Annotated in this window: 55 protein-coding genes (1 of these 55 running past the window's edge); 29 read left to right on the top strand and 26 right to left on the bottom strand. The window is 71.7% G+C overall.

What is annotated here, in order from left to right:
- The 8 genes from ACW9TB_RS33395 to ACW9TB_RS33430 all read left to right on the top strand — a co-directional run.
- Positions 1 to 1767, top strand: a 1767-nt coding sequence (locus ACW9TB_RS33395) for a thioesterase domain-containing protein (RefSeq protein WP_472752093.1), incomplete at its 5' end; no start/stop codon positions are given.
- The gene (locus ACW9TB_RS33400; RefSeq protein WP_386269508.1) at positions 1764 to 2540 is read left to right on the top strand and encodes an SDR family NAD(P)-dependent oxidoreductase; all 777 of its coding nucleotides are present in this window, start codon (positions 1764 to 1766) and stop codon (positions 2538 to 2540) included. The genes ACW9TB_RS33395 and ACW9TB_RS33400, both read left to right, overlap by 4 nt.
- An 11-nt stretch (positions 2541 to 2551) precedes the next feature.
- Positions 2552 to 3013, top strand: coding sequence for an ester cyclase (locus ACW9TB_RS33405; RefSeq protein WP_472752094.1), 462 nt, complete (start codon positions 2552 to 2554; stop codon positions 3011 to 3013).
- A gap of 29 nt (positions 3014 to 3042) precedes the next feature.
- Positions 3043 to 3438, top strand: a complete 396-nt coding sequence (locus tag ACW9TB_RS33410; RefSeq protein ID WP_472752095.1) for a nuclear transport factor 2 family protein — start codon at positions 3043 to 3045, stop codon at positions 3436 to 3438.
- Positions 3439 to 3541: 103 nt separating this feature from the next.
- Entirely contained in the window at positions 3542 to 5239 is a 1698-nt protein-coding gene (locus ACW9TB_RS33415) for an ABC transporter substrate-binding protein (RefSeq protein WP_472752096.1), read from the top strand.
- A 188-nt stretch (positions 5240 to 5427) separates the two neighbouring features.
- Positions 5428 to 6348 (top strand): ABC transporter permease, encoded by a 921-nt coding sequence (locus ACW9TB_RS33420; protein ID WP_472752097.1) that lies wholly within the window; start codon positions 5428 to 5430, stop codon positions 6346 to 6348.
- A 4-nt stretch (positions 6349 to 6352) separates the two neighbouring features.
- Positions 6353 to 7219, top strand: coding sequence for an ABC transporter permease (locus ACW9TB_RS33425; protein WP_472752098.1), 867 nt, complete (start codon positions 6353 to 6355; stop codon positions 7217 to 7219).
- 146 nt (positions 7220 to 7365) lie between these two features.
- The gene (locus tag ACW9TB_RS33430; protein WP_472752099.1) at positions 7366 to 9165 is read left to right on the top strand and encodes a dipeptide ABC transporter ATP-binding protein; all 1800 of its coding nucleotides are present in this window, start codon (positions 7366 to 7368) and stop codon (positions 9163 to 9165) included.
- A 74-nt stretch (positions 9166 to 9239) separates the two neighbouring features.
- Here the strand turns inward: ACW9TB_RS33430 and ACW9TB_RS33435 are convergent, their stop codons facing one another.
- Positions 9240 to 10115, bottom strand: coding sequence for a hypothetical protein (locus ACW9TB_RS33435; protein ID WP_472752100.1), 876 nt, complete (start codon positions 10113 to 10115; stop codon positions 9240 to 9242).
- A gap of 182 nt (positions 10116 to 10297) precedes the next feature.
- On the opposite strand from ACW9TB_RS33435, the gene ACW9TB_RS33440 reads away from it, so the two are divergent.
- Both ACW9TB_RS33440 and ACW9TB_RS33445 read left to right on the top strand, forming a co-directional pair.
- A complete protein-coding gene (locus ACW9TB_RS33440) occupies positions 10298 to 10924 on the top strand; it encodes a dihydrofolate reductase family protein (RefSeq protein WP_472752101.1) in 627 nt (208 codons plus the stop codon).
- Between the two features lie 35 nt (positions 10925 to 10959).
- A complete protein-coding gene (locus ACW9TB_RS33445; RefSeq protein WP_472752102.1) occupies positions 10960 to 11295 on the top strand; it encodes a YciI family protein in 336 nt (111 codons plus the stop codon).
- A 201-nt stretch (positions 11296 to 11496) separates the two neighbouring features.
- Here the strand turns inward: ACW9TB_RS33445 and ACW9TB_RS33450 are convergent, their stop codons facing one another.
- Positions 11497 to 13122, bottom strand: coding sequence for an ABC-F family ATP-binding cassette domain-containing protein (locus ACW9TB_RS33450; RefSeq protein WP_472752103.1), 1626 nt, complete (start codon positions 13120 to 13122; stop codon positions 11497 to 11499).
- Positions 13123 to 13270: 148 nt separating this feature from the next.
- Between ACW9TB_RS33450 and ACW9TB_RS33455 the strand changes: the two genes are divergently transcribed.
- From ACW9TB_RS33455 to ACW9TB_RS33465, 3 genes are all read left to right on the top strand, one after another.
- Entirely contained in the window at positions 13271 to 14014 is a 744-nt protein-coding gene (locus ACW9TB_RS33455; protein ID WP_472752104.1) for a TetR/AcrR family transcriptional regulator, read from the top strand.
- 120 nt (positions 14015 to 14134) lie between these two features.
- Positions 14135 to 15457, top strand: coding sequence for a hypothetical protein (locus tag ACW9TB_RS33460; protein ID WP_472752105.1), 1323 nt, complete (start codon positions 14135 to 14137; stop codon positions 15455 to 15457).
- 87 nt (positions 15458 to 15544) lie between these two features.
- Entirely contained in the window at positions 15545 to 15943 is a 399-nt protein-coding gene (locus tag ACW9TB_RS33465) for a hypothetical protein (RefSeq protein WP_472752106.1), read from the top strand.
- 25 nt (positions 15944 to 15968) lie between these two features.
- On the opposite strand, the gene ACW9TB_RS33470 is transcribed toward ACW9TB_RS33465, so the two are convergent.
- Entirely contained in the window at positions 15969 to 16922 is a 954-nt protein-coding gene (locus ACW9TB_RS33470) for an NAD(P)-dependent alcohol dehydrogenase (RefSeq protein WP_472752166.1), read from the bottom strand.
- Between the two features lie 161 nt (positions 16923 to 17083).
- Between ACW9TB_RS33470 and ACW9TB_RS33475 the strand changes: the two genes are divergently transcribed.
- Positions 17084 to 17761 (top strand): TetR/AcrR family transcriptional regulator, encoded by a 678-nt coding sequence (locus tag ACW9TB_RS33475; RefSeq protein WP_472752107.1) that lies wholly within the window; start codon positions 17084 to 17086, stop codon positions 17759 to 17761.
- Positions 17762 to 17791: 30 nt separating this feature from the next.
- Here the strand turns inward: ACW9TB_RS33475 and ACW9TB_RS33480 are convergent, their stop codons facing one another.
- Positions 17792 to 18097, bottom strand: coding sequence for an NAD(P)-binding protein (locus ACW9TB_RS33480; RefSeq protein WP_472752108.1), 306 nt, complete (start codon positions 18095 to 18097; stop codon positions 17792 to 17794).
- A 119-nt stretch (positions 18098 to 18216) separates the two neighbouring features.
- On the opposite strand from ACW9TB_RS33480, the gene ACW9TB_RS33485 reads away from it, so the two are divergent.
- Positions 18217 to 18648 carry a MarR family winged helix-turn-helix transcriptional regulator gene (locus tag ACW9TB_RS33485; RefSeq protein ID WP_472752109.1) on the top strand — a complete coding sequence of 144 codons (432 nt, stop codon included), beginning with the start codon at positions 18217 to 18219 and terminating at the stop codon, positions 18646 to 18648.
- Positions 18649 to 18813: 165 nt separating this feature from the next.
- On the top strand, positions 18814 to 20241 hold the full coding sequence (locus ACW9TB_RS33490; RefSeq protein WP_472752110.1) for a condensation domain-containing protein: 1428 nt from the start codon (positions 18814 to 18816) through the stop codon (positions 20239 to 20241).
- A gap of 64 nt (positions 20242 to 20305) precedes the next feature.
- Here the strand turns inward: ACW9TB_RS33490 and ACW9TB_RS33495 are convergent, their stop codons facing one another.
- From ACW9TB_RS33495 to rpmB, 4 genes are read right to left on the bottom strand one after another with little or no spacing between them, the layout of a single operon-like run.
- Complete coding sequence (locus ACW9TB_RS33495; protein ID WP_472752111.1) at positions 20306 to 21457, bottom strand: CobW family GTP-binding protein; 1152 nt, start codon at positions 21455 to 21457, stop codon at positions 20306 to 20308.
- A 35-nt stretch (positions 21458 to 21492) separates the two neighbouring features.
- Positions 21493 to 21657, bottom strand: coding sequence for a 50S ribosomal protein L32 (gene rpmF / locus ACW9TB_RS33500; protein WP_472752112.1), 165 nt, complete (start codon positions 21655 to 21657; stop codon positions 21493 to 21495).
- Between the two features lie 12 nt (positions 21658 to 21669).
- Complete coding sequence (gene rpsN / locus ACW9TB_RS33505; RefSeq protein ID WP_472752113.1) at positions 21670 to 21969, bottom strand: 30S ribosomal protein S14; 300 nt, start codon at positions 21967 to 21969, stop codon at positions 21670 to 21672.
- Entirely contained in the window at positions 21969 to 22205 is a 237-nt protein-coding gene (gene rpmB, locus ACW9TB_RS33510) for a 50S ribosomal protein L28 (RefSeq protein ID WP_472752114.1), read from the bottom strand. Before rpmB ends, rpsN begins: the two co-directional genes overlap by 1 nt.
- Positions 22206 to 22339: 134 nt before the next feature.
- On the opposite strand from rpmB, the gene ACW9TB_RS33515 reads away from it, so the two are divergent.
- Positions 22340 to 23152, top strand: coding sequence for a phosphotransferase (locus tag ACW9TB_RS33515; protein ID WP_472752115.1), 813 nt, complete (start codon positions 22340 to 22342; stop codon positions 23150 to 23152).
- 57 nt (positions 23153 to 23209) lie between these two features.
- On the opposite strand, the gene ACW9TB_RS33520 is transcribed toward ACW9TB_RS33515, so the two are convergent.
- The 3 genes from ACW9TB_RS33520 to ACW9TB_RS33530 form a co-directional block, all read right to left on the bottom strand.
- Positions 23210 to 23518: a hypothetical protein gene (locus ACW9TB_RS33520; RefSeq protein WP_472752116.1), complete on the bottom strand. Its 309-nt coding sequence runs from the start codon at positions 23516 to 23518 to the stop codon at positions 23210 to 23212.
- Between the two features lie 207 nt (positions 23519 to 23725).
- Positions 23726 to 24562, bottom strand: coding sequence for an SGNH/GDSL hydrolase family protein (locus ACW9TB_RS33525; RefSeq protein ID WP_472752117.1), 837 nt, complete (start codon positions 24560 to 24562; stop codon positions 23726 to 23728).
- A complete protein-coding gene (locus ACW9TB_RS33530; protein WP_472752118.1) occupies positions 24550 to 25122 on the bottom strand; it encodes a TIGR03086 family metal-binding protein in 573 nt (190 codons plus the stop codon). Before ACW9TB_RS33530 ends, ACW9TB_RS33525 begins: the two co-directional genes overlap by 13 nt.
- A gap of 82 nt (positions 25123 to 25204) precedes the next feature.
- On the opposite strand from ACW9TB_RS33530, the gene pdxR reads away from it, so the two are divergent.
- Both pdxR and ACW9TB_RS33540 read left to right on the top strand, forming a co-directional pair.
- Positions 25205 to 26599: a MocR-like pyridoxine biosynthesis transcription factor PdxR gene (gene pdxR / locus ACW9TB_RS33535; RefSeq protein WP_472752119.1), complete on the top strand. Its 1395-nt coding sequence runs from the start codon at positions 25205 to 25207 to the stop codon at positions 26597 to 26599.
- Positions 26600 to 26751: 152 nt separating this feature from the next.
- On the top strand, positions 26752 to 27621 hold the full coding sequence (locus tag ACW9TB_RS33540; protein WP_472752120.1) for an LLM class F420-dependent oxidoreductase: 870 nt from the start codon (positions 26752 to 26754) through the stop codon (positions 27619 to 27621).
- A gap of 47 nt (positions 27622 to 27668) precedes the next feature.
- Here ACW9TB_RS33540 and ACW9TB_RS33545 read toward each other — a convergent pair whose 3' ends face one another.
- From ACW9TB_RS33545 to ACW9TB_RS33555, 3 genes are all read right to left on the bottom strand, one after another.
- Positions 27669 to 28466, bottom strand: coding sequence for an SAM-dependent methyltransferase (locus ACW9TB_RS33545; protein WP_472752121.1), 798 nt, complete (start codon positions 28464 to 28466; stop codon positions 27669 to 27671).
- Positions 28463 to 29347, bottom strand: a complete 885-nt coding sequence (locus ACW9TB_RS33550; RefSeq protein WP_472752122.1) for a helix-turn-helix domain-containing protein — start codon at positions 29345 to 29347, stop codon at positions 28463 to 28465. The genes ACW9TB_RS33545 and ACW9TB_RS33550 overlap by 4 nt, the downstream gene beginning before the upstream one ends.
- Positions 29348 to 29648: 301 nt before the next feature.
- Positions 29649 to 29996, bottom strand: a complete 348-nt coding sequence (locus ACW9TB_RS33555; protein WP_472752167.1) for a spore germination protein GerW family protein — start codon at positions 29994 to 29996, stop codon at positions 29649 to 29651.
- 205 nt (positions 29997 to 30201) lie between these two features.
- On the opposite strand from ACW9TB_RS33555, the gene ACW9TB_RS33560 reads away from it, so the two are divergent.
- A complete protein-coding gene (locus ACW9TB_RS33560; protein WP_472752123.1) occupies positions 30202 to 31149 on the top strand; it encodes a TIGR03557 family F420-dependent LLM class oxidoreductase in 948 nt (315 codons plus the stop codon).
- A 118-nt stretch (positions 31150 to 31267) separates the two neighbouring features.
- Positions 31268 to 31741 (top strand): hemerythrin domain-containing protein, encoded by a 474-nt coding sequence (locus tag ACW9TB_RS33565; RefSeq protein ID WP_472752124.1) that lies wholly within the window; start codon positions 31268 to 31270, stop codon positions 31739 to 31741.
- 248 nt (positions 31742 to 31989) lie between these two features.
- On the opposite strand, the gene ACW9TB_RS33570 is transcribed toward ACW9TB_RS33565, so the two are convergent.
- The 4 genes from ACW9TB_RS33570 to ACW9TB_RS33585 form a co-directional block, all read right to left on the bottom strand.
- On the bottom strand, positions 31990 to 32277 hold the full coding sequence (locus ACW9TB_RS33570) for a Fe-S cluster assembly protein HesB (protein WP_472752125.1): 288 nt from the start codon (positions 32275 to 32277) through the stop codon (positions 31990 to 31992).
- Between the two features lie 134 nt (positions 32278 to 32411).
- A complete protein-coding gene (locus ACW9TB_RS33575; protein WP_472752126.1) occupies positions 32412 to 33785 on the bottom strand; it encodes an FAD-dependent oxidoreductase in 1374 nt (457 codons plus the stop codon).
- Positions 33786 to 34015: 230 nt separating this feature from the next.
- On the bottom strand, positions 34016 to 35557 hold the full coding sequence (locus ACW9TB_RS33580; protein WP_472752127.1) for a multicopper oxidase family protein: 1542 nt from the start codon (positions 35555 to 35557) through the stop codon (positions 34016 to 34018).
- Complete coding sequence (locus ACW9TB_RS33585) at positions 35554 to 35958, bottom strand: hypothetical protein (protein WP_472752128.1); 405 nt, start codon at positions 35956 to 35958, stop codon at positions 35554 to 35556. The genes ACW9TB_RS33580 and ACW9TB_RS33585 overlap by 4 nt, the downstream gene beginning before the upstream one ends.
- Positions 35959 to 36473: 515 nt before the next feature.
- On the opposite strand from ACW9TB_RS33585, the gene ACW9TB_RS33590 reads away from it, so the two are divergent.
- From ACW9TB_RS33590 to ACW9TB_RS33610, 5 genes are all read left to right on the top strand, one after another.
- Positions 36474 to 37508, top strand: coding sequence for a LacI family DNA-binding transcriptional regulator (locus ACW9TB_RS33590; RefSeq protein ID WP_472752129.1), 1035 nt, complete (start codon positions 36474 to 36476; stop codon positions 37506 to 37508).
- Positions 37509 to 37860: 352 nt separating this feature from the next.
- Complete coding sequence (locus ACW9TB_RS33595) at positions 37861 to 39234, top strand: ABC transporter substrate-binding protein (protein ID WP_472752130.1); 1374 nt, start codon at positions 37861 to 37863, stop codon at positions 39232 to 39234.
- A gap of 71 nt (positions 39235 to 39305) precedes the next feature.
- On the top strand, positions 39306 to 40223 hold the full coding sequence (locus tag ACW9TB_RS33600) for a carbohydrate ABC transporter permease (RefSeq protein WP_472752131.1): 918 nt from the start codon (positions 39306 to 39308) through the stop codon (positions 40221 to 40223).
- Positions 40224 to 40239: 16 nt separating this feature from the next.
- Positions 40240 to 41220 carry a carbohydrate ABC transporter permease gene (locus ACW9TB_RS33605; RefSeq protein WP_472752132.1) on the top strand — a complete coding sequence of 327 codons (981 nt, stop codon included), beginning with the start codon at positions 40240 to 40242 and terminating at the stop codon, positions 41218 to 41220.
- 40 nt (positions 41221 to 41260) lie between these two features.
- A complete protein-coding gene (locus ACW9TB_RS33610; RefSeq protein ID WP_472752133.1) occupies positions 41261 to 42829 on the top strand; it encodes a glycoside hydrolase family 13 protein in 1569 nt (522 codons plus the stop codon).
- Between the two features lie 221 nt (positions 42830 to 43050).
- On the opposite strand, the gene ACW9TB_RS33615 is transcribed toward ACW9TB_RS33610, so the two are convergent.
- The 5 genes from ACW9TB_RS33615 to ACW9TB_RS33635 all read right to left on the bottom strand — a co-directional run bounded on the left by ACW9TB_RS33615 (position 43051) and on the right by ACW9TB_RS33635 (position 46877).
- Positions 43051 to 43830 carry a hypothetical protein gene (locus tag ACW9TB_RS33615; protein WP_472752134.1) on the bottom strand — a complete coding sequence of 260 codons (780 nt, stop codon included), beginning with the start codon at positions 43828 to 43830 and terminating at the stop codon, positions 43051 to 43053.
- Positions 43814 to 44191 carry a hypothetical protein gene (locus ACW9TB_RS33620; protein WP_472752135.1) on the bottom strand — a complete coding sequence of 126 codons (378 nt, stop codon included), beginning with the start codon at positions 44189 to 44191 and terminating at the stop codon, positions 43814 to 43816. Before ACW9TB_RS33620 ends, ACW9TB_RS33615 begins: the two co-directional genes overlap by 17 nt.
- A 103-nt stretch (positions 44192 to 44294) precedes the next feature.
- Complete coding sequence (locus ACW9TB_RS33625) at positions 44295 to 45545, bottom strand: GTPase family protein (protein WP_472752136.1); 1251 nt, start codon at positions 45543 to 45545, stop codon at positions 44295 to 44297.
- A 42-nt stretch (positions 45546 to 45587) separates the two neighbouring features.
- On the bottom strand, positions 45588 to 45806 hold the full coding sequence (locus tag ACW9TB_RS33630; protein ID WP_472752137.1) for a hypothetical protein: 219 nt from the start codon (positions 45804 to 45806) through the stop codon (positions 45588 to 45590).
- 48 nt (positions 45807 to 45854) lie between these two features.
- Positions 45855 to 46877: a GTPase family protein gene (locus ACW9TB_RS33635; protein WP_472752138.1), complete on the bottom strand. Its 1023-nt coding sequence runs from the start codon at positions 46875 to 46877 to the stop codon at positions 45855 to 45857.
- Positions 46878 to 47018: 141 nt separating this feature from the next.
- Between ACW9TB_RS33635 and ACW9TB_RS33640 the strand changes: the two genes are divergently transcribed.
- On the top strand, positions 47019 to 50477 hold the full coding sequence (locus ACW9TB_RS33640) for an AAA family ATPase (RefSeq protein WP_472752139.1): 3459 nt from the start codon (positions 47019 to 47021) through the stop codon (positions 50475 to 50477).
- Positions 50478 to 50496: 19 nt separating this feature from the next.
- Here ACW9TB_RS33640 and ACW9TB_RS33645 read toward each other — a convergent pair whose 3' ends face one another.
- Together ACW9TB_RS33645 and ACW9TB_RS33650 are read right to left on the bottom strand one after the other, a co-directional pair.
- Positions 50497 to 51666, bottom strand: a complete 1170-nt coding sequence (locus ACW9TB_RS33645; RefSeq protein ID WP_472752140.1) for an MFS transporter — start codon at positions 51664 to 51666, stop codon at positions 50497 to 50499.
- Between the two features lie 158 nt (positions 51667 to 51824).
- On the bottom strand, positions 51825 to 52583 hold the full coding sequence (locus ACW9TB_RS33650; RefSeq protein WP_472752141.1) for a DeoR/GlpR family DNA-binding transcription regulator: 759 nt from the start codon (positions 52581 to 52583) through the stop codon (positions 51825 to 51827).
- 57 nt (positions 52584 to 52640) lie between these two features.
- On the opposite strand from ACW9TB_RS33650, the gene ACW9TB_RS33655 reads away from it, so the two are divergent.
- The gene (locus tag ACW9TB_RS33655) at positions 52641 to 53624 is read left to right on the top strand and encodes a helix-turn-helix transcriptional regulator (RefSeq protein WP_472752142.1); all 984 of its coding nucleotides are present in this window, start codon (positions 52641 to 52643) and stop codon (positions 53622 to 53624) included.
- Between the two features lie 148 nt (positions 53625 to 53772).
- On the top strand, positions 53773 to 54516 hold the full coding sequence (locus ACW9TB_RS33660; protein WP_472752143.1) for an alpha/beta fold hydrolase: 744 nt from the start codon (positions 53773 to 53775) through the stop codon (positions 54514 to 54516).
- 73 nt (positions 54517 to 54589) lie between these two features.
- Here the strand turns inward: ACW9TB_RS33660 and ACW9TB_RS33665 are convergent, their stop codons facing one another.
- Positions 54590 to 55652 carry the 3' portion of an LLM class flavin-dependent oxidoreductase gene (locus tag ACW9TB_RS33665; protein WP_472752144.1) on the bottom strand. 107 nt of this gene lie beyond the right edge of the window, so the window shows 1063 of its 1170 coding nt (coding positions 108-1170); its start codon lies off the right edge, out of view; it ends in the stop codon at positions 54590 to 54592.

Raw genomic sequence — 55652 nt, forward strand, 5'->3', positions numbered from 1 at the left:
TCCGACCTCGCCCCCGCCTCCTCCGACCTTGTCCCAGCCTCTTCCGGCTCCGCCTCTCCTGCCCCTGCCCTCGCCTCCCTTGACTCCGTTCCCGCTTTTTCCGGCTCCGCCTCTCCCGCCCTCGACCCTGTCCCCGCCTCCCTTGACCCCGTCTCCCCCGGCCATGCGCTCGTCGTTCCCGCTCCGCTGGACCTCGCCGCGCTGCGGGCGGCCGGAGCGAAGGTACCCGCGCTGTTGCGCGGCCTGGTCCGGCCACAGCGGCGAGCGGCCAGGATCTCCGCGGCGACCGGCCCGGCACTGGCCCACCGCCTGGCCAGGCTGCCCGAGGAGCAGCGGGCGCGGGTCGTGCTCGACGTGGTCACGGCGGAGGTGGCGGCGGTCCTGGGTACGCCGTCCGGGGCCGTCGCACCGGACCGCCCGTTCAACGACCTCGGCCTGGACTCGCTCACCGCCGTCGAACTGCGCAACCGGCTCGACGCGCTGACCGGCCTGCGGCTGCCCGCGACGGTCACCTTCGACCACCCCACGCCCGACGCCCTCACCGGCTACCTGCTGCCCGAGCTCGCGAGAGCCCCCGGGCCCGCCGACCCGGCCTCCGCCGATCCAGCTGGTTCCGCTGATTCCACCGATCCTGCTGGTCCCACTGGTTCCGCTGGTTTCGTGAGAGGCGAGGGGAGGGCGGCGCGGCAGGGGCCGCTGTCCGACCTCTACCGCCAGCTGTGCGGACGAGGCGAGTTCGCCGCCGCCGCCGAGCTGATCGGCGTAGTCTCCCACCTGCGGTCGAGCTTCGGCACGGCGGAGGCCGCCGAGCACGCCGTCGCGCCGCTCCGGCTGGCCTCCGGTGACGCGCCGGTCACGCTGGTCTGCTTTCCCGCCGTCAGCGCTATCTCCGGCCCGCACGAGTACGCCCGCTTCGGCCACGCCATGCGCGGCGAGCGGGACGTCCATGTGGTGCCCTCACCCGGGTACGCGCCGGACGACCTCCTCCCCGACAGCGAGGAGACGTTCGTCCGGATGCACGCCGACGCCGTGGAGAAGCTGGTCGGTGGCGGCGGCCCCTTCGTGATCCTCGGCCGGTCCATGGGCGGGTGCGTCGCGCATTCGGTGGCGGCCGAGCTGGAGAACCGGGGCGTCCCGGCGGCCGGGCTCGTCCTGATCGACTCCTACCCGATCGAGAGCCCGACGCTGGAGGGCATGCGCGACTGGTGGCTGGCCGCGATGCTCACCGGGATGGTGGAGCGCATCGAGCGCTACCGGATGGTCTGGAGCGACGCGAGCCTCACCACCATGGGCGCGTACGGTCGGATCCTGGCCGACTGGCAGCCCAAGCCGATCGACGCCAGGACCCTGGTCGTCCGGGCGCGGGAGCCGCTGCGCGGTACCGTCGTCGACCCCACGGGACGGTTCGACTGGCGGGCGTTCTGGCCGCTGCCGCACGAGACCGTCGACGTGCCCGGCGACCATTTCACCGTGCTCGAAGAGCACTCGGAGACGACGGTGGCGGCGGTCCGCGAGTGGATCGACGCGCTCGTCCCCTCCGAGAGTTTCGCCGGGAGATCCGCCGGGAGGCCCACCGGGAGATCCACGGCGTCCACAAACTCCACGAACTCCACAGAGCTCACAGAGTTCACCGAGCCCGCGAACTCCACAGCGTCCACGGGCTCCGCGAACTCCACAGAGCACACAGAGCCCACCGAGCCCGTGAACCCCGCGGTGCCCGCCGGGTCTGCGAACCCCGCGAAGTCCACAGAGAAGAGGAACGTATGAGTGTCCAGGTCGTGGTCGTCACCGGAGCCGCGTCCGGCATCGGGAGAGCGACCGCGGAGCTGTTCGCCGACAGGGGAGCGAGGGTCGTCGCCGTCGACGTGGCGAGGGAGGGACTGGAGAAGCTCTCCGCCATCCACGGCGTCGTCCCGCTCGTCGGGGACGTGTCCACGGAGGAGACCAACGCCGCCATGGTCGACCTCGCCGTCCGGGAGTTCGGGCGGCTGGACGCGGTCGTGCTCAACGCCGGGATCAGCGGCGCTGGGCCCCTGGAGTCGCCAGGCGCCATCGACCGTTTCGACCGGATCCTCGCCGTCAACGTGCGCGGTACGGCGCTGGGCATCCGGGCCTCGCTTCCGGCCCTGCGCGCGGCGGGCGGCGGCTCGATCGTGGCGACCTCGTCGGTCTCGGGACTCGGAGGCGACCCGGTCACCTGGGCGTACAACGCGGCCAAGGCGGCGGTGATCAACCTGGTGCGCGGCGCGGCGATCGACTACGCCATCGAGAACATCAGGGTCAACGCCATCGCGCCCGGGGGGACGGCGACCGCGATGACCGCGGGCGTGCTGTCGCACCCCACCCTCGGACCGGCCGTGACCGGCCGCATCCCGCAGCGACGCTGGGCCGATCCGCGCGAGCAGGCCGAGGTCATCTGGTTCCTGACCTCGCCCGCGGCGTCGTACGTCACCGGCGTCACCATCCCCGTCGACGGCGGCCTCAGCGCCAACAACGGCATCCTCCTCCCGCCCGCCTTCCCGGGCGACGCACCCAGATAAGGAGTCCCGCGATGAGCACGGAGACGAACACCGGCACGAACCCCCGTACGAGCACGGAGACGAGTACGAGCACGGACACGAACAAGGAGGTCGCCCGGCGCCTCTACGAGGAGCTGATCACCCTGCGGCGCCCGGAGCTGCTGGAGGAGATCATCGCCGAGGACGCCGTCGACGAGACGGTCCCGCCCGGCGCCGGGCCCGGCGGGAGGGAGGACTTCCGCGCCCACATCCAGGGGGTCTGGGAGACCGTCGAGGACGTCAAGGCGACCGTGACCGACCTGATCGCGGAAGGCGACCGGGTGGTGGTCTTCTGGCGGATCGAGGGCGTCCACCGCGCCCCGCTGTTCGGCGCCCCCGCGAGCGGACGGCATTTCATCGGAAACAGCGTCAGCCGGATAACGTTCAGGGACGGGAAGATCGCGCGGTACAACGTTCTTCCCGACCGTCTCGGTATCCTCCAGCAGATTTCCTGAGCGGGCGGCGAGAAATGGATGAATTGTCATTGGAGGACGTTTCCCGTATTCGCGGGACGCTCGCGCTGTTCTCCCACGTCTTCGACAACGCGGAGATCGCCGATCTCGGCAGGGTGTTCACCGGCGACGCGGTGATCGAGCTGAGAAGGGGAGCGGGACGCGTCGTGCGCGGGCTGCCCGCCATCGGCGAGTTCGCGCTGAGCCTGCGCCCACACGGGCCTGACCACCAGACTCTCGACACGCACGTCTTCGTGGACGGCGACGGCGTCGTCCGCGCGCGGAGCCGCTATCTCGCGGTGCTCCCCGACGGGAGCGTGCACAACGGCGACTATCTCGACGTCCTGCAGCGTACGCCAGAGGGGTGGCGGATCGAGCTGCGCGTGTCCGTTCCCCGATATCCGCTGGCCGAAGGAGTTTCCCGCTAGGGGTTGACTGGGGTGTTTCCACCGCGAATCCCCGGCTTAACCTTTCGGCGAAAGACGAAAGTAGATCTCCCTCGTTCTATTACCAACCCGCCGGAGCGGTGAAATGCACGTGTTCACAATATTCGGGCTGTCGCGTACCAAACTCGGGGCGGTGGCGGGGGCCATGCTCCTGCTCGCCGCCTGCGGCTCCCCCGCCACCTCCTCCGGCGGTACGGACGACAGGAGCGGCGCGAGCGGCTCGGTGTCGGAGGCTCCCGTCAAGGGAGGGTCGCTGACCTTCGCGGCCGACACCGAGCCCGTCTCCTTCGACATCCACGTCAGCTCCCAGGACATCACGGGAGCGATCCTGCGCAACGTCTTCGACTCGCTGGTCGCCGAGGACGCCTCGGGCAAATTCCACCCGTGGCTCGCCGAGTCGTGGGAGGTGGCGCCCGACCTGAAGAGCTACACCTTCCGGCTGCGAAAGGACGTGAAGTTCCACGACGGCACACCCTTCGACGCCGAGGCGGTGAAGGTCAACTTCGACCGCATCGCCGACCCCGCGACCAAGTCGCAGCTCGCCTCCAACCTCCTGGGCCCGTACACCGGGACCACGGTCGTCGACCCGCACACGGTGAAGGTGGAGTTCTCCGCGCCCTTCGCCCCGTTCCTGCAGGCCGCGAGCACGGCCTACCTCGGCTTCTACTCGCCGAAGACGATCGCGGCCAACGCGGCCACGCTCGGCTCTGGTGGACCGGTCGGCGTCGGTACGGGACCGTTCGTGTTCACCGGCTACACCAAGGGCCAGGAGGCGGTCCTGACCAGGAACGCCGGTTACGCGTGGGCGCCGAAGACCGGCGGCCACACCGGGCCCGCCTACCTCGACAAGCTGACCGTCCGTTTCCTGCCGGAAGCCTCGGTCCGGGTCGGCTCGCTGAACAGCCGCCAGATCGACGTCGCCGCGGCGATCCCCCCGGCCAACGCGAAGGCCGTCGAGGCCAACGCCAACCTCGCGCTCCTCAAGACCGACTACCCCGGCGGGAACTACAGCATCTACCTGAACACCTCCAAGCCTCCCCTCGACGACGAGAAGGTCCGCAAAGCCCTCCAGCGGGGAATCGACGTCGACACGAACGTCAAGGCGCTCTACTTCGGCCAGTTCAAGAGAGCGTGGAGCCCGCTGGCGCCGACCACTCCCGGCTACAACGCGGCGCTGGAGAACAGCTGGCCCTACGACCAGGCGCTGGCCGGAAAACTGCTCGACGAGGCCGGATGGACCGGCCGCGACACGGACGGCTACCGCACCAAGGACGGCAGGCGTCTCATCGTCGACTGGCCGCTGCTGCCCGCCCAGTACGTGCGCGACCAGCGCGACATCCTCGGCCAGGCCTTCCAGGCCGACCTCAAGAAGATCGGCGTCGAGGTCGTCCGCCCCCAGGCCGACATCGGCACCTACCTCGAACGGGTCTACGGCGGCAAGGCCGACATGGCCGACTACAGCTGGTCGCGCTTCGAGCCGGACGTGCTGTGGCTCCTCTTCAACGGCGCCAGCAAGCCCCAGAAGGGCGGCCAGAACGCCACGTTCCTCGACGACCCCGACCTGACCGCGTGGACCGACCAGGGCCGGGCCACCCTCGACGAGACCGTCAGGAAGGAGGTGTACGGCAGGACCCAGCAGCGCGCCGTCGACCTCGCGCTGGTCATCCCCGTCTACACCCAGTCGCAGGTACTCGGCCTGGGCAGGCAGGTGCGCGGGCTCACGCTCGACGCCAACGCCTGGCCGCTGTTCTACGACGTGTGGCTCGCCAAGACGGCGCAGTGACGAATCCCGCCAAAGCAGCGACGTCTCCGGCCGGAGAAGCGGTGCCTCCCACCGAACAAGCGACGCCTCCCGCCGGACAGACGACGGCTCCCGCCGGACAGGCGACTCCGGCCAGAGAAGCGACGACCCAGGCCAGGGTGCCGGGCGCTCCCGGGGAGGAAGCGGGGAAGGGCAGGTGGCGCCGCGCGGTGAGAACTCTCGCCAGGCGGCTGGCGGCCGGGCTCGCGGTGCTCTACGGCGCCGCGACCCTCGCCTTCGTCGCCCTCCAGCTCATCCCGGGAGACCCCGTCGCGACCCTGCTGGGACCGGCCACCACGGCGTCGGAGGAGGTCAGGGAGCGCATCAGGACCGAGTTCGGGTTCGACCGGCCGGTGCTCCTCCAGTATCTCGGCTACCTGGGCCGGGTCGTCACCGGCGACCTGGGCTCCTCGTACCAGCTCCAGCGGCCGGTCTGGCAGCTGATCGGCGACCAGCTCGGCGCCACCGTGCAGCTCGCCGTGGCCGCGACCGCCCTCGCCGTCCTCATCGCGCTCGTGTCGGCGGTGACGACGGCCGGGCGGCGGCGCGGCGTGCGGGCCGCGGTGACGGCCTGGGAGCTGGTGGCCGTCTCGCTGCCCTCGTACTGGCTGGGCATCCTGCTGCTGACCGCGTTCTCCTTCCAGCTCCAGATCTTCCCCGTGGTCGGCGCGCGGGACCTGGCGGCGCTGGTGCTGCCCGCGCTCACGCTGGCCCTGCCGATCGCCGGTGTCCTCGCGCAGGTGCTGCGCGAGGGGCTCGAGGCCGCGCTGGCGCAGCCGTTCGCGATCACCGCCCGGGCGCGGGGCCTGAGCCAGACGGCGGTCCGGTTGCGTCACGCGCTCCGGCACGCGGCGGTACCGCTCGCCACCCTCACGGGATGGCTCGTCGGGACGCTGCTCGGCGGCGCGGTCCTGGTGGAGACGGTCTTCGGCCGGTCGGGCATCGGCGCGCTCACCCTGCAGGCGGTGGGCAACAAGGACATGCCGGTGGTGATGGGCGTGGTGCTGCTGTCGGCCTTCGTGTTCGTCCTCATCTCCACCGTCGTCGACCTCCTGTACGCGGTCATCGATCCGCGGCTGCGGGCCGGGTGATCGCGTGTCCGTGACCCCCGTGCTCCCCGGCCTCCCCGCTCGTACCCCCGCCCGCTCGCGGGTCGCCGTCCGGCGCCGGTCGACGGTGGCCGCCTGGGCCGTGCTCGTCCCGATCCTGGTGGCCGCCGTCGCACCGGAGGCGCTGACCGCGTCCTCGCCGATCGCGATCGATCCCGTCCACGCCCTGCTGCCGCCCGGCGGCGAGTACTGGTTCGGCACCGACCAGCTCGGCCGCGACCTGTTCACCCGGGTCGTCCACGGTGCGCGGCCGTCCCTGCTCCTCGGTCTGGGCGCGACCTGCCTGGCCGTCGCCGGGGGAGCGGTGTTCGGCCTCGCCGCCGCGCTGGGCGGGCGGGTGGCCGACCAGGCCGTCATGCGGGCGGCCGACATCCTGCTCTCGCTGCCCCAGCTCCTGGTCGCGCTGCTCGTGATCACCGTCCTGGGCGGCGGGACCGCCAACGTGGTGCTCGCCATCGCCATCGCCTTCGCCCCCGGATACGCGCGGATCGTCCGCGCCGAGGCCCTGGTGGTGCGCCGGTCGGGGTACGTCGAGGCGGCCCGCGGGCTCGGGCTGCGGCGATCGACTCTGATCGTGCGGCACATCCTGCCCAATGCCCTGGGGCCGTTGCTGGTGCTCGCCACCGTCGGCTTCGGCACCGCGCTCATCGCCGGATCCGGGCTGAGCTTCCTCGGTTTCGGTACCCAGCCGCCCGCGCCGGAGTGGGGGGCGATGCTCTCGGAGGGCCGTGACTTCCTGCAGACGGCGTGGTGGATCGGGGTGTTCCCGGGGGCGGCCATCACGGCGACGGTGGTCGCGGTGAACGTGATCGGCCGTTCCGCCCAGCGCCGCTTCACCAGGAGAACACCGTGACCGCCTTCCAGCGCCGTTCCACGAGGAGGACACCGTGACCGCCCTCCGACGCCGCCCCACCGGCAGGACACCGAACCGTTCCATCAGGAGAACACCGTGACCGTCTTCCAGAGCCGTCCCCCGAACCGTTCCACGAGGAGGACGCCGTGATCGTGGTCGAGAGGCTCGACGTCGTCTTCCACCTCGACGGCGAGCGGATCCACGCGGTACGGGACGTGTCGTTCACCGTCGCGCCCGGCGAGTGCCTGGCCATCGTCGGGGAGTCGGGCTCCGGCAAGAGCGTCACCGCGCGTACCCTCGTCGGCCTGGCCGGTGAGCGGGCGTCGGTCAGCGCCCGAGAGCTCACGTTCGAGGGTGAGGACCTGACGGCCCTGACCGAGCGGGGCTGGCGCGCGGTCCGGGGCCGCCGGATCGGCCTGGTGCTCCAGGACGCGCTGGTGTCGCTGGACCCGCTCAGGACCGTCGGCGCCGAGGTCGCCGAGACGCTGCGCGTCCACCGGGTCGTGGACCGGGCGGACGTCGGCGAGCGGGTGCTCTCGCTGCTGGCCGACGCCGGCGTCCCCGACGCGGACCGGCGCGCGCGCCAGTACCCGCACGAGCTCTCCGGCGGTCTCCGGCAGCGGGCGCTCATCGCGTCCGTGATCGCCGCCGGGCCGCGCCTGCTCGTGGCCGACGAACCCACCACCGCGCTGGACGTCACCGTGCAGGCGCAGATCCTCGCGCTGCTGCGCGGGCTGCGGGAGAACGGCACCGCCCTCCTGCTGATCAGCCACGACCTGGCCGTCGTGGCCACCCTCGCCGACCGGATCGCCGTCATGTACGACGGGCTGATCGTCGAGGAGGGCCCGGCCGCCCGGGTTCTCGGCGCCCCCCGGCATCCGTACACCCGGGCGCTCATCGCCGCCGTGCCCGCCGCCCACGCGAAGGGCACGCCGCTGTCCGCCGTGGCGGCCGGGCGGCCCGCGCCGGGGCCGGACGGATGCCCGTACGCCGCTCGCTGCGCGCACGCCGACCAGCAGTGCCGCGACAAGCTCCCGGACCCGGTCGAGGTCGGGCCGGGACACCGGGCGCTGTGCTGGTACCCCGCGTCACGCGCCCCCGAGCCCGTCAGGGGCGCCCCGGCGCGGCCGGAACCCCGCGAGGAGAGGGCCGTGGTACTGGCGGCCGAGGGTGTCTCCAAGCGGTTCCGCACCCCGGGCGGGGGCTGGCACGACGCGGTCAGGGACGTGTCGTTCCAGCTCAGGGCGGGGGAGACGCTGGGGGTGGTCGGCGAGTCCGGATCGGGCAAGACGACGGCCGCCCGCATCGCGCTCGGCCTGCTGGAGCCCGACGAGGGCGTCGTACGGCTCGGCGGCGAGCGGTGGAGCGGCGTGCCCGAGCGCGACCGCAGGACGAGGAGGCGCCGGATCCAGGCCGTCTACCAGGATCCGCTCGGCTCGTTCGACCCCCGCCACACGGTCGGGCGCGTCGTCGGTGAGGCGGTGGCCCTGACCGGTGCCCGGCGCGAGAGGCGCCGCGCCCGGGTCGCCGAGCTGCTCGACCAGGTCGGGCTGCCGCTGACGACGCTGGGGCGGTATCCGCGCGAGCTGTCCGGCGGCCAGCGGCAGCGGGTCGCCATCGCCCGCGCCCTGGCCCCGTCCCCCGAGGTGATCGTCTGCGACGAGCCGGTGTCGGCGCTCGACGTCTCGATCCAGGCGCAGATCCTCGACCTGCTCGCCGGTCTGCGACGTGACCTGGCGGTGGCGATGCTGTTCATCTCGCACGATTTGGGGGTCATCCACCACGTCAGCGACCGGATCGCGGTGATGAAGGACGGGCGGATCGTCGAGACGGGAGCCGTCGCGGACGTGTTCGCCGCCCCCGCCGAGCCGTACACCAGGGAGCTGCTCGCCGCGGTCCCCACCCTCGCGCCGGAGGTGACGATCACCGGACCGGCCGTACGGTGACGGACGGCCGGTGGACGCGCGGGTCACCCGGTGTGAACACCACCGTGAACACCGCGCCGGACGGCCGTGATCCGTCAGTTTGACGGCATCCTCCCGTAGGCGCCGAGCACCTGGAGGGCCCGTAGGGTCTCCACCCCCCGGTACTCCAGGGTGGCGGACACGCCGGGCGGCTCCCAGGTGAGGGCCCATCCCCCGTCCGGCTGCTGGTCGGCCGCGAGCCGGTCGAGGTGGCCCTCGATCACGTCGTCGGCGAACAGGCGGCGCCAGCGGCTGCCGGGGTGCGGGGCGAGGTGCAACGGGGTGACCCCGTACTCCGGGTCCGCGGGGTCGCTCCGGTACCACTTCAGCTGGGGGAGCCACTCGCCCACCCGCCCGGCGAGGCGTTCGGCCCGGTCGCGGTCCGGGACGTGTTCGAGGAACACGAGCGCCTCGGACATGGCGTGCGCGTCGTCGGGGAAGCCCTCCTCCAGCGCCGACCAGCACCGGTCGGTGGCCCGGGTGAGCCACGGATGCTCCACACCCATCCGGTGCAGCAGCCCGGCCAGCCCGGCGGTGGGGTTCAGGCCCGGCACGTAGGTCCAGTCCGCCCAGTGCACGGCCCTCGGGTAGCCCTCCGTGACCGGCAGGGACAGGGGCACCGCCCCGTCGGGCGCGGCGACCGTCGCCAGCCAGTCACATGCCCGTGGCACCATCGGGCCGGTCTCGGGAACACCGGCCGCCAGCAGGGTCTGGAACGCGACCTCCACGTCGATGGGCAGGCTGTCGGGGCAGCGCTTGTCGGGTTCGAGGCCGTGGCCGAAGCCGCCGTCCGCGTTCCGGTAACCGCGCAGGGCGTCGACCACCCCGGTGGCGGGCTCCCCCTGGAAAAGGGTGGCGAACAGGCGGCGTTCGAGCAGGCGCCCTTCGCGGAGGATGAAGGCCCGAGCGGTGTCGAGGATGCTGTCACTCATGGTGCCCCATGCTGGCGGGCATTCGGCCCGGTCGTCTTGTACGAATCGGACGCCGCCCGGGGCGCCCGGCCTCCTCGAAGAATTTTTCTCGAGCGCTGTCGATTACGAGCGGTCCCGTTCGCCGTAGGGGCGAGGGCGTCACCACCGGCGCCCGACGAGTAGGTACGAGCGAAGGAAACGACATGCGGAAACTGATGGTGACCATGTTCATGTCCCTGGACGGCGTCACGCAGGCACCGGGCGGCGCCGACGAGGACCGCGACGGCGGGTTCGAGCACGGCGGCTGGGCCGTGCCGCACATGGACCAGGGGATCATCCAGCTGATGACCAGGGTGGCAGGCAGGGCCGACGCCCTCCTGATCGGGCGCAGGACCTACGACATCTTCGCCGCCACCTGGCCGCTGGCCGAGGACGGCGACCCGATCGGGGACACGATGAACAACGTCCGCAAGTACGTCGCGTCGCGGACGCTGGAGACCGTCTCCTGGAAGAACTCGACGCTGCTCACCGGCGACGTCGCCGAGGCGGTCGGCGAGCTCAAGCGGGGGGAGGGCGGCGAGATCCAGGTCCACGGCAGCGGCGAGCTGATCCAGACGCTCATCGAGCACGACCTCGTCGACGAGTTCCACCTGCTGGTCTTCCCGGTGCTCATCGGCTCCGGCAAGCGGCTCTTCGCGGGGGGAACCATCCCGGCCGGGCTCAGGCTGGTCGACACCACGACGTCGGACACCGGTGTCCTCATCAGCACGTACGCGCGAGCTGGCAAGGTTGAGTACGGGGCGATGGGCCCGGAGACCGGTAACTGGTGACCGGGCGACGCGAACAGACAGGGAGTGTGTGCGTCATGCCGCAGTACGCGATTCTGATCTACGAGCGGGAGACCCCCGGAGGTGTGGCCGACATCCCGCCCGACGTCATGGAGGCCAACATGAGCGCCGGGGAGAAGATCACCGCGATGGGGGCGAGGGTCGTCTACGAGTCGGCGCTGCGGCCCAGCGCGACCACGCGGACGATCCACAAGGACGGCCTGGTCACCGACGGCCCGTTCCTGGAGAGCAAGGAGGTGGTCGCCGGGTTCTTCGTGGTCGAGGCCGCGGACCTCGACCAGGCGATCGCCATCGGCAAACTGCTTCCGATCATGAACGGCGCGGTCGAGGTGCGGCCGCTGCTCGCGGAGTGACGCCGTCACGGCCCGGGACCGGACGGCGTCCGAGGCCGATGACACGTCCACGCGAACACCGCCCGTCGCCGCCTCCGGGTCTGTAGCCGTCTCCGGGCCTGCAGTTCTGGGCTTGCAGAGCCGTCTCCGGGCCCGTCGCGATTCCGGGCTCGTCACCGGTGCCGGGGGCCGTCGCGGTGCCCGTCGCCGTTTCCGGGCCCGTCACCGTGCGCGGCGGGCCCGGTCCGGCTGCCAGAGAGGTTCAGCGGCCTCCTGGACCTCCCCGTCGACACCGAAGATCAGAAACCGGTCGAAGTCGTCGGCGAACCACCGGTCGTGGGTGACGGCGAGCACCGTGCCGGAGAAGGAGGCGAGGCCGTCCTGGAGCGCCTGCGCGCTGGCCAGGTCGAGGTTGTCGGTCGGCTCGTCGAGCAGCAGCAGGGTGGCCCCCGACAGTTCGAGCAGCAGGATCTGCAGGCGTGCCTGCTGCCCGCCGGAGAGGGTCTCGAAGGGCTGCCGACCGGCGGGGGCGAGCTCGTAGCGGGCGAGGGAGGCCATCGCGTCGTTGAGCGTAAGCGACCCGGCGGCCGTGACGATGTCGGCGGGAGTCCGCCCGGCCAGGTCGGGCCGGGCGTGCGTCTGGACGAAGTGGCCGGGCACGACCCTGGCCCCGAGTTCCACGGTGCCCCGGTGGCATACCGAGGGTGGCGTGCCACTCCCCGTCTCGGCCAGCAGCCGCAGGAAGTGGGACTTGCCGGAACCGTTCGGGCCGAGGATCGCCACCCGTTCCCCGTAGTGGATCTCGACGTCGAACGGTTCCGTCAGGCCGGTCAGCTCCAGGCGGGTGCAGGTGAGCGCGCGCTTGCCGGTACGGCCGCCGCTCAGGCGCATCCGGACGTTCTGCTCCTTGGGCGCGCTCTCGGGCGGGCCCGCCTCCTCGAACCGGCCCAGCCGGGTCTGGGCGGCCCGGTAGGCGGAGGCGACGGAGTCGTTGTTGGTCGCCTTCTGGCGCAGGGTGTGGACCAGCTTCCTGAGGCGGGTGTGCTCCTCGTCCCAGCGGCGGCGGCGCTCGTGCAGGCGCTCGTTGCGGTCGAGGCGGGCCTGGGCGTAGGTGGCGAAGCCCCCGCCGTGGGTCCACACCCCGCGTGACTCCACGGTGATGACGCGGGTGGCCGTGTTGGCGATCAGCCTGCGGTCGTGGGAGACGAGCAGGACGGTCTTCCTGGCCGCCCCCAGCTGTTCCTCCAGCCACTGCTTGCCGGAGACGTCCAGGTAGTTGTCGGGCTCGTCGAGCAGCAGGACCTGGTCGGGGCCGCGCAGCAGCGCCTCCAGCGCGAGCCTTTTCTGCTCCCCGCCCGACAGCGTGCCGACGTCGCGGTCCGCCACCTGCTCGTAACCGGCGCCCATGGCCGAGGTGGTGCAGGCGCTCCAGGTGACCTCGATGTCGTAGCCACCGGCGTCGGCGTAGTCGCCGAGGGCGCGGGCGTAGGCGAGCTGGGTCTCCTCCTGGTCGCGCTCGCCCATCGCGCGCTCGGCCCGCTCCAGCTCGGCGGTCGCGGCGCGTACGCGGTCGGGGGCCACCGACAGCAGCAGCTCGCGTACCGTCTGGCCGCCACGGAGACCCCCGATGAACTGGCGCATCACGCCGAGCCCGCCGGACGCGGTGATCCGCCCGGAGGAGGGGCTGAGGTCACCGGCGATCAGCCGGATCAGGGTGGTCTTGCCCGCGCCGTTGGGGCCGACCAGCGCCGCCGTGACGCCGTCGCCGACGCGGAAGGACACCTCGTTGAGCAGCAGCCGCCCGTCCGGCAGTACGTAGGTCAGCTCGTCGGCCTCGACATGTCCCACGGTGACGTCTCCTCGAAGGTGGCGGTCCTCGGCGTACTGGGCGAGAGAAACCGCAGTTAGAACATTGGTCATACACTATGAACATTGATCGGCCCGCTTCTCAAGCCATTAAGATCTCCGGAGTGGGAGAGGCGGGGATCGGAGAGTCGTGAACGCTACGCCGGGCAGGAGAACGCGGCGCCAGAGCGGTGAGGCGGCGCCGGGGGTGTGGCTGCGCCCGCCGCGCGCGAGCAGGGCCGAGCCGGTCGTCACCCTCGGGCGGATCGTGGGGGCGGCCGTGGAACTGCTGGACGAGGAGGGGGCCGACCGGCTGACCATGCGCCGCCTCGCCGACCGGCTGGGGGTCGCCGCCACCACGCTCTACCTGCACGTCGAGACCAAGGACGACGTGCTGGACCTCGCGCTCGACGCCGTGTTCGGCGAGGTGCCCGTCCCGTCAGGGTCACCAGGACCACCAGGACCGCCGGGCGCGTGGCGCGACGACGTCACCGCTCTGATCACCGGGTGGCGGGCCACCATGCTGCGCCACCCGTGGTCGGTGGCGGTGCTGGACCGGCCCCTGCTGGGCCCCAACGCCCTGGCCCGTACCGAACACCTGCACGCCGTGCTGGCGGGGGCGGGTTTCACCGGGCCGGACCTGACCGCCGCCGCGTACGCCCTGGCCAACTACGTCATCGGTTCCGCGACGATGCAGGTCGCCGGTGCCGCGTACGGCGAGGCCGGGTGGAAGCGGGCCGCCGAGCTGCGGGTACGGACCCGCCGCGAGCTGTATCCGACCCTCGCCGCGCACGGGGCCCCGATCGGCAACGACTGGGATCCGGTGTTCGCCACCGGGCTGGGCTACCTGCTGGACGGCATCGGGTCCCGGCTCGGGGTTTCGAGGAGTTGTTAATCTACAACGTAAAGGCGCTCGTCCGGGTTCACTCATAGATCGAGACCGACCCCCCCGCGACGATCGGCCCGGAGCACGCGGTCGGTACGCTCGCGGCCAGGAAACGGGAAGGGAGACGGGGTGCTTTTCGCCGTCGCGGCCGTGTTCGGGCTCACCTGGTGGCTCGGGTGTTACGTGATCGCCCGGGATCCCCGGGAGCGCGGGCCGAGGCGGGCCGGTCTGGGACTGCTGGCCTACGGTGCCGCGCTGGCGATCGCCCAGGTGCTCACCGCCGTACCCGATCCCGCGGCGGAGGTGCTGGGTGCGGTCGAGGCCGCGCTGGTCTGTCTTCCGGCGCTGCTGTGGACGGGTGCCGTGCTGACCCTCGTCCCCGGTGGTGAGCGGCTGGACCGGGTCTGGTCCAGGGGGCTCGTGCCGGTCACGTTCGTGGCGTTCGGGTGGTTGCTGGTGTCCGGCCTGGGGGCGGGGGTGAGTCCCGTGGCGCGGGTGGTGACCGGGGTGTTGCTGCTGGTGCCGCTGGCCGGGGTGCTGGTGCTGCTCGTGCGGGCCAGGCCGCCGCGGGCCGGGTGGCTGGTGGCGGTCGCCACGCTGTTCTTCGGGCTGGGGGCGGCGCTGCTCATGTTTCCGCTGTTCGGCCCGCCCGGCCTGCTCTCCGTTCTCGCCGTCGACGTGGACATGGTCCTGCTGGGGGTGGCCATCGCGATGTCCAGCGCGTTCCAGGCGGGTGAGGCGCTCTGGCGTGACATGCTGCGGTCTCTGCTGGGGGCGGTGGTCGTGGCCGTGGCGTCCGGTGGTCAGGTCGCCCTGGCCGTCATGCTCGGCGCGCCCACGCCCGCTCTCTCGGCGCTGCTGTTCGGTGTGATCGCGGTGGCCGTCGCGGTGCAGACGCTGGCCGGTCCGGTGCATCGGGTGCTGGATCGGATCGCCTTTCCGGGTGACCCGGGGATTCGCCGTGAGCGGGCCGAGTTGCGCGAGACGTCCGAGGCGCTGCCGCGTCGTGAACAGGGTCCGCCGCCGCTGGAGGAGGCCGAGTTCGTCCGGCTGACGCGGCGTGCCCTGGCCGGTTACGGCGATCTGGGCAAGCTCGCCAGCAGTCCGCTCGCGAATCTGCCGGTGATCGAGGCGCGGATCACCGGTGACATTCCTCTGGAGCGGGCGGCCGAGCTGAAGCGTCTGCTGCTGGAGAGTATTCAGCGGCTCAAGCCTCGTGACGGCGAGTTCGGTACCAGTGAGGAGTGGCGGTTTTACAACGTGTTGTTCTTCCCGTATGTCCGGGGGTTGCGCCCCTATCGGCGTGGGGCCGGTCGTGATGGGCTCACCGCTGTCGAGCGGCAGGCGTTTGACTGGTTCGTCCGCGAGGTTCCCGAACGTACGCTCTACAACTGGCAGAACGCGGCGGCCAAACTCGTCGCGGATGATCTTCGTCGGGAGAACTGGCAGTGAATGGCAGTGCCGTGTCTGCAGATGGCAGTGGGTGAGGCGGTGTGCTGAGCGGGTCGGAACCCGACACCCTCAGCGAAGGAGATCTCGATGACCACGACCACCCCCACCGCCCGCCGTACCCCCATGCTGACCCGCGTGCTGCGGGTGGACGCCCTTCTCACCGGAGGGTTCGGCCTTCTTCTGGCCGCCGCCGCGAGCCCGCTCGCCGATCTGTTCGCCCTGCCCGAGTCGCTGGTGCGCTGGGTGGGGATCGTGCTGCTGCCGATCGCCGCGTTCATCGCCTACCTGGTCACCCGTCCGGTCCCGCCTCGGGGAGGTGTCTGGGCGCTGATCGTCGTCAACGCGTTGTGGACCGTGGACAGTGTCCTGTTGCTGTTCACCGGCTGGGTGGCCCCCAACCCGCTGGGCGTCGCCTTCGTCCTCGCCCAGGCTGTGCTGGTCGGTGTCTTCGCCGAGCTCCAGTACGTCGCGTTGCGCCGGGCCTGACGCCGGGTCGTCGAGGTCCCGCCGTTCACACGATGCGGATGACGTGCTTGCCGCGTACGCCGCCGGCCTCCAGTGCCCGGTGGGCCTCGGCGACGCCGGAGAGGGGGTGGACCGTGTCGACGACCGGCCGGAGCGCCCCGCTCTCCACCAGCCGGGTCAGGTCGGCGAGGAGCCGGTGGGTGGGGTTGCCGCTGAAGAACCGTACGCGTCGCGGGCCGTACACGGTGGAGGCGAGGACGTACGACAGTGACGAGAGGATGTGCCCGGTGTCGAAGGTGATCGAGACCATGCGTCCTCCCGGTGCCAGGAGGCGGCGGTAGGCGGCGAGTTCGGTGCCGTTCGCGGTGTCGAGGACGACGTCGAAGGGGCCGAGGTCGGCCGGGCCGGTGGTGGTGTAGTCGAAGACCTCGTCGGCGCCGAGGTCCCGGACGAAGCCGAGGTTCCTCGTCCCGGCGAGCGCGGTGACGTGTGCGCCGTACGCCCGGCCGAGCTGGACGGCGACGCTGCCGACCCCGCCGCTCGCGCCCCGGACGAGCAGTCGCTCACCTGGCCTGAGGCGGGCCTTGTCCCGTAGGGCGGTGATCGATGTCGTGCCCCCGGCGAGCAGGGAGACGGCCTGGACGGGGTTGAGTCCCGCCGGGGCGAGGGCCAGTTGCCGGGGGCGGACGGCCACGAACTCGGCGGCGCTCCCGAAGGATGCCCGGGGCAGTACCCCCCATACCCGGTCGCCCGCCGAGAGGCCGGGCGTGGGGGAGCCCAGGGCGGCGACCTCGCCGGTGAAGTCGATCCCGGTGCCCTTCGGGAAGCTCCGCCCCGTGATCAGGCGTACCTTTCCGGCCCGGCCCAGGAGCTCGCCGCCGTTCACGCTGGCGGCGTGCACGCGTACCAGCACCTTGCCCGGTCCCGCGACCGGCTTCGGCAACGTGCCCTCGTACAGCACTTCCGGGGGCCCGTATCTGTCGTACCGGGCCGCGCGCATCTCGCTCACTGTTTTGGTCATCCCATCTGTCCGGTCACCGTCGATCGGGCGAGGTCGCGGGTGATCTCCGTACGCCCGGGGAAGCAGGCGGTGGTTTCCATGTACGGCCAGGTTAACCGCCTAAACGGAGAGGCCGTTCCGTTTGGGATAATGTGAGAAACATGTCCATTGATTCCTCTCGGATACCGCGTCCCGCCGACACCTCCGGGCTCCGCGTGGACGCGCTGCACAATCGCAACCGCATCCTCGCGGCCGCCCGGGAGGCGTTCGCCGCGCACGGGCTCGGTGTGCCGATGGCCGCCGTCGCCCGCCGCGCCGGTGTCGGGATGGCCACGCTCTACCGGCGTTTCCCCACGCGGGAGTCGCTGATCACGGAGGTGTTCGCCGACCAGCTGGCGACGTGCGTGTCGGTCGTCGACGACGCCCTCGCCGACCCCGACCCGTGGCGCGGATTCCGTACGGTCATCGAGAAGGTGTGCGCGATGCAGGCCGTCGACCGGGGCTTCACCGCGGCGTTCCTGACGGCCTTTCCCGACGCGGTCGACCACGAACGGGAACGCGTCCGCGCCGAGCGCGGCTTCGCCGAGCTGATCCGGCGGGCCAAGGAGTCCGGACGCCTGCGTGCCGACTTCGACCAGGCGGACCTCACGCTGCTGCTCATGGCCAACGGGGGCGTCGTCGCCGAGTCCGCCGAGGTCGCCCTCGTGGCGTCCCGCAGACTGGTGGCGTACCTGCTCCAGTCCTTCCAGGCCGAGCGGGCCGTCGCTCCGCTGCCCCCGGCGCCCCCGTTCGGGCTGCGTGACATCTCCGGCCTCGCACCGGCGCGCTCCACCGGGTAGGCGCGGCCCCCTGCCCCGGTGGCTTCGCGATCATCCGAAGACGCGGTCCCGCAGCGCCGGGAAGGTGTTGAACAGCCGCAGTGTCGTCCTGGACGCCGCGAACGCCAGCGGGTTCGCGATCACCGACTGGTTCAGCGCCTGCACGGAGGCCTTCACCGCCGCGAACCCGTATTCGCGCATCTGCCGCTCGTAGTCGGCTATCGCGGCGGTGAGGGCGGAGGCGTCCCCGTTACGGGCGGCGCGTTCGAACACGGTGACGTCCACGCCGGCCCGGTGCAGCCCTTGGGCCAGGCACAGGCCGCCGATACCGCCACCGGCGATGAGGACACGAAACATGGTGATCTCCGTTCTTCGGGATTGCCGCACCGGCCGCGAGGAGCGGCGACCGGGTTCGGGGGGACGCGCTGCGGCGCGACCTCGGACGCCAGCTCGGCAGCCGGTTCAGCTCGGCCGTCGTGCTGTTCCACACGGCGGCGGCCGAGCGCGTCGGCCTCAACGTGACCGATTACAAGTGCGCCGAGATCCTGCTGCGCTCGGGCCCCACCCCCCCGGGCCGGCTCGCCGAGCTCACCGGCATGTCGTCGGCCGCGACCGCCCAGGTGCTCAACCGGCTGGAGAAGGCCGGTCTCGTACGCCGCGAGCCGGACACGACCGACCGGCGCCGCACGATCGTGCGCCCGGTCGAGGACGGTGTGCCGCAGCGGGAGCTGGGGCGGATCTTCGCCGGTTTCGGCGCGCGCGTCTCGGCGATCGTCGACGGTTACGACGACGAGCAACTGCGCACCCTGCTGGACTTCGTCAGCAGGACCGCCGGGATCCTTGAGGAGGAGACGATCAACCTGCGGCACGGCGACGGCGCCACGTCCTCCGCCGGTACGTCACCGTGACCGGCGGCGGGTCCGGCTGCCGAAACACCTGTTGACAGCGTGGTTCGGGAAGATCAGCCTTGTGGCGTGAATTCCGAGAGCGCGACCTTTCCGCGAACCGATCGTGAGCAGCACCACGCCCCCGTCCCGACGTCACCGGCCGGGCCGGAAGCGACGGCGAACGAGATGTCGCGGCGTACGGTCGTGGTGGAGTTCGCGGGTGCCCGGGGTGGGGTGGCCCCGCTCACCTGGGGGCAGGCGTCGATCTGGCGGCTGACCACCTGGCGGGGTGACGATGATCCCTATTTCAACATGCCCTGGGTGTTGCCGGTGTACGGCAGGCGTGATCTTGATGGGGTGCTGGGTGCGGTGCGGCGGTTGTTCGAGCGGCATGAGTCGTTGCGGACGAATTTCCGGCCGGGTGCGGGGGGCATGGTGCAGCACGTGGCGCGTTCGGGGCGGTTGACGGTCGAGGTCGTGGAAGCGGGTGGGCGGGGGCCGATGGCGTTCGCCCGGGAGGTGGCGGTGGGGCTGGCGGCCGCGGTGTTCGATTACGCGGGTGAGGTGCCGGTGCGGTGTGCGGTGGTGTTGGTGGGGGGTCGGCCGAGGGCGGTGGCGTTCGGGGTGTCGCATCTGGCGGCCGATGGGGGGGCGCTGGATCTTCTGGCGGCTGACTGGCGTGCCCTGCTGGCGGGGACCGAGGGCCCTGATCCGGTGTGGCAGCCGATGGATCAGGCCGTGTTCGAGAGGGAGGGGGAAGGGGTTGAGCGGGGGGAGCGGGCGTTTCGGCACTGGCGGGGCGTGCTGGAGGAGGCGCCGCGGTCGATGTTCGACTACCCGCCTTGCCTGGCTGAGGAGCCGAGGTTCATCCGGATCAGGATGGAGTCGGTCGCTTTAGGGCTCGCGGCGGAGGTGTTGGCGGCGCGGTGGAGGGTGAGTTCGGCGAGTGTGCTGACCACGGCGGGTGCGGTGTTGTTGTCGGTGTTGACGGGGCATCGGCGGGTGGTGATGCAGCTGATCGCGGCCAATCGCCACGATCGGCGGATCGGGGGGCTGGTGGGCCCGGCCGCGCAGGACGGGATCTTCATGCTGGAGTTACCCGAGGGGACGTTGGCCGAGGTCACCCGTCTGGGACACCGTCAGGCGCTGACCGCCTACCGCCACGCGCTCTACGAGCCGCTGAGGCTGATGGCGATGCGCGAGGAGCTTGGCCGCGAGCGGGGCGGGCCCATCGACCTGTCGGCCTACTTCAACGACACGCGGGGTGGCGGCGACTGGCCCGACCTGCCCGCGGTGGAGCCCCCGGGGGATCCCGCCGCGATCGCCGCCCTCGTCGAGCGGACCACGTTCTCCCCGGCCGGAGCCTGGGAGCACGTGGACGCCACCACCGTCCAGTTCATCACCGGCCAGGCCAGGGACGCCTGCGAACTCCACCTGCTGGCCGACACCGCCTACCTGCCCCGGCCCACGGTCCACGCGCTGCTAAGGGGGATGGAGACCCTGCTGGTACGCGCCGTGGCCGAGGAGGTCCCCCTCGACACGGTCGCCGAGCTGTGTGGCATCACCCCGGTCGAACGTCCTCCCAGTTGGGAACGTTCCCGGCCCGGCGGGTGAGCCGAGGGTCCCTCCGAGCCTGAGGGGCCGGGTTTCGCGTCTCGGGGGGACCTACGGCCCCTCGTCACGCGGAGGTCTCCCTGAGGTCGAGCACGAACGCGAACGGGTCGGGGTATCCGGCCCAGACATCGGACCCGGCCAGCGTTTCTGCCTCGGTGAGCAGGCAGGAGTCCAGCAGCCGGTGGATGCGGTCGCGGTCCAGGTCGGGGCCGGTGAAGACGAGGTGCTGGACGCGGTCGCCCAGCGGGGCGGACCAGTCGAGGGTGGCCGCCATGCGCCGGGCGGGGCTCTCCATCTCCCAGGCGGCCTCGGGCAGGGTGACCAGCCAGGGCCCGGCGTCCTCGACGCTGACGACGCCCGCCACGGCGTCCCAGGCGAGCAGGCGCTCGTGCCGGGTGGCCAGCCAGAACCGGCCGCGGCTGCGGACGGTCTCGGTGACCAGCTCGTCGACGGCGTCGAACAGCCGCTGCGGGTGCAGGGGGCGCAGCCGGTGCCAGACCACGGTGGAGATCTCGCCAGTCCGCGCGTCGCAGGGCAGCTGGGCGGTCGCCGGGTCGACGCGGGCCCCGAGCATCTCCACGTCGATCCCCGCGCCGGTGAGCGGCGGCAGGGCCAGGCCGGTCACGTCGGCCGGTGTCGTGGGGGCGAGGTGACCGAGCACGGCCAGGGCGAGCTCGACGTCCTCCTCGTCCTCACCGGACACGACGATGCGGGTGGCGTACTCGATCTGGCGGACGAGCACCTCGGCCAGGTGGCGCGCGTCGCCGGCCGCCGCGTGTTTGCCGTGGACGGCCAGGGTCTCGCCGCAGCAGATGTCCTCGGTCGCGCGTGCCGCGTCCAGCGCGGTCAGCACGCCGGTCAGCCGCAGGACGCCCGCCGTGTCCTCGTGCCAGGCGATGGCCTCGGCGACGGTCCTGGGCTCGACCGAGTCCCACGGCTCCACGATGAGCAGCGGCGCCGAGCCCGCCCGCGCGAGGAGCTCGGGGACGAGGTCCTCGCGCACGGTGCAGGTGACGCAGCCGTGCGCGAGCCGTATCTCCCGCAGATCCAGCGTCCCCGACGCGTCGCGCACGACGCGTTCCACGCGTCCGGTGCTCACCTGCCGCAGGTCGTGGTGGATCGCCACCGATCCGGGGTGCTCGGCGAGCAGGCGGTCCACCAGGGCCGAGCGCGGTTCGGGATGCAGTCCCGAGACGATGACGACGGGGACGGACATGACAGCTCCTTTCGTGGGCGGGTGGGGGCCGGTCTTCAGGGGGTGAGGAGGCCGCGCCGGTAGGCGGGGACGAGCCGGTTCGGCACCAGCAGCGGGCGCCCGTCGACGGTGATCGGGACGAGGCCGGGTGCGGTGGCCTTCCACCGCGAGCGGCGGTGACGGGTGTTGCTCCGGGAGGTCTTGCGCTTGGGGACCGCCATGTCGTGGTGCTCCTACCAGCTGGAGGTGGTGACGCCGGGCAGTTCGCCGCGGTGGGCCAGTTCGCGGAAGCGGATCCGGGAGAGCCCGAACCTGCGCAGGTGGCCGCGCGGGCGGCCGTCGGTGACGTCGCGGTTGCGCACCCGGGTCGCGCTGGCGTCGCGCGGCTGGCGGCTCAGCTCGCGGACGGCCTGGGCCCGCTCGCCGGGGGAGCCGGTGCGGATCGTCTCCTTGAGCTCGGCCCGGCGTCGCGCGTAGCGGATGACGGTGAGCCTGCGCCGCTCGTTGGCCGCGATCTTGCTTTTCTTCGCCATCAGATCCGTTCCCCCCGGGCGCGGATGCGGGCCACGGCGGCCTCGATGCCGATCTTGTCGATCGTCTTGACGGCTCTGGCGCTGAGCGTCAGCCGGACGAACCGGTTCTCGGCGGGCAGCCAGTAGCGCCGGGACTGGATGTTGGGGTCCCATCGGCGGCGGGTGCGCCGGTGGGAGTGGGAGACGTTGTTGCCGAACACCGGGCCGGTGCCGGTGAGCTGACAGTGGGCGGACATGCGCTCTCCTTCGGGGAGCGGGGGTACGAGTGATGCAATGATAGCGATAATCGTTTTCATTTGCGAAGGCGGGGACCACCGCGGCCGGAAAACCAGTTGTCATCGGCGCCGTTCCCCTGCAAGATCAGGTCCTCATGAGCCGCCCTGTCATTTCCGAGATCCCGACCGGCCCCGTCCCCGTCCCCGACGTCGTCACAGCGCTCGCCGCCGGTGACACCATCACCCCTGTGTGGCGCAACGAGCTGGGCGGCCTGACGTTCCGCCTCGAAGACGGGCGCGGCGGCACCAGATACGCCAAATGGGTCGCCACCGGCACCCCGGAGATCGACCTCCCTGCGGAGGCGGAGCGCCTGGTCTGGGCGCGGCAGTGGGTGACCGTCCCGCGGGTCATCGAGCACGGTACGGACGCCGACGGCGCGTGGCTGGTCACGGAGGAGGTCCCCGGCCTCTCGGCGGAGGATTCCCGGTGGAGCGCCGACCCGGCGACCGCGGCGGCGGCGATCGGTCAGGGGCTGCGCCTGCTCCACGACGCCCTGCCCGTCGACCTGTGCCCGTACGACTGGAGTGTCGAGCGGCGGCTCGCGCGTGCCGACGAGCGCATCGCCGACGGCGAGGGACCGGCCGACTGGTCCCCCGAGCACCGGCACCTGCGACTCGCGGAGGCGAGGGCGCGCATCGGCGAGCCGCCCGCCGTCGACCGCCTCGTCGTCTGCCACGGGGACGCGTGCGCCCCCAACACCCTGGTGCACGACGACGGCACGTTCGCCGCGCACGTCGACCTGGGGTCCCTCGGGGTGGCCGACCGGTGGGCGGACCTCGCGGTCGCGGCGTGGAGCACGGAGTGGAACTACGGCCCCGGCTACGACGGCGTCGTGTACGACGCGTACGGCATCGCCCCGGATCCGGAGCGCATCGCCTACTACCGCCTGCTCTGGGACCTGGCGTAACCGTCCGCCCTCCCGGCCGGGCCCGAAGGGGAGTTTTCCCAGGAAAAGGGCGGACTCTCACGGGTCGAGGACGGCCTTGCCGGAGACGCGGCGGGCGAGCAACGCCTCGGCCGCTTCCGAGGCCCTGTCCCACGGGCCTCGGAAGCCGATCTGCGTGTCCAGCTCTGCCCTTCGCGGCGACTCCACGAGGTGGGCCAGGCCGTCGCCGAGCGGGGTGGAGAGGTTGAAGGTCTCCAGGCGGCCCCGGTCGACACGGGTGCGCGCCTCCTTGAGGTCGATCAGCGTCGGCTCGCGCGAGGCCATGCCGATCGCCTGGACGACGCCGCCGTCCTCCAGTACGGGTTGCCGGGCGGGTTCGCCCCCCACAGATCGTCCGCGAGCCGGTCGGCCGACACCGGGCGGCCCTCGTGGACCAGCAGGTCGGCGAGGAGCGCGCGGACCTTCGGCCCGGGGATCCGCACGGGGCGCCCGTCGGCGCCCCACACGGAAAGTGGGCCCGGGACTCCGAACCTCACCGGGTCACGCTACCTCCGGCCGCCCCCCGGCCGATCGCGTACGGTCCCGGCGGGCCGCTCAGCCGGACGGCGGCTCGAATCCGCCGGTCAGGACGGGACGTTTGGGGAGGACCCCGTCGCCCGAGGAACGGCCCGTCAGGCGGCGGTGCAGCCAGGGGGCGAGGTGCGCCGAGGCCCAGCGGAGGTCGGCGAGCGGCGCCCGCCTGCTCCCCGGACGGCTGGGAGGGGGCGGGGGAGGGGTGGCGGCGCGGCCGAGCACGGCCAGGACCTGGTCGGCGACCCGGCGGTGGCCCAGCGGGCTGAGATGCAGGCGATCGGTGCTCCACAGTTCGTGGTCGTCGAACGCCCGGTCGCCGAACAGGTCGACCAGGTAGGCCCCGTGCCGCTCGGCCACCTCCGTGACCAGGTCGTTCATCGCGACGATGCGGGGCCGCAGCAGCCGGGGCAGCGGGAGCCTGACGCTCATGTCGGGGAAGCGGAAGAGCAGCACGTCCGCGCCCGACGCGCGCAGCCGGGCGACCATCCGGTCGAAGCGGTCGCGCATCACGGTCATGTCGAAGCCGCGCCACAGCGCGTCGTTGCCGCCCGCGGCGACGCTGACGAGTGACGGGCCCATCGCGATCGCCGCCTCGACCTGCCGGGTGACGACGTCGTCGAACCTGCGCCCCCGTACGGCCAGGTTCGCATAGCCGAAACCCGGTGAGCCAAAGCCCTGCGGGCCGGAGCCCGGTGAATCAGAGCCCTGTGTACCGGAGCCTCGTGGATCGAGGTCCGCTGTCATGAGGTTCGCTGCCACGAGGTCCGCCCATCCGCGGAACGTGCCGTCGGGAAGCGGGTCGCCGACCCCCTCGGTGAAGCTGTCGCCGAGCGCGACGAAGCCCGTCACGGCGTCCACCGGGGGTCACGTCCGAGGTGGGCAGCCAGCCGCTGGTAGACCGGCGCGTCGCCGGGGATCTCGACCGGGTGGCCGAACACCTGCCCCGGCCCACGGCTCAGCGGCATGGAGAGCACCATCTCCAGCGCGGCCTCGGCCAGGTCCGGGGCCAGGTCGCCGGGCATCCCGAGGGCGCGGGCCACGTCCCAGCCGTGTACGACGCCGTCGACGAAGTGCATGGAGACGGCGAACACGCCGGGCAGGACGCCGAACTCGCGTACCTCCACCCGCCGGTCGAGCAGGCCCTCCGCGGCGAACGCCTCGTTCACCAGGGTGACGGACCGCCGGAAGTCCTCGGAGGGGTCCGCGCCGAGCACGCCGCCGTCCCACCCGGAGCGGCCGGGAGAGGCGCCGCCCGCGGCGGCGGCGAAACCGAGATTCTCCGAGACCTGGTGGCGGATCAGCCCGTACAGGGTCCAGTCGGCGCACGGCGTGGGCCGCCTGAGGTCGGCGGGGGTGACGGCGGAGATGACCTTCCCCAGGGCGTCGCTCGCCCGCCGGTCGAGTTCGAGAATGTCCATGCGGCCCACCCTAGGAGCGGGAGCGGCCCTGTCCCAGGGCCAGAAACGGCCGAACCGATTGGGCCACTCTAGACTTGCTCCCGTGCATGTGAGCCTGGAGGGACGCACCGACCTGGCGGGTCAGATCTACCAGCAGATCCGCGCCGCCATCCTCGACGGGCGGCTGCGGCACGGTGAGCCGCTGCCCGCCACCCGCGAGCTGGCGAGGGATCTCCTGGTCTCACGAAACACCGTGAGCGCCGCCTACGACCGGCTGGCCGCCGAGGGCTTCGTCGAGGGCCGGGTCGGCGTCGGCACCTTCGTCCGCGCCGACGCCCTGCCGCCCGCGAGCCCCCGGACCGGCCGAGGCCGGCTCCGGCCGCGCGCCGTCTGGCAGGGGATCCCCGTGCCGCGCGGCCTGGACCGGCGGCCCCGCTACGACTTCCGCCCCGGCCTGCCCGACGTCCGGATGTTCCCCTACGAGGCGTGGCGCCGGCTGGTCTCCCGGGAGCTGCGGAGCTCGGCCGTGGGCAGCGGCATGTACGGCGACCCGCTCGGCCACGCCGGGCTGCGCGCGGCCATCGCCAGGCACGTCGGCGTCTCCCGCGCGGTGCTCGCCGATCCCGGCGCCATCGTCGTCACCTCGGGCGCGCAGCAGGCGCTCGACCTGATCGGCCGGGTGCTGCTCGGCCCCGGTGACCGGGTGGCGGTCGAGGACCCCGGCTACCCGCCGCCGAGGCGGTTGTTCGAGTCGATGGGCCTGCGGGTCACGCCGGTCCCCGTCGACGGCGAGGGCCTGGTGGTGGACGCGCTGCCCGCCGACGCCCGCGCGGTCTACGTCACCCCCTCCCACCAGTTCCCGCTGGGCATGCCGATGTCGCTGGCCCGTCGGATGGCGCTGCTGGCCTGGGCCGAGGAGCGCGGGGCCGCCGTGATCGAGGACGACTACGACAGCGAGTTCAGGTACGGCGGGCGGCCCATCGAGCCGCTGCAGAACCTGGACAGGTCCGGGCGGGTGCTCTACGTCGGCTCGTTCTCCAAGGTCATGCTGCCGACGTTGCGGCTCGGCTTCCTCGTCGCGCCGCCCGCGCTGCTGCCCGCCCTCGGCGCGGCCAAGTACGTCACCGACTGGCACACCCCGCTCCCCGGCCAGGCGGCGCTGGCCGGTTTCATCGACGAGGGGCTGCTGGCCCGGCACGTCCGCAGGATGCGGACCGAGTACGAGGCCCGCCACCGGCGCGTCGTCCAGCGCCTGGCCGGTCCGCTGGACCTGGTCGCCTCCGCCGCCGGGCTGCACACCAGCGGTTTCCTGCCGCCCGGCTCGCCCGACGTCGCCCGCCGGGCCCGCGACGCCGGGATCGGCCTGATGGCCCTGTCGGACTTCGCGGTACGCCCGTCCCGTCCCGGCCTGGTCGTCGGCTACGGCGCCATCTCCCTCGACCGGATCGACGACGGGCTCACCCGGCTTCTGTCGGTCATGGGCGCCGGGGAGGCGTGAGGCCGCGTGACCAAAGCCGGTGTCGTCCCGCGCCGTTCCAGATGTAGATCTTTCCCTCCGGGCGGATCGTCACGGCGTCGTACGCGGTTGGGCGGTGCCGGGCGCGGAATGATGGTCGGTGAGTTTCGCCGGACCGTCGACGGGAGCCATGGATGCGAATCGGTGTTGTCTTTCCCCAGACCGAGATCGGCGCGGACGCGGGCGCGGTGCGCGCCTACGCGCAGGGGGCCGAGGAGCTGGGGTTTCGGCACCTGGTGGCCTACGACCATGTCGTCGGCGCCGACCCGGAGGTCCACCGGGGCTGGAAGGGCTTCTACGACGTGGAGTCCACGTTCCACGAGCCGATGGTCCTGTTCGGGTATCTCGCCGCGCTGACCTCGCTGGAGCTGGTCACCGCGATCGTCATCCTGCCCCAGCGGCAGACGGTCCTGGTGGCCAAGCAGGCGGCGGAGGTCGACCTGCTCAGCGGCGGGCGGCTGCGGCTGGGCGTGGGGCTGGGGTGGAACCAGGTCGAGTACGAGGCGCTCGGCCAGGACTTCGGCACCCGGGGCAGGCGCGTCGGGGAGCAGGTGGAGCTGATGCGCCGGTTGTGGACCGAGCGGTCGGTCACCTTCGAGGGCGTCTACGACCGGGTGACGGGGGCCGGGCTCGCGCCGCTGCCGGTGCAGCGGCCGATCCCCGTCTGGTTCGGCGCCCAGTCGCCCCCGGCCTACCGGCGTATCGGGCGGCTGGCCGACGGCTGGTTCCCGCAGGTGCTCCCCGGCCCGCAGCTGGACGAGGCCAGGGCGATCATCGAGGAGGCCGCCGTACAGGCGGGACGCGACCCCTCCGCGCTCGGCATGGAAGGCCGGGTGAGCTGGACGGGCGACGCGGAGGGTATGGCCGACCTGGCCCGCCGGTGGCGGCAGGCCGGTGCCACCCACCTCGCGGTCAACACCATGAAGGCGGGGCTGGGCTCGGTCGACGAACACCTGGGCGCGCTGGAGCGCGCGGCCGAGGCGCTCGAACCACGGAAAGACTAGCCAGCTCCCCTGCCAGCCCTCTCAGCGCGGAGAGATCCCGCCGAGTTTCAGCGCGGTGGGATCCTGCCGAGACCGGCGACGACCTCGAACGCGTGCTCGGGGAACGGGTCGCCGTCGGCGGGGCGCCAGTCCGCCGCCAGGACGATCCCGGGTTCGAGGAGCTCGAACCCCTCGAACAGTTCGCCGACCTCGCGCATGGTGCGAAGCTGCACCGGGTTGCGGGTCTGCCCGTACACCGCCAGCCCGGCGGACGCCTCGTCCTCCGGCATCGTGTCGGAGCAGGCGTGGGTCAGCCCCAGGTAGCTGCCCGGCGCGAGGGCGTCACGCAGCCGGGCCATGAGGTCGCGCGCGGTGTCCCCGTCGCCTCCGTCGCCGACGAAGTGCCATACCGCGACCGTGAACACGCCGATCGGCCTGGTGAAGTCGAGCGTGGCCCGTACCCGGGGGTGGTCGAGGATCTCCTGCGGGCGGCGCAGGTCCCCGTGGACCGTCAGCACGCCGGAGTGGTCCACCGTCGACTGGTTGTGGGTGACGACCGTCAGGTCGTTGTCGACGTACACGACGCGGGAGTCCGGGTGGATCCCCCGCACGACCTGGTGGAGGTTCGGGGGCGTGGGCAGGCCGCAGCCGATGTCCAGGAACTGGTGGATACCGGCCTCCGCCATCGCCCTGGCGGAGCGCAGCAGGAACCCTCGGTTGGCCCGGCAGGCGTCGGGGACCGTCGGGAACTGGGCCACCAGCATCTTGACGGCCTCCCGGTCCGCCGCGAAGTTCTCCTCGCCGCCGAGCATGACGTCGTACATACGGGCCGCGCTCGCCTGCGACGCGTCACTGGGATGGGTCACTGGATACCTTCCTGCGGGGGTGTGCCGTCGTCCATTACGTGAATGCGGTCACAGATCCTCATGAGGAGCGCCGTCGTGTCGCCGCGCTCGCAGGCCGCGATCGAGAGCCGGTCGAACGTGATGGCGTGCTCCTCCCGCAGCGGCCGTTCGGCGACCTCGTCCCTCTCGCCGTGCACGGCGATCATCTGAGGGCGGCTGTGACCGCCGCGAAAGATCGTGAAAGGCCCGTATCCGGGCATGAACTGTGAGCCCATCGGGTTCACCTGGATGCTGACGCCCTTCATCTGGGCGGAGGCGGTCAGCGCGATGAGCTGGCGGATGTGCGCGTCGACCCCCGCGATCGGCCGCCACAGCACCGGCTCCTCGATCACGGCCCACAGCACGGGCCGGTCGTCCCCGGCGAGCACCTTCTGGCGGCGCAATAGCTGCTCCACACTTCTCTCGACGTGCAGGGGCGGGGCCGGGTAGCGGCTCATCCGGTAGGCCGCCGCCGCGTACTCCGGGGTCTGCAGGAGCGGCGGGATGACGAACGGCTGGTAGGTGCGGATGAGGTCGGCGGTCTGTTCCAGGCGCATCACCACCGCCGCGTCCAGCGGGAGTTCCTTGCTGTCCCACCAGCCCGGCTTGCGCTCGCCGAACGCCACCGACAGCAGCATCTCCTGCTGGTACGGGTCGGTGACCCCGTACAGGGTGAAGAGGTCGCGCAGGTCGTCCCTGCGGAAGCCCCGCTGCCCGGTCTCCATCCGGCTGATCTTCGACTCGCTGGCGCGGATGGCCTTGCCGGCCTCGGCGGCGGTCAGGTTGCACTGCAGCCGCAGCTGCCGGAGCCGGGCGCCGACGATCTGGCGCGCTATGTCGCCGGCCTCCGCCTGAGCGTTCACGTCCCCCCCGAGCATCTCCCGGGCATCTCCGCCTGCCGGACCATCCGTGGGATCCGCGCCCGTCCTCGACTTGCCATGGCAAGATCACCTAGAAAGTAAAATTGAGGCTATTGCTTATTTTCTTCCACTGTCTAGGGAATGCGGATAGCGGCCCGTGAAATTTCAAGATCACAAAACTTGCGGGAGGTCCGGCCGGTCAAGGCCCGCCCCGCGCCCCCCGGGCGGACCGGTGCGCCGGCCGTGTCCGCGAGGGCGTCGGCCGGATGCCCACCTCGGGCCGCCTCCCCGGAGGTGCGGGCCGCTACCGCCTCCTCGCCGCCCTGGCGCGGGCGCGCACGATGGAACGCGCCGTCAGCAGGGCGGCGACGAGGACGAGCTGACCGCCCAGGACGATGCGGTTGACGTCCACCACGGGGTGCCAGCGGACCTCGGAGTCCTTGACGACGAACACCCCGGTAGCGGTGACGCCGAAGCCGAGCCCGCCTCCCGTCCCCTCCGAGGGGCGGTCGCCCTCCTGCTTTCCGGCGCCGCCACCGCCGCCACCGACGACCCTGGCCACGGGGATGATCGTCATGCCGTCCCGGACGATGGGCTCGCCGAAGACCCGCCTGATCGAGACGGCGTCCTTCGCCTGTTCGAGCATTTCCATGATCTTCAACGCGGCTGTCCTTCCGGTGGGCGCTGTCCCTTCCATGATCGTGCGGGACGCGGTGCCGGGAAAGGGCCGCCTCCGTTCGGAAAGCACGGACGGCGGGTCCTTCCTGCGGGCCGCCCGCGACGACCGCTCCCTCGTTTGACCTTCGCGGACGGGGTAAGGGAGACGTCGCCGCAGCTCAGGCGATCGAGGGGGCGAAATGACCACATTCGGATATTTCCTGTCGAGCGAGGAACACGGCCCGGCGGAACTCGTACGGCAGGCCAAACTCGCCGAGCGGGCGGGCTTCGAGGGCCTGTGGATATCCGACCACTTCCATCCGTGGCTGGACGCGCAGGGCCAGAGCCCGTTCGTCTGGTCGGTGATCGGGGCGGTGGCCGAGGCGACCTCGCTGCCCATCACCACCGCCGTCACCTGCCCGCTGGTCCGCACCCACCCGGCGATCATCGCGCAGGCCGCCGCCACCAGCGCGGCGCTGTCCGGTGGCCGGTTCCGGCTCGGCGTCGGCACCGGTGAGGCGCTCAACGAGCACATCGTCGACTCGCGCTGGCCCCCGGCCTCCGAGCGGCTGGAGATGCTCGAAGAGGCGGTCGAGCTCATGCGGAAGCTGTGGAGCGGGAAGCTGGTGACCCACCGGGGAGAGCACTACCGCGTCGACACCGCCCGCCTCTACACCCTTCCCGACGAGCCGCCGCCCGTCTACATGTCCGCCTTCGGGGACAAGGCCGTGCGGCTGGCCGGGCGCATCGCCGACGGCTACATCTGCACCGCCCCGGACGCCGAGCTGGTGGAGAAATTCCACAAGTCCGGCGGCGCGGGCAAGCCCTCCCAGGGCGGCCTGAAGGTCTGTTACGCCGCCGACGAGGACACCGGCCGCAGGACCGCGCACCGGATCTGGCCGACCCAGGGCATCAAGGGCGAGGCTTCGCAGCTGCTGCCGCTGCCCCGCCACTTCGAGGAACTCGCCGAGATGGTCACCGAGGACGAGATCGCCGCTCCCTGCGGCCCCGATCCCGAGGTGCACGTCAAGGCGATCAAGGAGTACACGGACGCGGGCTTCGACGAGGTCTACGTCAGCCAGATCGGCCAGGAGCAGGACGCCTTCTTCGACTTCTACGCCAAAGAGGTCCTGCCCCGCCTGCGCTGACATTTCCCCGCGTGGCCACCCACCGGCCGCCTCCGGACCGGGCGCCGCACGGTTACGAGATCTTCCAGAGGTCCTCCTCACCCCTTGAACCACCGCATATGTCGTAAAAAGGAGAAAAATGGACGCGATCGTTCTGCTGAAGGACGACCACAAGACCGTCGAGAAGCTGTTCAAGGAGTTCGAGGGCGCGGGGGAGCGGGCGTACAAGAAGAAGCGGGACCTCGTCGACCAGATCATCGAGGAGCTCACCGCCCACGCCCACATCGAGGAGCAGATCTTCTACCCGGCCGCCCGCGAGAGCGTGCCCGAGACCTCCGGCCACGTTCTGGAGAGCGTCGAGGAGCACCACGTGGTGGTCTGGATGCTCTCCGAGCTGGTCGGGCTCGACCCCCAGGACGAGCGGTTCGACGCCAAGGTCACGGTGCTGATCGAGAACGTCCGTCACCACGTCAAGGAGGAGGAAGAGGAGTGGTTCCCGAAGGTGCGGGAGGCCATGGGGCGCAAGAGGCTCCAGGAGATCGGTGAGGAGATGGAGAAGGCCAGGGCCGGGGCGCCCAGGGACCCGCTCGCCCTGAGCAGCGCCCGCGCCTGACCTTCGCCGCCCTCGTACGATCCGCTCGTGCGGCATCCGCTCGTGCGGCATCCGCTCGTACGGCGCCCGGGAGGACGCGGCGCTCCGGAGACAGGGTTCTCGCACCGGCGTCGAAGGGCACCGGCGCCGAAGGGCCCCAGGGCTGAAGGGCACCGGGGCCGTCGCGGCCCCGGGAGCCCCGCGTACGCACAGGCCCCGGCCCCCCGAGAGGGGGACCGGGGCCCGCGTGTGCCGGGTCTGTCCCGCTGTCAGGGAAGCTGTTCGGTGACGAGGAACGCGACGCCGCCCCCCTCGTCGACGTCGGCGTCCAGCGACTTGTCGTCGAGCATGTCCACGACCTGGGGGTCGAGGAAGATGCGTGCCCCTTCCGACTCCACCACCTTGTCGGCGGACTCGGGGTGTTCCGCGATCGAGAGCACGAGCGATCCGGTGCCGTCGCTCTGGGACGAGATGCGAACCCCGGTCTCGGGGGAGTCCGTCACCTGCGAGCTGAGATCCCGGATTACCTGGGCTGCCGTGTCCGTCAATGTGAGCATTGCTACTCCTTGTCGGGATCGGGACTTGGATTCTTCGCCCTTGCCCGCTCTCAACCCGCCCAACCATCCCCCGGGGTTTTCCCGCCTGGGCGGCGGCCCGCCGATCACGCGGGAGGCGCGGCGGGCGAGGTGGTTCAGGACTTCCCGCCCAGCCGCTCGACGCGCTCGGCCGCCTTGCGCGCGGCGATCAGGACGGGGTCCCACACGGGGGCGAACGGGGGAGCGTACGACAGGTCGAGCCCCGTCATCTCCTCCACCGTCATCTCGTGCCAGAGGGCGACGGCCAGGGCGTCGATGCGCTTGGCCGCGCCCTCCTGGCCGACGATCTGGGCGCCCAGCAGGCGGCCCGTCCCCCGGTCGGCGATCATCTTGATCTTCATTTTGCGGGCGCCGGGGTAGTATCCGGCGCGCGTGGTGGACTCCACGATCTCGCCGACCGGCTCGAACCCGGCCTCCACCGCCTCCGCGGTCGTCAGGCCGGTGCGCGCCACCTCGTACTCGCAGATCTTGGAGACCGCGGTGCCCACGACGCCGGGGAAGGCGGCGTACCCGCCGCCGATGTTGATGCCCGCGACGCGTCCCTGCTTGTTGGCGTGGGTGCCGAGCGCGATCGCGACCGGCCGCCGGGAGACCCGGTGGAAGGTCTCGACGCAGTCCCCGGCGGCCCAGACGCCCTCCACCGGGGTCCGCATCCGCCGGTTGGTCACGATCCCCGAGGTCTCGCCGACCGGGATGCCCGCGGCCTCGGCCAGCGCGCTGTTCGGCCGGGTGCCGAGACCGAGGACGATCAGGTCCGCGGGCAGGGTCCCGCTCTCGGTGCGGGCCCCGCGAACCCGCCCCCCGGACTCCTCGAAGCACTCGATGCGCTCGCCGAGGCGCACCTCCACCCCCAGGTCGCGCAGGGCGTCGGCGACGAGGGCGCCCATGTCCGGGTCGAGCGTGCTCATCGGCTGCTCGGCGCCGTCGACGAGCGTGACCTCCAGGCCGCGCCGTACCATCGCCTCGGCCATCTCCAGGCCGATGTAGCCCGCGCCGACCACCAGCGCCCGGCGCGGCTTCTCCTCCAGGGCCTCCAGCAGCGCGACGCCGTCGTCCAGGGTCTGCACCCCGTACACCCCCTCGGCGTCGGCGCCGGGCAGGTCGGGCCGGGCGGGTACGGCGCCGGTGGCGATCACGAGCTGGTCGAACGGCTCCCGGCTCCGGCCGCCCCGGTCGTCGCGTACGGTCACCGCGCGCCGGTCCAGGTCGATCTCGACGACCTCGCCGCGCAGCCGCAGGTCGATGGCGAACTCGTCGCGGAAGACCTCCGGGCGCCTGCTGATCAGGGACTCCACGTCGGAGACCTCCCCGCCCACGAGATAGGGGATCCCGCAGGCCGAGTAGGAGGCGTGCGAGCCCTTCTCGAAGGCGACGATCCGCAGGTCATCGGGCTCACGCCTGCGCCGGGCCTGTGAGGCCGCGCTCATCCCCGCGGCGTCGCCGCCGATCACCACCAGTCGTTCCGTCATCGTCGCATCCCCCTGTGGATCGGATCGCCGATGGTACGGCTTCCTCCCCGGGACGCGCTCAAACGGCCCCGCCGCCACGCCGTACGCCTCCCCGGGACCGCGCACGGCCGGGCGCGCCGCCAGGCCGTACGTTTTCATGGGCCGCGCTCAACCCGCCGTGCCGCCAGGCCGTACGTTTCGGCAGGCCGTGTGCTTCCGGCGGTCCCCGGACCACCTCGAAGGGGGGTCCCCTAGACCACCTCGAAGTCGGCCATCATCGCCATGTCCTCGTGTTCGAGGTTGTGGCAGTGCATCATGTAGCGCCCGCGGAAGCCCTCGAAGCGCACCAGGACCTCCACCACCTCGTAGGGGCGGACGTCGACGGTGTCCTTCCAGCCGCCGTCCGTCGCCGCCGGGGCCCTGCCGTCGCGTGACAGCACCCGGAAGTGGGCCAGGTGCACGTGCACGGGGTGGTGGAAGTCACTGGTGAGGCGCCAGATCTCGGTGGTGCCGAGCCGGGGGCGGGCCAGCGGGCTGCCGGGCCGGAACGGCAGGCCGTTGATCGTCCAGGCGGCCTCGGGGCCCTGCCCGGTCCTGCGGAAGTCGAAGGACCGCGAGACGGCCGCCGGGGGCCTGACGAGCGGTTCGACCTCCGCCAGGCGCCCCGGCACCGCGCTGTCCTCCCGGACCCTGCGGGCGACGCGGAAGCGCATCACGTCGCGCGTGGGGCCGGTGCCGAGGGTGTTGACCATCGTCACCTCGGTGCCGACCGGGTAGGCGGAGAAGTCGACGACCACGTCGAACCGCTCGGCGGGGGCCATCGTGATCGCCTCGTGCGCGACGGGGGCGGCCAGCAGCCCGGCGTCGCTGCCGACCTGGACGAACCGGCCACCGGGGGTCAGCTCCAGCCGGTAGCGGCGGGCGTTGGAGGCGTTGAGCAGCCGCAGCCGGTAGCGGGTGGCCGAGACCTCGAGGACCGGCCAGGGGGCGCCGTTGACCAGGATCACGTCGCCCTCGACGCCCTCCATGTAGGCGGCCTCGACCCCGGCGCTCACCAGCAGGCTGGGATCGACTGCCGGGTAGCGGAACGAGCCGTCCTCCTCGAACGCGCGGTCGCAGATCATCAGCGGGACGTCCCGCTCGCCCCTGGGCAGCGGCAGCGCGTCGTCCTCGTCGTCACCGATGATCATGAATCCGGCCAGCCCCCGCCACACCTGCGGGCCGGTGAAGTCCATCCGGTGGTCGTGGTACCAGAGCGTGGCGGCCCGCTGGTCCAGCGGGTACGCGTAGTCCCTGGCCCCGCTGTGCAGCGTCCACTGTGACGGGTCCACGAGCATGCCGTGGTGGGAGTGGCCGCCGGGCGGGGGCCGGAAGCCCCGGCCCTCGGCCACCACCAGGTCGGTGGGGTAGCCGTCGGAGCCGGACGGGGTGACCCCGCCGTGCAGGTGCGTGGAGGTCGGCACGGGCAGCTCGTTGCGTACCCGGACCGTGACGGGGCTCGCGCGCCGCACCGCGAAGGTGGGGCCGGGGAACGTGCCGTCGAACCCCCACACCTCGGTCGTCGTCCCCGGGATGATCTCCACCTTCGCGGGACGCTGGACCACCTCGTAGTGTCCCGGCCGGACGGGACGGGCCACGGCGGGGATCGGCAGCGGGACGGTGAACGGCCGGGGCGGCGGCAGCGCGCTGGACAGGACCTGGCCTGCGGTCTCGGCCGACACGGAACCGCATCCGGCCGCGGCCAGGCCCGCCACGCCGAGCGCGCCGCCCAGGAAGAGCCTCCTGGAGATCACGCCGCCACCCCCCGCCACGTCCAGGCGGTCATCGACACCGCCATGCCGAAGATCACCATCGCCAGCGGGATGTGCGGGGCGACCAGGCGCTCCATGCCCAGCACGACCTGGGCGTTCACCAGTACCGCCTGCAGGAGGCTCACCCCCAGCGGCCACAGCGGGCCGCGCCCGGGCCGCCACAGCGTGATCGCGGCGATGAGCTGCAGGCCCACCAGCACCGTGGTCACGGTGGCGCCGAGGCTGTGGTCGGCCAGCAGGTCCACCCTCCCGGTGACGAACATGCCGGCGGTGACCGCCTGGGCGAGCACGGTCACCAGGTGCAGGGTGGCGGTGACCCGCAGGGACCAGATGATCCAGGCGGGCACAGGGGCCCGGCCGGTCAGAGCGGGTGGGGAACTCATGAACACCTCCGTCGGATCGCGGTGTCCAGACTCCCGGCCGGGGACGCGGGCGTCGTCACCCCGGCGGAGGGGCTCGCCCGTACTCCCCGTGGCGTACGAGGGACCGGCCGCGTCCGGGCCGTACGACCGGGGGAGTAGACGTCGCCCCGCGTGTCAGGCTCCTGAGCCGTCGCCCGGAGGGCCCGGAGATGCCGGGCTCTTGACAACGGGGCAGTATCAGATGATAAAAAATCACAAGATGACAAACAGATAGCCGTAATATTTCATCTATGTGTCGCAAATAATTGATCACCACTGGTGTCCCGCTGTCGTGGGCCGACGCCGGGGTGAGTCCCTCCAGGTCCACGGGCAGGTGAAGCCCGGTGGCGATGGTGCGCGAATGGCCGGTTGAGGTCCGGCAATCGTCTCCACTGAGGCATGAAGCTCTCATCTCGGACTGTCATAACGCGTCATCCTCATGAACCGGTATGACACTGGTCCGCAAAACTGATGTAAACACTTGCGAAAGCCGCCGTATGCTTGCGGGCATGACGCGGAGGCTTGCCGAGGTGGCCAAGAGGGTCGGGATGAGCGAGGCGACGGTCAGCCGCGTGCTCAACGGCAGGCGCGGCGTCTCCGAGTCGACCAGGAACGCCGTGCTGACGGCGCTCGACGCCCTCGGCTACGAGCGCCCGACCCGGTTGCACCGCGACCGCGCCCGCCTGATCGGCCTGGTCTTCCCCGACCTGCACAACCCGATCTTCCCCGCGTTCGCCGAGGTCGTCGGCGGTGCGCTCGCCCAGCAGGGGTTCACCTCCGTGCTGTGCACGCGCACCGCGGGCGGGCTGCAGGAGGCCGACTACGTCGACCTGATGCTGGCCCAGCACGTCTCCGGCGTGGTCTTCGCCGGTGGCGCGTACGCCGACGAGGACGCCTCCCACGAGCACTACGGGCGCATCCTGGAGCGGCGCCTGCCCGCCGTCCTGGTGAACGCCTCGGTCGGGCACCTCGGTTTCTCCCAGGTCTCCTGCGACGACGTCACCGCCGCCGAGATGGCGGCCGGGCACCTGCGCGCCCTGGGCCACGAGCGTGTCGGGATGGTCCTCGGCCCCCCGGACCACATGCCCTCGCGCCGCAAGCTGGAGACCTTCGCCGCCTACGCGCGGGTCCACGGCATGGACTTCGGCGGCCATCTCGTCGAGCACGCCATGTTCTCGATGGAGGGCGGCCAGGCCGCCGCCGCCCGGCTGGTGCGGCGCGGCGTCACCGGCCTGATCTGCGGCAGCGACCTGCTCGCCCTCGGCGCGGTGCGCGCCGCCCGCCGCGACGGGCTGGCCGTGCCGCGCGACATCTCGGTGATCGGGTACGACGACTCGGCCATGATGAACCGCACCGACCCGCCGCTGACCACGGTGCGCCAGCCGATCGAGGCGATGGGCCGCGCGGCGGTGGACCTGCTGGTCGCCCAGATCGACACCGCGGCCCTGCCGGGGGGCGAGCTGCTGTTCGATCCCGAACTCGTGGTCCGCGCCTCCACCGCGCCGGCGGCGCCCAGGGCCATCCCGGCCTGACCGCCTCCGGACCCTCTGCCGGGATCGCCTCGACCGGCGTTTGCCCAGCTTGGAGCACCCTTCCCACGAACCCGGCCCCGGCCGCGCCCGCCTTCGCCTCCTGGGACGACTCCTCTAAAAATTTCGACAGGAAGATGACGTCGTAAAGCATCTTCTCGCAAGTAGATGACTCCACTCCGTGTCATACGCGTGTAGCCGCAGGTGGAGAGGGGTTCCCGCTCGCGGCGGGGGTGTTACGGGGGGATGGCGGACCGATCACTGTCACTTTTTTGCATCTGAATTGACGGGCTCTTGCTACTTCCTGCACGCCTCTATATGTTTCTCGCAACCGACCCGCCAAGGAGTGCCTCGGATGAAATCCCCCAAGCTCTCGATGCTGCTCGCCGCAGCCATCGCGCTCACCGCCGCCGGGTGCGGCAACGACGACAGCGGATCCCAGGCCGCGGAAACCAAGCCGAGTGCCGCCGGGGCCGACGCTCCGGTCACGATTTCCGTCGGCTGCCAGCCGCCGAAGAGCAACCCGCTGGAGCGGACCGCCTGGGACGAGGACGTGGCAGCGTTCAAGAAGCTGCACCCGCACATCACGATCGACAGCAAGGACGCCTTCCCCTGCATCAACCCGGACACCTTCCAGGCGAAGCTGGCCGGTGGCTCGATGGAGGACGTCTTCTACGTTTACTTCACCGACATCAAGAAGATCATCGCCGCCGGGCAGGCCGCCGACATCACCCCGTACATCGGCGACGTCAAGCTGCTGAACGACATCCGGCCCGACGTCCTCGCCACCTTCAAGGAGGGCGAGAAGCTCTACGGCCTGCCCAGGAACAACTACTCCATGGGCCTGGTCTACAACCGCAAGCTGTTCACCCAGGCCGGTCTCGACCCCGCCGCCCCGCCCAAGACCTGGGTCGAGGTGCAGGAGGCCGCCAAGAAGATCAGCGGTCTGGGTGCCGGCTACGTCGGCTTCGGTGAGTACAGCGCCGGCAACACCGGCGGCTGGCACTTCGCGGCCTCCCTCTACGGGCGCGGCGGCGAGATGGTCACCCCCGACGGCAAGGCCGCGGCCTTCAACAGCCCCGAGGGCAAGGCCGTCCTGGAGAACCTCAAGACCATGCGCTGGACCAACAACAGCATGGGCACCAAGCAGCTCCTCCAGTGGGAGGACCTGATGCGGATGATGGGCGGCGGCAAGCTCGGCATGATGATCGGCGCCCCCGACGTCGTCCAGGCCGTCAACAACGACTTCAAGGGCAAGTTCGAGGACTACGGGGTCACCGCCCTGCCCGAGGCCAAGGCCTCGCTCAGCGGCGGCGACGGCTACATGATCAACCCCAAGGCCACGCCCGAGAAGATCAAGGCCGCCATGCTGTGGCTGAACTTCCACGAGCTGACCCCCGGCCAGGGCCAGTTCAACTACGCCCGCAGCAAGCAGCAGGGCCGCCCCGTCGGCCTGCCGATCCCCGACCTGTACGGCGACACCACGCCGGGCAAGGAGATCATCGAGCTGCGCAAGGCGAACGCCACCGTGCCCGTGGAGAACTTCACCCCCTTCGTGGAGGGCTCCTCGGCCATCCAGAACAAGCTTGAGCCGCCGAAGTCGCAGGAGCTCTACGCGATCCTCGACGTGGCCATGTCGGCGGTGCTGACCAGGCAGGACGCCGACATCGACAAGCTTCTGGCCGACGCCGAGGCCAAGGCGAACAAGGTGCTGGCGAAGTCGAGCTGACCTTCTGACACCCGGGGTGCCGGCCCGTCGGCCGGCACCCCGACACTCATGTTGATATCGGGAGTCAACCGATGACCACAATGACCGTGAAAGGTCCACGGCGCCGAAAGCCGGGAGCCTTCCGGCGAGGACTGCGGCGCAACCTGACCGCCTACGGGTTCCTGTGCGGGGCGCTGATCTGTTTCGCCTTCTTCTCCTGGTACCCCATGGTGAGGGAGGTCCTGCTCAGCTTCCAGCAGACGAACTTCGTCGACGACCCCACCTGGGTCGGGCTGGACAACTTCCGTACCGTGACGGAGGACTCGGCGTTCGCCCAGGCGTGGATCAACACCCTCGCCTTCACCGGCCTGGCGCTCGTGTTCGGGTACGTCGTCCCGTTCGTGGCGGCGATCGTGCTGAACGAGCTGCGGCACGCGCGGGCCTACCTGAGGTTCATCGTCTACCTCCCGGTGATGCTGCCGCCGGCCGTCGGGGTGCTGCTGTTCAAGTGGTTCTACGACCCGGGCGCCGGCCTGTTCAACCAGATCCTGGACCTGGCGAGCCTGCCGGCCCTGAGCTGGCTCGACTCCACCGACACCGCGCTGATCTCCCTCGTCATCGTCTCCACCTGGATGAACCTGGGAACCGGCACGCTGATCTACCTCGCCGCGCTGCAGAGCATCCCCAGCGAGCTGTACGAGGCGGCCGAGCTGGACGGCGCGGGGCTCTTCAAGCGGGTCTGGCACGTGACGATCCCGCAGACCAGGCTCATCCTGCTGGTGATGCTGCTGCTGCAGATCGTGGCGACCATGCAGGTCTTCATCGAGCCGTACCTGCTCACCGGCGGCGGCCCGGAGAACGCGACGCTCACCGTCGCCTACCTCATGTACCAGTACGCCTTCAACTTCGGTGACTTCGGCGCCGGAGGCGCGCTCGGGCTGATGCTCATGGTCGTGCTGATGGTGTTCTCCGCCTTCTACCTGCGCCTGTCGCGGGACAACCAGAGCTAAGGAGGCAGCTGAGCCGATGTCGAACCTCACCGTTCAACCAAGTCGCCCGGCTCCCGTCCGGCCGCCGGAGCGGGGGTCCGGGAAGAAGACCGGGCGGCCGCGCAAGGCCAAGGAGCCGACCAGGGAGTTTCGGAGCCTGGTCTCCCCGCACACCCTCACCACCCCGCACGGACGGTGGATCTACCGCATCGTGCTGACCGGCGTGGTGCTCCTGTTCACCGCCGTGTTCGTGTTCCCGCTCTACTGGATGGTCACCGGCGCGCTCAAGACCCCGGAGGAGCTCGCCCAGATCCCGCCGAGCTTCTTCCCGACGTCGTTCGACTTCGGGGTGTACGCCGAGGCGTGGGACCAGCTGGAGCTGGGGACCTTCCTCACCAACACCGTCATCTACGCCGGTGGCGCCTGGCTGTTCACGCTGGCCATCGACGTCTCGGCCGCCTACGCGCTGTCGAAGCTGCGGCCGGTGCTGGGCAACGTGGTCCTGGGCCTGATGCTCGCCACGCTCATGATCCCGCCGATGGTCATCCTGCTGCCCGCCTACCTGACGGTCAAGGACATGCCGATCTTCGGCTGGGACCTGCTGAACACCCCGTGGGTGATCTGGCTTCCGGCCGCGGCCAACGGGTTCTTCATCTTCCTTCTCAAGCGTTTCTTCGACTCGATCCCCAGGGAACTGCTGGAGGCCGCCCAGATCGACGGCGCCTCTCCGGCGCGTATCCTCTGGTCGATCGTGCTGCCCGTCTCCCGGCCGATCCTCGGGGTGGTGTCCATCCTCTCGGTGGTCAACGTCTGGAAGGACTTCGTCTGGCCGCTGCTGGTGCTGCCGGACGGGGAGAAGATGACGATCAGCGTGGGCATCGCCTCGCTCTCGGCGCAGATGCCGCAGAACGTGCTGATCGCCTCGCTGGTGATCGCGAGCATCCCGACGATGATCGTCTTCTTCATCTTCCAGCGCAGCATCATGGCCGGTCTCACCGCCGGCAGCCTCAAGGGCTGACCTCGTCACCCACCTACAACTACTAAGGAGTTGTTCCAGCATGTCCGAAACGTGGTGGCGGGGAGCCGCGATCTACCAGGTCTATCTCCGGAGCTTCGCCGACGGCAACGGCGACGGCATCGGCGATCTCGCGGGACTCCGCGCGCGCCTGCCGTACCTCTCCGACCTGGGCGTCGGCGCGATCTGGCTCAACCCCTGGTACCCGTCGCCGATGGCCGACGGTGGGTACGACGTGGCCGATTACCGTGACATCGAGCCATCGTTCGGCACGCTCGCCGAGGCGGAGGAGTTCATCGCCGAGGCGCATGCCCTGGGTATCAAGACGATCACCGACATCGTCCCCAACCACGGCTCCGACCGGCAGAAGTGGTTCCTGCGGGCGCTGGAGGCCGGGCCGGGCTCACCCGAGCGGGAGCGCTTCCACTTCCGCGCCGGGCGCGGGGAGAGCGGCGAGCTGCCGCCCAACGACTGGCAGTCGATCTTCGGTGGCCCCGCGTGGACCCGGATCGCCGACGGCGAGTGGTACCTGCACCTGTTCGCCCCCGAGCAGCCCGACTTCAACTGGGACAACCCGGAGGTCGTCGAGGAGTTCCACGACGTGCTGCGCTTCTGGTTCGACCGGGGCGTGGACGGCATCCGGATCGACTCGGCCGCCCTGCTGGTCAAGGACATGGACAGCCTGGGCGGCGAGGAGGCCTACACCGACCTCGACGGCGTCCACGACGTCTACCGGGGCTGGCGCCGGGTGGCCGAGGAGTACGCCGACCGGATCCTGATCGGCGAGGTGTGGCTGCCCGACCAGGAGCGGTTCGCCCAGTACCTGCGCCCCGACGAGATGCACACCGCGTTCAACTTCGACTTCCTGGCGTGCACCTGGGAGGCGGCCGCGCTGCGCTGCTCGATCGACCTGACCCTGGCCACGCACATCCCGCTGGGCGCCCCGCCCACCTGGGTGCTGTCCAACCACGACGTGACCCGCCCGGTGACCAAGTACGGCAGGGCCGACACCTCCTTCAGCCACGCCGACCGCAAGCACGGCATGCCCTCCGACCCGGTGCTGGGCGAGCGCAGGGCCCGCGCGGCGGCGCTGCTGGCGATGGCGCTGCCCGGCGGGCTCTACGTCTACCAGGGCGAGGAGCTGGGGCTGCCGGAGGTCGAGGACATCGCCGACGAGCTGCGCCAGGACCCGATCTGGGTCCGCTCGGGCCGCACCGACCGGGGCCGCGACGGCTGCCGGGTGCCGCTGCCGTGGTCGGGTGACGAGCCGCCGTTCGGGTTCGGCACCGGGTCGACGTGGCTGCCGCAGCCGCTGGAGTGGAAGGCGCTGACGGCCGAGGCCCAGGCCGCCAACCCCACCTCCATGTTCACCCTCTACCGCACCGGGCTGCACCTGCGCCGCGAGCTGCTCGGCGACGGCACGCTGACCTGGCTGAGCGACGCGCAGGACGAGGTGCTGGCATTCCGCAGGGAGTCGGGCCTGGTCTGCGTGGTGAACCTCGGCGCGGAGCCGGTGTCCCTGCCCGAGCACGAGTCGGTCCTGTTGTCCAGCGGCCCGCTGGAGGGGGACCTGCTGCCCTCCGACACCGCGGTCTGGCTCCGTACGGCCTGACCCGTCCCTTCCCGGGATTGTCGACTCGGGGCCGCCGGCGTCCCGGCGGCCCCGGGCGCCCCTGACCGGCCGGACCCCGTCCGGCCGGTCAGGTGGCGCCGGCCACCCGCGAGGTCTCGCTCCGCCGGGTCTCCCCTTCCGGCGGAGCGCCCTCGCGACGCGGCCGCCCCCGAGGTCCCACCCCGCCCGGCACCGATCCCGGGCGGGTGTTTTTTATCCCCTTATCCCCGTCGGAGCCACCGGACACGGCGCGGCCACCGGGCGCGCCCTGCCGGTGCGGTGAGCGTCCGGAAGGCGGCGAGCCCCGCCAGGTCGCAGCCGATCAGCACGAGGGCGATCCCGCTCGCGGGCGTCCCGGCGGCGACGGCGGACGCCGTCAGCGCCGCCGCCACCGCGCAGAGACCGGCCACCACGGAGAGCCGCCTCAGCGTCGGCCGTCTCGGTGACGCGAGCGTCTCGCCGTGGACGATCCAGGCGATCTCCCCCAGCAGCCCGGCCGAGGTGACGGCGATGAGCACGACCCGCGCCGGAGTGAGCGCGGCCGGGGGGACGAAGGCGACGACCAGCCCGGCCAGCAGGCAGGTGATGCCGAAGTGGTACCACCTGCGGGTCCGGTCCGCCCAGATCAGGCACTGCCGCATGTGGTCGCGCTGGATGGCGCGCAGCGCCGGCAGAGGGGCGCCCTCCGCGCCGACGTGTTCGGGCCACCACATGGCGAGCTCCCCCGGTGAGACCTGGTAGCGGTGCGTCCAGACCGCGGCCTGCACGGAGGCGGCCATGCCGAACGCGCCCAGCGTGAGGAGGGTCAGCGCGACGTCGGGCCACCGGCAGAAGGCCTTGCCGTCCGCGAGGGGCTGCAGCAGTACGCCGATCATGGTGAAGCTCGACGCCGCGAGGAGGGGAGCCGCGAACCCTCCCAGGGCGGTGACGCTCGTGAGGTAGCCCATCGGCTCGGGAGGGTGCCAGGTCTCCACGGGGACGCGCCTAGGGGTGCCGGACATCCGGATCATGCCGTCCGTCGGCCCACCAGCAGATCCTGCACAGGGGTTTGCTCCCGGCCGCCCCGCCGAACCTCACCTTCGGGGAGGTGCCCGCCCGCCGGGCCTCGGTGGTGTGCTCCTCGCCCGGCGCCAGGCCGAGCACCTCGCGGATGGCCCGCCTCACCTCCTCGATCCGGGGGGCGGCGGTGTCGGGAAGATCGACTTCCAGCTCGTAGCCGTCGGGCGGATGGATGCTCCGGTCCCTGACGGTCCCTCCGTAGGCGGCGAGGACCTCCGCGAGGGCCTCGCCGGGATCCTGGCGCAGCAGGCGGACGAGGTCCTCGGCGCCCAGCGTGAACCGGATACGGGCGATCAGTCTCATGTCGGGGCTCCTTCGGATCGCGTGGGGAAAGCCGCCCGGGGTCTGCCGTACCGGGGTCTGCGGGGGGAGGGTGTGGGGGAGTCCGTCGCGGCCGGACACGTGTTTACCTGCCCGAGAGCCAGCCCCACAGTTTCTTCGCCCCGCTTTTCGCCGCCCGCACCAGTTCCGTCGCCGTGTCGACGACCTCCCGGATGAAGGGCTCCACGTATCCGATCGCCCGCTCGATGAGGACGGACTCGTACGACCTGGACTGTCTCGCGAAGTCCTCCAGGCCCCTCTGCCGCGTTCTGATGGCGTCCGCCTCCCGCTGGGCCGCCTCCTCGCGCCTCCGCAGAGCCTGCTCGCGCTCGTCGAGCCGTCTCTGCCGCAGGTCGCTCTCCGCAGGACGCCCCGGCCTGACCCCGTCGGCCTCGTGGTCGTCACCGGCTCGCGCGTCGCCGCGCGGGCGGCGGGGGCCGGACCGCCCGTTCGAGCGAAGCCGCTCTATCTCCTCCCGCAGTTCGGCGCGCTCCGCGCGCAGCGCGTCCATCTCCCTGCGGTGAGTGCTCTGCGCGGACTTGATTGACCTGTTCGTGCGTTCCTCCACCTGCCGGGCGGCCCGCTGCACCGCGTCGCGCCACGCGACCAGGGTGTCGCCGGGCAGTACGTCGAGGACCCGGCGCAGCAGGGCGAACATGTTCCACCCCGTCGCGGCGTCGTAGAACACGATCTGGTCCAGCGTGAACGTCCTGCGGTGGGTGCCTTCGACGATGCCCCTGAGGAACGCCTCGCGTGCCTTGCCGAGCAGCTCCTTCTCCTCCGCGAGCTGCGGGCCCGCCAGGCCGCAGACGTCGATGGGGCGTGTCGAGCCGTTGACCGTCACCGAGTACATCGACACGCGGTTGTAGGCGAACACCATCCGGAAGGGTTCGACGCCGCAGGACAGCAGGAGGTTGACGACCGCCAGGGTGGCGGCGTTGGCGGGCCGGTCCGGCCTGACGACGATGACGAACCCGTCCGCCTCGGCCAGGCGCTCACGGTAGATGTTCTTGAACTTCTTGTCGTACTTCTTGATGTCGCCCAGGCCGGGCAGGTCGATGAAGTCGATGGGCTCGCCCTGGGCGTCCCACTGGTGGGTCTTGGCCTTGACGGTGCCTCGCTCGTAGAGGCCGATCTCGGCCACCGGAGAGCCGAAGATCGTGTTGATGGTGGTGCTCTTCCCGGCGCCGGTCTCCCCGCAGATCAGGATCTTCGGTTTGCGCTGCGTGGGCAGCCGGTCGCGGTTCTTCTCCAGGTGCGCGAAGAACCTGTCGATCTCGTCCTGTGCCACGGCGGGCTCCCGCGCCGCCGTGGGGTCGTGCGTCTTGTCCGTCATCGGACGCCTTTCGTGAGGTGGGGTCGGGGGGCCGCCGTGTTCTCATTCGCCGGCGAGCCACCTCCGTACGCTCCTGACCAGGTCGGCGGCGATCTCGATGACGATGCCCAGGACGAACCTGACCGCCGTCACGATGAGCTCCTCCATCTCCAGGTCGTCCCTGTGCCGTACCGCGCGTTCGAGGCGGCGGCTGTAGGCGCCGTCCTGCTGGCGCCGTCGCTGGATCGCGTACAGGATGTCGTCGTCGCTGAGGGCGGCCATCGCGTTACTCCTTCGTGTTTCTTGTCTTTCGGAGCGGGATCTCGTCTCTCAGAGCGGGATCTCGGTGAGATCGAATGCCTTGACGCCGCGTTCCCCATCCCAGATCAGGAAATTTCCATACGTGCGGGCCTCGGCCACCGGCACATCGGCGAGCTTGTCCACGTCCCGCAGAACGCGCTGGAACCGGAAGACGGCCCGGGGGCCGAGCTTGTTCACGACGCCGACCATCAGCTGCGCGAGGTTGAACCTGAACAGCGCCGAGCAGGGGAGCACGCGGTGGTTGTCGCGCAGGCGGGAGAAGACCTCGCTGTGGGCCGGATAACGGGCCGAGTAGGCGTCGCACGACCGCTGGGAGAAGTAGCCGCGATAGTGGACGCCGCGCCGGTCGGAGCTGAGCCTGTCGTCGGAGACGGTGAACTCCCCGGTGTTGTAGGTGCTCGTGAGGAGCATGTCCTGGCGGGGTTCGAGGAAGACGCTCTCGTAGTAGGCGGCCTTCTCCTCAAGTCGGCGGACCAGTGCCCTGCCGGGGCTGAAGGAGCCGTGCCGCCCGCGCATGTCGAAGATCCACGGGGGAGGGGTCAGCAGGTCGGACTTGGTGAGGACGAAGGTCAGCTTGCTCATGAACAGCCGCCGGGTCTCGGCCGCGACCCCGTCCAGCAACCTGCCCAGGCACTGCTCGTCGTAGGCGGTGGAGCGGCTGTCGGCGTGGAAGGCCCAGATGACGACGTCGCACTGGATCAGCCGTTCCAGGTACATGGACAGGTAGGTCTCGTCGGCGGGGCCGGACTCGCCGATGCCCGGCATGTCCCAGAAGGTAAGCCTGTGACCTGCGGTGCCGGGTACCGAGACGGGCTCCGGCCGCCTGGTGACCGGCCGGACGTCGCCGACGGCGAGTTCGGTGCCGAAGAGGCAGTTCAGGAGTGACGTCTTACCCACACCCGTTTGTCCCATTATCGCGACACTTAATGGTCTGTCTGCCTCTGTATTTCTTTCGTGCCGAACATTCTCTCTGACCCTTTGCAGCTGATTCTCGTCCAGTCCGCCGATGGAAATATCGTCGATCTTGGCCATGGGTTCACCTCCTGTGGGATCGTTGTCGGGCGCTTCCAGCTGCTTTCCCCGGTTATCCCTACGATGCGGTGCACAACCTTGCGATTACCTTGCAGCGGAGGCATTCGCCGGAAAACGTGAGTCTCTTCCTGGGCGGTGGGCGTGACGAACTTCGAGATCAAAATGTTCGGTGCCGTCGACATCGTGACCGACGGGACGCCGCGGGAGATCACCCCGCAGTCGGCGAAGGTGCTGGCCATGCTGCTCTCGGCCCGCGGCCCGATCTCCCGCGACCACCTCGCCTCCGGGCTGTCGGAGCCCTCCTCCGACAGGTACGTCGAGGTGGCGCCGCCCGTCTCGCGCCTGCGCAGGATGCTGCGGGGAAGCGGCCTGGACATCTCACAGGCCAGGCGCTCGCACGGCTACGAGCTGGTCGAGGAGGTCCCTGGCCGCCTCGCCGCCGTCGTGGACGTCCGGCGCTTCGAGGCGCGCCTGCGCGAGGGACGGGCGCTGCTGGAACAGGGCGACCTCGCCGCCGCCCTGGAGACGCTGCGCGCGGCCGTCGGGGAGTGGGACGGCGAACCGTTCGGGTCGCTGGCCGGGACATGGACTCCGCCCAGGGTCTGCGAGAGCTACCGCGCCAGGCTGACAGACCAGCGCCGGGAGCTGATCAGGCTTGTCGCCCGCGTCGCCATCCGGCTCGACCACCTGGACGAGGCGGACTTCCTCGCCGACGAGGTCATCGCCGACGGGCAGGAGAACAGCGGCCCGCTGTGGCTGCTGCGCCTCATCGTCGCCCTCCGCGACGAGGGGACGGCCACCGCCGCGGAGATGATCGAGCGGCGTCGCGCGATCTCCCCCGGTGACGACGCGGTGAGCCGGGCGCGGGACCTGCTCCTGCTGCGCACGCACGGCCTCGGCCGCCCGCCCTCTCCCCCCGCGCACGCTCACGGGCGCGACAGCCCCCGGGTCCTCATCGGCCGCAGGGACGAGATTCTCGCGCTCTCGGCCCTGGCGGGCCGGCTGGGCCGGGGGGAGCCGGTGGCGCTGGCCGTCTGCGGGGTGGCCGGGGTCGGTAAGACCAGGCTGCTGAGGGAGCTGGAGGGTCTTCTGCCGCGCGGAGTACGCATGGTGACCGTCCCGTGCCAGGAGCTCGGCGACCTCCAGCCGTGGCGGGCGCTGGTCGGGACCCTCTGGGAGGACCTGCGGCGCGACCTGTCCAGCCCGGCCGCCCCCCTCGGCATGCGAGACCGCCAGACACTGGAGGGGCTGATGTCCGCGGGCGTCTTCGTCTCGCTCGGCGGCCCCGAACACGAACGCGACCCGCTGCGGCTGGTCGCCCTCCTGGTCTCCCTGCTGCGCCTGAGCGCCGGATCCGGCCTCCTGGTCGCCTTCGACGACGCCCACCTGCTCCGCCCCGACGCCGAAGAACTGCTGCACAAGGTGCGGGGGGCCCTCGGTGAGGTCCCCGTCGGCTTCGTGCTCACCGACCGTTCCGAGCCCGCGCGATGGCGGGAGCGGATGGACGCGCTGGCCCTCGCCGGGCTCCGGGCCTTCGAGGTCGCGGAGTGGCTGGGCATGACGTGGGGACGCGAACCGACCCGCGAGGAGACCGACCGGGCCGCACGCGAGAGCGGCGGGCTCCCGCTGGCCCTGTGCCGCGTCACCGAGACCGGCGCCCTGCACCGGGAGCCCGTACGGTACGGCACCGCCCCCACCCCCATGTTCCGCTGGCTCGCCGCGGCGGCCGTCACCGCCGTGGGCCGGGAGATCGACACCGTCCTGGTCGCGCGCATGCTGGAGCTCGACGCGGAGGAGGCCAACCGAAGGCGCGTGGTGGCCGTGACGGCGGGCACGGTCGTCGACCACCGGGGACTGCGCTTCGGCCACGACACCGTACGGGAAGGCCTGCTCCAGGAGCTGAGGCGGCACCCGGCGCTCGCCATGGAGCTGCACCGCGAGGCGTTCGAGATCCTCGGCGAGCGGATGAGGGGGGCGGACTGGATCGACCCGGCACTGCCGGTGCGCGTCGCCGAGCACGCCCGCTCCGCGGGGAGCGAGATCCCCCAGGATCGCGTCGCGGCGGCGTGCCTCGCCGCCGCCCGCACCCAGCAGCGTGGCTTCGCCACCGAGGGGGCGATCGCCTGGGCGCTGGCCGGGCTGGGGCTGCGGTGTGACGCCGAGACCAGGATCAGCCTGCTGATCACGCTGGGGGACGCCCACAGCGACGCCGGTGACCTGGAGGAGGCCGAGCGCCGCTACGCGCAGGCCCAGCGTGACGGCGAGAAGCTGCCCAGGCTCGCGGCGGTGGCGGCGATCCGGCTGGCGCGCCGGTGGTCGCCACCGGGACAGGCCGACCGGCAGCTGCTGCACATCCTCGGCGGCAGCCTGGAGGCGCTGCGTGACGACACCGGAGACGAGGCGGCCTCGCTACGCCTGCAGCTGCAGGCGCATCTCGCCCACAAGCTGACGATGGCGGTCAGCGACAGCCTCGACCCCACGTACGCCAGGCTGCGGCCGGGGGTGGAGCTGGCCCGCGAGACGTTGCGCGAGCTGGAACGGACCGAGGCGGGACCGCTCATCCGCTGCGAGGTGCTGAACGAGTGCAGGTGGGGCCTGTACGACTTCGCCCCGCCGCAGGAACTGCTGGGCATCGCCGAGCGGCTCGACCAGGCCAGCGTCCGTGCCTCCTCCGCGCACTTCCGGGGTGAGGCCATGGTCGCCCTCGCGATCGACCAGCTCCGGCTGGGCCGCCTGCGAGCCGCCGCCGGCACCGTGGCCGAGCACCGCGAGTACGTCGCGCGCAACCACCGGGTCTTCGGCTCCTGGCTGCAGAGCACCCTCGACACGCTGATGGATCTCTGGCAGGGCGAGTTCGGGCGGGCCGAGGAGCGCATCCTGGCGGAGTCGCGGCGGCTGGAGAGACCCGGCGAGAGCGGGGCGATCTTCGCCGGGACCCTTCGGCAGACCCTGATGGGGCAGCACTACTGGCTGCTGCGCGAGCGAGGACGGCTGGGGGAGCTCTTCGGATCGGAGCTCGCCAGGCAGGTGGTCGAGTTCGAGTATTTCCTGATCTGGCGCGCGGGCCTCGTCCTGGCGCTCTGCGAGACCGGCGCGCACGAGGACGCGAAAGACCGGCTGGGGGCCTTCTTCCGCGAGACCTCCGACCTCGCCGCGCTGCCGCCCGACGGATGGTCGGTCCCGACGCTGGCCCTGCTGGCCGAGTCGTGCGCGATCCTCACCGAGGCCGGTCACGGCGATCCGGAGCTGGCCCGCCGCGTCGCCCTGGTGCGGGAGCGGCTGTCGGCCCATCGGGGGCAGGTCGCGCTCGCCGGATGGCCGTCGGTCCTGCTGGGGCCGACGGATCGCCACCTCGGGCTGCTCGCCCTCGCCGAGGGGGACCCCGACGAGGCGCTGCGGTGTTTCGCCGAGGCGTTCCTGCTCGCGGACGCGGCCCCTCCGCTGATGGCGCGCCTCAACCTCGACCGTGCCAGAGCGCTGCGGGCACGGGGCGACACAGACTCGGTACGGGAGGCCGCCAGCCTGCTCCGCCGCGCGCTGCGCCTGGCCGAGCGGCTGGGCATGGCCGGGGTCGCCGCCCAGGCACTCTCGCTGCTGTGACTCTTTGTCCTATTTTGATCTACTTTGTAAAGGGCGGGGTCCTGAGCGCCCTCGCCGCCAAGGCGACAAAAAGCGCCAGCAGGGCGGGGATGGCCAGCGCGCGGGGCAGGCCGACCAGCTCGGCGGCGCCGCCGATCAGCACGGGCCCGCTGAGGAATCCCACATATCCCAGGCTCGCCACCCGGGCCAGCGCCTTCCCGGCACGGGCCGGGTCGCGCCTGCCCGCCGCGGAGAAGACCTGCGGGACGATGCAGGACAGGCCCGCCCCGAAGCAGCCGAACCCGATCACCGCGGCGACCTGGTTTCCGGCGAGCAGGCCCAGGCCGAGCCCGGAGGCGGCCAGCGCCCCGCACGCGCGCACCAGGTTGACCGGCCCCAGCAGGGTGGCCAGCCTGTCACCGGCGAGGCGGCCCGCGGTCATCATGATCGAGAAGGCGGCGTAGGCGGCCGCGGCGAACCCGTCGGAGCTGTTGAGGCTCTCGCTCAGGTAGACCGAGCTCCAGTCGGCCGCGGCCCCCTCGCCGATCATGCAGCAGAAGGCCAGGACGCCCAGCAGGAGCACCCCGCCGCCCCCGCCGGACGCCGGTCCCGTCTCGGCGGGGGCGCTGTGCGCGGTCAGGGACAGCGCCCAGCGGGCGGCCCAGAGCGCGAGCGCGACGACCACGGCGGCGACCGCGGCGAACGTCGCCGCCGGGCTGAGCGCGGCCTGGGCGAGCAGCCCTCCCGTGGCGGCGCCGAGAAAGCCGCCGATGCTGAACACGGCGTGGAAGGACGACATGATCGGGCGGCCGGTGGCCTGTTCGATCTCGACGGCGTTGGCGTTCATCGCCACGTCCAGCGTGCCGTGCACCGCGCCGAAGGCGAACAGCGCGACGGCCAGACCGGCGAGGTTCGGCATGAGGGCGGGCAGGATCAGCACGAGACTCTGGGCGAAGGCCATCGGCAGCATCACCTTGACGCTGCCGTAGCGGTCGACCAGGCGGCCGACCACCTGCATGCCGGCGATCGCCCCGGCGGCGATGCCGAGCAGCCCGACGCTGAGCTCGCCCTCGCTCAGCCCCAGCCCCTGTTTGATCGACGGGATGCGCGCCGTCCAGGTGCCGATGGACATGCCCGAGAGCAGGAAGAGCAGGTAGACCGCCACCCGGCCGCGGAGCAGCGCGGTCCGGTCGAGGGTGGTGACGCGCATGGGGGAGGGCTCCAGTCAGACGGTGCGGATCGGGGGAGGGCGGGCGAGCCGTGCGCCTCCGGCGTGCATGGCCGCCGAGCACGGGCTCCGGCCGGACGGGGCGCGGCTCGGACGTCGCGTACCGTGCGGCGTGGTTTGGAGGGTGGGCTCAAACGGGTTCAGACGGTGCGGACGGTGACGCCTGCCGCGATCATGGCGTCGTGCTCGGCGGGGGGCAGCGCGGTGTCGGTGACGACCATGTCGAGGCGGTCCAGCGGGCAGACGGCGCCGAACGCGGTGCGGGTGAACTTGCCGGAGTCGGTGGCCACGATCACGCGCCGGGCGGAGGCGATCGCCGCCTGTTTGACGGCGACGTCGGACAGGTCGTGGGCGGTGAGGCCGTGCTCGGCGGACAGGCCGCAGCAGCCGATGACCGCGGTGTCGAACCGTAAGGACCGGATGGCGCTCTCGGTGAGCGGGCCGGTGAGGCTCAGCTCGCCGGGGCGGACCTCGCCCCCGGGGAGCACCAGGCGGATCCGGGGGGCCGAGCTGAGCTCGGTGGCCGACTGCAGGCAGAGCGGCAGGACCGTCAGGCGGCGGTCGCGGATCACGCGTGCGATCTCCAGGGAGGTGGTGCCGCTGTCGAGCAGCACGGCCTCTCCGTCGGCGAGCAGGGCCGCGACCTCGGCGGCGATCCGCCGCTTGGCCTCCACCGCCTCGCGCTCGCGCACCCCGAAGGGGGGCTCCTCCCCGCGTAGCAGCAGGCTCACCGCGCCGCCCCTGACCCGTCTGACCACGCCCTGCTGGGCGAGGTCGTCGAGGTCGCGGCGGATGGTCATCTCCGACACCGCGTGCTCGACCGCCAGCTCGGCGACCGAGACGACGTCGCTGGCGCGCAGCGCCGACATGATCGCGCGAATGCGGTTGTTACTTTCCACGTGTTCATTTGAACACGGGTTATGTGCGGTTGGCAAACGTGCGGGACAATGGCCGCCATGCGCGCGAGTCGTCTGCTCTCACTCCTGCTGCTCCTGCAGACCCGGGGGCAGATGACGGCGCCCGAGCTGGCCGAGGAGCTGGAGGTCTCGGTCCGCACGGTCTACCGGGACGTGGAGGCGCTGTCGTCGGCCGGGGTGCCGGTCTACGCCGACCGAGGTCCCGCGGGCGGATACCGACTGCTGGACGGCTACCGCACCCGTCTCAACGGGCTGACCGCCGAGGAGGCCTCCTCGCTGTTCCTGGCCGGGCTGCCCGGTCCCGCCGCCGACCTGGGGCTGGCCGAGGTCGCGGCCAACGCCGAGCTGAAGATGCTCGCCGCGCTCCCTCCCGAGCCGCGCCAGCACGCCTCCCGGATGCGTCAGCGCTTCCACCTGGACGTCCCCGGCTGGTACCGCGACGCCGACGCGGCCCCCTTCCTGGGGGAGGTCGCCGAAGCGGTGTGGGAGCAGCGCCCGCTGCGCATGACCTACCGCCGCTGGGGTCCCCGCGACGTCGATCGCCTGGCCCACCCGTACGGCCTGGTCCTCAAGGGCGGGGTGTGGTACATGGTGGCGGTCGCCGGTGAGGGAGGGCCGCGCACCTACCGGGTGTCGCGGATCGTGAGCGCCGAGCTCACGCAGGGGCACTTCGAGCGTCCCGCCGACTTCGACCTGCCCGTCTTCTGGCGAGACTACGCCGCCGACTTCCGCGAGCGGATGCACACCGGCGAGGCCGTGGTGCGGATGGCGCCGGGCACCGAGGGGATGCTGCGTTATACGGTGGGCGCCGAGGTCGCCGAGGCCGCGCTCACCGAGGCGGGACCGCCCGACGAGCACGGCTGGGTCGTGCTGCGCCTGCCGACCGAGTCGGTCAAACACGCCCACTGGCAGCTGCTGCGGCTGGGCGCCGACATCGAGGTGCTGGAGCCGCCCGAGCTGCGCGAGCGGATGGCCGCCACCGTCGCCGGTCTCGCCACGCTGTACGGCACGGGCCCCGGCTGACACCGGCCCCCTCGCTCTCCCCTCCCGGACCTCGTACAACTGCGCGGGCGTACCCTGCGGTTAACCGATTGCGGACGCCCGGGGGAAGCCGCCACGATGGCCGGATGTTCACTTTCACCTCACGCGCCCCCCGTCTCCCGGCGGCCCGATGACGCTCGCCTACGACGACGGGGGATCGGGCGACCCCGTGGTGTTGCTGCACTCCAGTGCCGCCGACTCGCGGATGTGGGACCCGCAGTGGGAGGCGCTGACCGCCCGCTTCCGGGTGATCCGGCCTGACCTGCGAGGGTACGGCCGCACGCCGTACGCCTCCGAGGTCCCCTACTCCGATCCCGGCGACGTGGCGGATCTGCTCGCCGCGCTCGGGGTGGAGAGGGCCGCGCTGGTCGGGGCCTCCTACGGTGGCCAGGTCGCGCTGCAGGTGGCCAGCGCCCATCCGGCCCTGGTCTCCCGGCTGGTGTTGATCAACGCGGGCTGCGGGCTGGATCCCACGCCCGACCTGACCGCGTTCGGTGCGGAGGAGGAGCGGCTGCTGGAGGCGGGAGAGGTCGAGGCCGCGGTCGAGCTCAACGCCCGCACCTGGCTCGGTCCCGAGGCGGACGAGGAGACCCGCGCCCGGCAGATGGCCATGCAGCGCCACGCCTTCGAGGTCCAGCTCGCCGCCGACCCCGAGCCGTCGCAGCTGGAGGGGGAGATCGACCTGGCCAGGGTGACCATGCCCACGCTGGTGGTCAGCGGCGCCCACGACCTGCCCTACTTCCAGATGACGGCCCGCCATCTGGCCGGGGAGCTGGCCTCGGTGAGCGCGGTGCACCTGGAGTGGGCCGGGCACCTGCCGAGCATGGAGCGGCCCGGGGAGATCACCGCCCTGATCCTCGACCACCTCACCTGAGGAGGGGGCTCGCCCCGAGTCCTCAGTGGCCCCAGCGGCCCCGGTTCGGCGGTGGTGACCCGGCCGGGGTCGCTCAGCTCGATCCGGTGGACGCGAACGGGATCGAGGCCGGTTCGTGCGCGCCCGGCGCGCCGGACGCCGTCGCGGGGTGTTCCCACAGCCCGCGCCGCCGCAGGATCGGCAGCACCCCCTCACCAAACCAGTACGCCTCCTCCACGTGCGGATGGCCGGACATGACGAACTCGGTGATGCCCAGGCGGGCGTACTCCTCGATCCGGTCGGCCACCTCGGTGTGGCTGCCGACCAGCGCGGTGCCCGCGCCGCCGCGTACCAGCCCGACACCGGCCCACAGGTTGGGGGAGATCTCCAGCCCGTCGCGGCTGCCGCCGTGCAGGGCGAGCATCCGCTTCTGTCCTTCCGACTCGCTGCGGGCCAGGCCCGCCTGCACCTTCTCGATCGTGGCGGGGTCGATGCCGTCGAGCAGCCTGCTGGCCTGGACCCACGCCTCGTCGGCGCTGTCCCTGCTGATCACGTGCAGCCGGATGCCGTGCCGCAGCGTGCGGCCCTCGGCCGCGGCCAGGCCGTTCACCCAGCCGATCTTCTCGGCGACCGCGGCGGGCGGCTCGCCCCAGGTGAGGTAGGCGTCCACGTGCCGGGCCGCGACCCGGCCCGCGGCCGGGGAGGAGCCGCCGAAGTAGATGTCCGGCACCGGGTCGGGCACCCGGTTCAGCTTCGCGTCCTCGACCCGCAGGTGCTCGCCGGTGTAGTCGACGCTCTCGCCGCGCCACAGCGCCCGGACGATGTGCAGGAACTCGTCGGTCCGGGCGTACCTGGCGTCCTTGTCCAGGAAGTCGCCGTAGGCGCGCTGCTCGTGGCTCTCGCCGCCGGTGACGACGTTGAGCAGCAGGCGCCCGCCGGAGTGGCGCTGGAAGGTGGCGCCCATCTGCGCGGCCAGGGTCGGCGTGACCAGTCCCGGCCGAAAGGCGACCAGGAACTTCAGCCGTTCGGTGGTCTCGGTGAGCATGGCCGTGGTCAGCCAGGCGTCCTCGCACCACGCGCCGGTCGGCGTCAGCGCGCCGACGAAGCCGAGGTGCTCGGCGGCGTGCACGATCTGCCGCAGGTAGGCCAGCGTGGCC

The sequence above is a fragment of the Streptosporangium sp. H13245 genome (assembly GCF_055690525.1).

Excerpts from the sequence above, each read along its gene's own strand:
- ACW9TB_RS33405 (WP_472752094.1), top strand. The coding sequence starts at position 2,552 with ATGAGCACGGAGACGAACACCGGCACGAACCCCCGTACGAGCACGGAG.
- ACW9TB_RS33595 (WP_472752130.1), top strand. The coding sequence starts at position 37,861 with ATGAAATCCCCCAAGCTCTCGATGCTGCTCGCCGCAGCCATCGCGCTC.
- ACW9TB_RS33435 (WP_472752100.1), bottom strand. The coding sequence starts at position 10,115 with ATGAGTGACAGCATCCTCGACACCGCTCGGGCCTTCATCCTCCGCGAA.
- ACW9TB_RS33515 (WP_472752115.1), top strand. The coding sequence starts at position 22,340 with ATGAGCCGCCCTGTCATTTCCGAGATCCCGACCGGCCCCGTCCCCGTC.
- ACW9TB_RS33465 (WP_472752106.1), top strand. The coding sequence starts at position 15,545 with ATGACCACGACCACCCCCACCGCCCGCCGTACCCCCATGCTGACCCGC.
- ACW9TB_RS33630 (WP_472752137.1), bottom strand. The coding sequence starts at position 45,806 with ATGGCCGCCCTCAGCGACGACGACATCCTGTACGCGATCCAGCGACGG.
- ACW9TB_RS33560 (WP_472752123.1), top strand. The coding sequence starts at position 30,202 with ATGACCACATTCGGATATTTCCTGTCGAGCGAGGAACACGGCCCGGCG.
- ACW9TB_RS33480 (WP_472752108.1), bottom strand. The coding sequence starts at position 18,097 with ATGTTTCGTGTCCTCATCGCCGGTGGCGGTATCGGCGGCCTGTGCCTG.
- ACW9TB_RS33610 (WP_472752133.1), top strand. The coding sequence starts at position 41,261 with ATGTCCGAAACGTGGTGGCGGGGAGCCGCGATCTACCAGGTCTATCTC.
- ACW9TB_RS33445 (WP_472752102.1), top strand. The coding sequence starts at position 10,960 with ATGCCGCAGTACGCGATTCTGATCTACGAGCGGGAGACCCCCGGAGGT.
- ACW9TB_RS33590 (WP_472752129.1), top strand. The coding sequence starts at position 36,474 with ATGCTTGCGGGCATGACGCGGAGGCTTGCCGAGGTGGCCAAGAGGGTC.
- ACW9TB_RS33605 (WP_472752132.1), top strand. The coding sequence starts at position 40,240 with ATGTCGAACCTCACCGTTCAACCAAGTCGCCCGGCTCCCGTCCGGCCG.
- ACW9TB_RS33415 (WP_472752096.1), top strand. The coding sequence starts at position 3,542 with ATGCACGTGTTCACAATATTCGGGCTGTCGCGTACCAAACTCGGGGCG.
- ACW9TB_RS33645 (WP_472752140.1), bottom strand. The coding sequence starts at position 51,666 with ATGCGCGTCACCACCCTCGACCGGACCGCGCTGCTCCGCGGCCGGGTG.
- ACW9TB_RS33615 (WP_472752134.1), bottom strand. The coding sequence starts at position 43,830 with ATGTCCGGCACCCCTAGGCGCGTCCCCGTGGAGACCTGGCACCCTCCC.
- ACW9TB_RS33585 (WP_472752128.1), bottom strand. The coding sequence starts at position 35,958 with ATGAGTTCCCCACCCGCTCTGACCGGCCGGGCCCCTGTGCCCGCCTGG.
- ACW9TB_RS33575 (WP_472752126.1), bottom strand. The coding sequence starts at position 33,785 with ATGACGGAACGACTGGTGGTGATCGGCGGCGACGCCGCGGGGATGAGC.
- ACW9TB_RS33620 (WP_472752135.1), bottom strand. The coding sequence starts at position 44,191 with ATGAGACTGATCGCCCGTATCCGGTTCACGCTGGGCGCCGAGGACCTC.
- ACW9TB_RS33540 (WP_472752120.1), top strand. The coding sequence starts at position 26,752 with ATGCGAATCGGTGTTGTCTTTCCCCAGACCGAGATCGGCGCGGACGCG.
- ACW9TB_RS33655 (WP_472752142.1), top strand. The coding sequence starts at position 52,641 with ATGCGCGCGAGTCGTCTGCTCTCACTCCTGCTGCTCCTGCAGACCCGG.
- ACW9TB_RS33530 (WP_472752118.1), bottom strand. The coding sequence starts at position 25,122 with ATGGACATTCTCGAACTCGACCGGCGGGCGAGCGACGCCCTGGGGAAG.
- ACW9TB_RS33470 (WP_472752166.1), bottom strand. The coding sequence starts at position 16,922 with ATGCGCGCGGCCCGGTACGACAGATACGGGCCCCCGGAAGTGCTGTAC.
- ACW9TB_RS33570 (WP_472752125.1), bottom strand. The coding sequence starts at position 32,277 with ATGCTCACATTGACGGACACGGCAGCCCAGGTAATCCGGGATCTCAGC.
- ACW9TB_RS33600 (WP_472752131.1), top strand. The coding sequence starts at position 39,306 with ATGACCACAATGACCGTGAAAGGTCCACGGCGCCGAAAGCCGGGAGCC.
- ACW9TB_RS33400 (WP_386269508.1), top strand. The coding sequence starts at position 1,764 with ATGAGTGTCCAGGTCGTGGTCGTCACCGGAGCCGCGTCCGGCATCGGG.
- ACW9TB_RS33475 (WP_472752107.1), top strand. The coding sequence starts at position 17,084 with ATGTCCATTGATTCCTCTCGGATACCGCGTCCCGCCGACACCTCCGGG.
- ACW9TB_RS33440 (WP_472752101.1), top strand. The coding sequence starts at position 10,298 with ATGCGGAAACTGATGGTGACCATGTTCATGTCCCTGGACGGCGTCACG.
- rpmF (WP_472752112.1), bottom strand. The coding sequence starts at position 21,657 with ATGGCGGTCCCCAAGCGCAAGACCTCCCGGAGCAACACCCGTCACCGC.
- rpsN (WP_472752113.1), bottom strand. The coding sequence starts at position 21,969 with ATGGCGAAGAAAAGCAAGATCGCGGCCAACGAGCGGCGCAGGCTCACC.
- ACW9TB_RS33660 (WP_472752143.1), top strand. The coding sequence starts at position 53,773 with ATGACGCTCGCCTACGACGACGGGGGATCGGGCGACCCCGTGGTGTTG.
- ACW9TB_RS33565 (WP_472752124.1), top strand. The coding sequence starts at position 31,268 with ATGGACGCGATCGTTCTGCTGAAGGACGACCACAAGACCGTCGAGAAG.
- ACW9TB_RS33495 (WP_472752111.1), bottom strand. The coding sequence starts at position 21,457 with ATGTCCGTCCCCGTCGTCATCGTCTCGGGACTGCATCCCGAACCGCGC.
- ACW9TB_RS33490 (WP_472752110.1), top strand. The coding sequence starts at position 18,814 with ATGTCGCGGCGTACGGTCGTGGTGGAGTTCGCGGGTGCCCGGGGTGGG.
- ACW9TB_RS33625 (WP_472752136.1), bottom strand. The coding sequence starts at position 45,545 with ATGACGGACAAGACGCACGACCCCACGGCGGCGCGGGAGCCCGCCGTG.
- ACW9TB_RS33555 (WP_472752167.1), bottom strand. The coding sequence starts at position 29,996 with ATGGAAATGCTCGAACAGGCGAAGGACGCCGTCTCGATCAGGCGGGTC.
- rpmB (WP_472752114.1), bottom strand. The coding sequence starts at position 22,205 with ATGTCCGCCCACTGTCAGCTCACCGGCACCGGCCCGGTGTTCGGCAAC.
- ACW9TB_RS33635 (WP_472752138.1), bottom strand. The coding sequence starts at position 46,877 with ATGGCCAAGATCGACGATATTTCCATCGGCGGACTGGACGAGAATCAG.